Source organism: Geobacter sp. SVR, from assembly GCF_016865365.1.
Taxonomy (GTDB): Bacteria; Desulfobacterota; Desulfuromonadia; order Geobacterales; family Pseudopelobacteraceae; genus Pelotalea.
Map to the genome: position 1 here is coordinate 850,343 of NZ_AP024469.1, position 55,338 is coordinate 905,680.

Genomic DNA, 55,338 nt, shown 5'->3' on the forward strand with positions numbered 1-55,338 from the left:
GGGTCTGTTGCAGGGGGTGTCGGTGAAAGCGCTCAAGCGCGAAGCTATCAATGCGTGTCTCATCATCATGGGGATCTTTTCAGCCGGAATGGGCTTGAAAGGATTCCTCATGTCCAGCCACTTTATCGACGGTGGAGTAACCGGCGTTTCTATGCTTCTGGCAAATGTGCTCGGTATCCCGTTGCCCTTTCTGATCCTGTTGTTCAATCTCCCTTTCGTTGTTCTCGGATACCGCCAGTTTGGTGGAATATTTGCATTCAAGAGCACAGCAGCGATCGCCGGTCTGTCGATATGCCTCGCGTGTGTCAATTTTCCGGATGTGACCCCCGACAAGCTGTTGACGGCCGTTTTCGGGGGGTGTTTTCTGGGAGCGGGCATCGGGCTTGCGATACGCGGCGGGGGAGTCCTGGACGGGACTGAAATTGCGGCCGTATTGATCAGCAGGAGTTCGCACCTGCTGAAAGTCGGGGATGTGATTCTCATCATGAACATCGTGATCTTTGCGGCCGCCGCATTCGTGCTGGGGCTCGAATCCGCCCTCTATTCCATTCTGACCTACCTGGCGGCTTCAAAGACGGTTGATTTTCTGATTCACGGCATCGAGGAATACACGGCTGTCATCATAATCTCGAAACAGAGTGAGGAGATACGGCAGGCGATCGTCACTGAACTCAATCATGGCGTGACGATCTACAAGGGGCGCCGCGGGTTTTCAGGGGAGGCGCAGGATATTCTGCACTGCGTCGTCACCCGGCTGAAAATCGGAACCGTCAAGGATGCCGCCCTGGAGATCGATGAGGCGGCATTCATCCTGACCCATCCTCTGGGCGATGTCGCCGGCGGTATCGTAAAACGGTCCATCCTGAAGTGACGTGCCCCAGTAACCGCACGTCCGAATATGGCATATGACGGCCCGGCTGGCCGGGGGAAGGGGAGTCGCACAATGATTCACATCATTCAGAACGATGCCGAAGTGCCGCCGGGATTGGTAACGGTTGAATTGGACAGGCTCGGACTGGCCTGGAGGGTTACCCACCCCTACCGGGGCGAGGCCTTGCCCAGCCCGGCCGCCGCTGAGGCGCTGATCGTGATGGGGGGCGCCATGGGAGCCAATGACGACCTGCGGCATCCGTTTCTGTCTGACCTCAAGCAGCTTGTCCGGGCGGTGGTCGGGCAGGGGCGGCCCTATCTGGGGATCTGCCTGGGAGGGCAGCTCCTGGCGGCCGCCCTGGGGGCGCGGGTGGTGTCCAACCGGTGGGAGGAACTGGGGACCCTGGACGTACATCTGACGCCGGAAGGGGGGGCGGATCCCCTCTTTAGCGGCATCGGCGGTACATTCGCCACCTTCCAGTGGCATCACGACAGTTTCGACCTGCCGGATGGGGCGCTGCTGCTGGCCACGAGCCCGGCCTGCCCGCATCAGGCCTTCAGGGTCGGTCAGTGCGCCTGGGGTTTGCAGTTCCACCCGGAGGTGACCGAAGAGATCATCCGCGACTGGTGCGCCTGGGACCCTGAGACGCGCTCCCGGACCGACGAACTGCTGGCGGCCTGGCAGACGCAGGAAGACAGGTACCGGGCGGTAGTGCGGCAGATGATATTCAATTTCTCAGAGGTCGGCAGAATTTGGTCAGATCGGCAGTGACGTTTCGGATTCTGGCTGGGCGGGCACAGAGTCCCGCGGGGCGTAGCGCCAAGGGCATAAACAGCGCTATGTTGCACAAGAGGACTCTGCCGGCCAACGCCGCCATGTTCCGGAAATTCGCCGCCCGCTTAGATGCCAATAATTTCACATCCCGCCCATGGAGCAGCAGCGTAATGCAGCGGAATAAATGGCAGCGTGGCGTTTTCAACAGCACTTCTGCCACGTTTGCCTTACAAGTACCGCCCTAAATGCTATTCAGCAGACAACGCCTGCATGCGGATTATCCGTTCGTCGGCTGTTGTCAGTCCGCGGCGCATGCTTTCTCTGATGTAGTCCATGCCGTTGTAGAAACATTTCAGCATTACCGACAGCAAAAAACGCCCCTTTGGGGTAATCACGGCATTTCTTCCCTTGCCCTCCACTGCGCCCAGGAGACGCAAGGCGTTATACTCCATAAAAGGCTTATGTGAAGGGCACCCCCGAAGACCGAACATCTCGACCATCATCCGGTACTGATGTATGGCGTACTGACCGAAGGTAACGCTCTTTGTGGCGGAGGTCATACCCGCCGAAACCCTGTCGCCGTACTGTTTCAGCGAGAAAGAGTTGGCATAGAGCGTGCCGTTCAGAAAACTGAACGCCCCCGAACCAAGCCCCACATATTCCTCATGATCCACCACATATTCGTCGATGTTCGTACCCGTGCTGTGCGCGAAGGCCCATGACGTTCGCTGGACATAGGGCGAGCCCATCATCTGCGTGATAAGCCGGTAATGCGCCGCCTCGCTGTCGTATCCCGCCTTGCCGAACTTCCGCCCGAATGTATGCCCCGCAAAAGGTGCGTACATCAACGGATAGCAGGTCACCTGCCGGGGATTGAGCTTCCGCACCGTGGCAATATCCTCCGCAAGCTCGTTCGGTGTCTGCCCGGGAAAATTGAACATCATATCCACATTCACCACGGGGAAGAGCTTCAAGATCTCCTCGACCTTGGCATACTGCTCATCGCCGCTGCCGAATTTCAGTCTGCGGCCGATACGCTCCAGATATGTGTCGTTAAAGGTTTGTATTCCCACGGAAAGCCTGTTCACGCGTCCCACGGTATGCTCGAGGTTTTCAGGGTCGATGTGGTTGGGGTCCGTCTCAACGGACACCTCGTCGGCGCCGAAAAGCTCCTTTGCGAGATCGATGGTCTTTGCAAGCTCTTTGGGAATGATGGTTGTGGTGCCGCCACCGAAACATACCGAGGTGAACCTGTAGCCCAGGTCCGCCGCCATGCGCATTTCACGTCGCAGAAGCTTGAAGTAGTTTACCGCGGTTTCCTCGTGGAATCTGAACCGGTGGAACGAACAGTAGGGACAAAGGGTTATGCAGAAGGGAATGTGCAGGTACAGCATGTACTGCCTGCCAACCAGAGGCTTCGGCAGCGACGTGATCGTGTAGTCATCGGAAAAGCGCAGGTAATGCTTCACCGCCCGTTTCATAACCTGCCGGACGAGCTTTGCCGAATAGTCCCACTCGATGGAACCTGTATCTGCCGAAAGGTCAACATTCGGGGTACTGGGAGGATGCAGCAGAATCAGATCGTCCATGGTGAGGGCCGTTCTTGCCGTATCAGAGACAGGAAGGTTTTTATGCCGGATCACTATAGCACCGGATTATCCAAACACAACTAAAAAGCTTTCACGTTGTTTGCGGATATGATTGTGATGCTCTGTTGCTTCCATTCAGGCGGCGGGAGCCTGACCCACGCCGCGTTGGAAGATGGCGTCAGAGGCTTCAGGGGTGACGTGATGGTGCCGGGACCCGGCCGCAGAAAAAGGGAGTGCCGCCGGCCTGGTGACCGAGGAACCGGGCCGGCTCGGACGGGTCTGAACACTGGTCCAACCCTGTCGCGGCGATTCCTTACTGGAGCTTACGGAGATGAAGGCTCTGATCGTGGTGTGGGGCACCATGGGTGCCAACGACAATCTGCGGCCTCGGTTTCTGATGCTTCTCAAGGATATCGCATCCACGAGGCGACCGGGGCGAGGCGTGCCCTGCGGGGAATCTGCCTTTGGGGCAGCTCTGACGGCCGCCCTGGGGGGATGATATTCAATTTCTCAGAGCCGGTAGAATGCGGTGAAGTTTCGGGTTCTGCAAGGTGGCAAAGAGTCCCGCGGAGGCGTAGCGCCCGAGGGGCAGCAGCGCTACGTCTCACAAGAAGACTCAGCAGGCCAACGCCGCCAGGTTCCGGAAAATCGCCGCCCTCTACGGCCGCCACAGATACATGAAGCGGCTGTTCGAGAGCAGGTCCACGCCGCCGCCGAAGACCTCGGCCAACCCTTCCTTCGCCTCGGAGCCGGCATAAATGCTCCCCTTGTAGTTGCCGGGACGGTAGTAGCTGACCACCCGAGCGTCCTGGTCGCCAATCGTTGTCTTCAGGTCGGCGATCACGTCGTCCAGGTAGCCGGTCCGGTCGATCAGCCGCGCCTCCAGCGCCTGCCGGGCAGTGTAGATGCGGCCATCCGCCAGCTTGACCAGTTCATCCCGCGACAGTTTGTTGCCGGGGCGCGCCATGATCACCTCCAGGAAGCGCCCGTAAAGCTGATCGATGATCTCCTGCCCCAGTCTGACCTCTTCGGGGGTGGCCCGGCGGAAAGGGGACATGATATCCTTCTTGTCGCCCGATTTGACCGTTTGCTCCTCGATCCCGATCTTGCCCATCAGTCCCTCGACGTTGAACTTCATCATGATCACGCCGATGCTGCCGACTATGGCAGTGGGGTGGGCAACAATTTCGTCGGCCGCGGCAGCGATGTAGTATCCCCCGGAAGCACCGGTGCTCATGATGCAGGCCTTGACCGGCAGATGGGTCCGTTGCCTGAAGACGCCGATATCGTGATGGATGATGTCGCTGGCAGTCACCGTGCCGCCGGGAGAGTTGATCCGCAGGATCACTCCCGCCAGATCCTTATCCTGTTCCGCCTTCTGGAGCGATTCCCGGATCATCGACACCATCGAAGGGGTCGCCCGCCCCAGCAGTCCGCCCGATTTTTCCAGTTCCGAGATCGTGCCGCTGATATCCAGCATCAGGATCTTTTTGCGCCCTTTTCCTTCCAGGACCTGTTCTTCCAACGGCTGGGGGGGCGGGACCAGCGGCACGTTCACGAAGGCGCAACCTGCCAGCGACGTTGCCAGCACCATCCAGACGATTGCGGATACGGCCTTTCTCATAGCGACTCCTTTTTACAGTGTAATCATGGAAAATCGGCGTGGTGGCAGGGCATACTCCCCGCGCATGACGGGGACAGGGAGCGCAGATACTCGGCAATGATGGGCCCATCCGCTTCGGCCCAGTCCACGCTGTGCAGCGCTTGCGGGAGCAACCAGGCAATGGCGGCATGTTCGTGCAGGATCATTTCTCCGGCCGAGATGGCGCAGATGAAGGGGTAGAGTGTGACGGTGAAATCGGGATAGCTGTGTGTCGTCGCTGTCAGCGGGGCCACGATTGCGACTTCGAGGCCCAGTTCCTCCCGTACTTCCCGCTCCAGGCATTCCTGTGGATTTTCGCCCGGATCGAGCTTGCCGCCGGGAAACTCCCACTTGAGCGGCATGCTCATCGTGGCGCTACGCTGGGCTGCCAGCACCAGTCCGTCGCGCTCGATGATGGCGCAGGCAACGTGGATATGCTTGTGGTGCGATTCGCTGGAAACGGTCTGCATGAGCCGGTTACTGTCCCACTTCGGCTATGGCCGCCTTGACGGACGAAAAGTTTATGTCGCGGTCTCCGACCAGCAGCTTGGTCTTCTTGGTGCGGGCATTGGTCACCACGGCCGTAGGGGTGGAGGTGACATTGTAGCCCCGGTACACCATCAGGTTGAACTGCATGCCATAGAGGGTGTCGGCGTTATTGAGCGGCTGCAGTTTTACGCCAAGCGGCGCAACTGCGGCCTGTACCTCTGCCTCGGAGGGGGCCTTTGTCCTCAGCGCCAAGTTGGCCAGGACTGCGCGCAGGCTGAGGTATTTGTCCTTTTCGTGGGCCAGGAACTGAACGTTATACGGTGTGAAATTGAGCGACTCCTTGTGGATCGGGAAATCAACAAAGCCTACCCTGACCGTTTTCGCCAGCTCCGGCACCATCTTTTCCATGGCCGGTTCGAGATTCCTGCAGGCCGGGCAGAACCAGTCGCTGACGAAATAGACCGTGGTCTGACTGGAGTTCTTGCCGAGGAACAGGTTCAGCTCGGCGGCATCGGCCTGTTTTCCGACTCCCAGCATGGCTCCCCCCAGGCCCAGGGTGAAGCAGACAACGGCAATGAGACAGTAGACGACTTTCGATTTCATAGGCGCTCCTTGTTCGGTGTAGCTGCGGAACCGCTCCCAGGTAATGGCGCCGCAGTTCAGAAAGACAGCCGCGGCGATCCCCAGGCAGATCGGACACCACTGCCCGATTTCATATTTCTGGATCCAGATGAAGTGCGTCTCCGCACCGGCAGAAGCAAACAGCAGCATGGCCGCCGACCAGGCACACCACCGCCAGCGGCGCCGCAGGGCGATCGCTTCGGCCAGCACCGCGAAATAAGCGATGCCGAACCAGCCGAAATTCAGCCCGAAAATGCGATACTGGCCGGTAAGGCTGCACGCGTCGCAGATCTTGAGCAACGATACGACCGACAGCGCCAGTCCGGTCAGTGTGGCGAGCCAGATCAGCACAGTCGGCGCTTGGGGGGCATGAAGACGGTTCTGTTGTAGAGTCATCCGATTCTCACGGTGGGGCGGTTCCCGGGCTGCCTGTCGATGTGCAGCCTGTCAGACAGTATACCAGAAGTTGCCCCCGAAAATTCTAATAATAGCGTGTCTTCCTGTGCGAAAAAAGCAGAAATCCGTTGTGCCGTTTCCGCTCGCGGGAGTGTCCGAGAACATCGGGAGCAGTTGACCTGCCTGGCCCGCCGAAAGGAGTGGGCCGGGCTCCATGATGTAACGTAACGGGGGCAACTCCCGGCTCTATTTTTCCGGTGTGGAAATTCCGTATTTCTCCATCCGGTAGAGTAGCGTGTGCCGGGGGATACGCAGAAACCGCGCGGCTGCGGCCTGGTTCCAGTGATTGCGCTCCAGGGCCTGTACCACGGCCTCGCGCTCCAGTTGCTCAAGCGGATATCCGTCCTCCGGCAGATTGAGCACGCCGCCTGCGTCACCAGCCGGTGGCGCGGCCTGCGCGCCCTTGATCTTTTCCGGCAGGTCGTCCGTCATGATGGTGTCGTTGTTGCGCATGATCAGCAGGCGTTCCACCGTGTTTTCCAACTCGCGGACATTGCCGGGCCAGCCGTAGGTTGTCAAGAGCGCCAGGGCGGACTTGTCGAAGGCTACCTGTCCGGCGCCATGTTTCCCGCAGAAATACCTGAGCAGCAGCGGGATGTCGTCCCGACGATCCCTGAGCGGCGGCAGATGGATCGGGATCACGGCCAGGCGGTAGTAGAGGTCTTCGCGGAAGGCCCCGGAGGCCAGGGCCGTCTCCATGTCCAGGTTGGTGGCAGCCACCAGCCGTACATCGATCTTGTGCGCCTCCGCTCCTCCCACCGGTTCCACCACCCGTTCCTGCAAGGCACGCAGCAGCTTGGGCTGCAGTTCCACCGGCAAGTCCCCCACCTCGTCCAGAAAGAGCGTGCCGCCGTCGGCCATCTGGAATTTGCCGGTCTTGTCCCTGACCGCGCCGGTGAAGGCACCTTTGACATGGCCGAACAGCTCGCTCTCCAGCAGGTCCCGCGGTATGGCCGCGCAGTTGATGGCAACGAACGGTCCGGCGCTGCGGCTGCTGTGGGCGTGGAGCGAGCGGGCCACCAGTTCCTTGCCGGTGCCCGATTCACCGGTGATCAGCACCGAGGCGTCGCTGTCGGCCACTTTGCGCACCACCCGAAAGACCTTCTCCATGGCAGGGGAGGAGCCGACAATGGTGCGGAAGTCGCTTCTCTCCGTCAATTCACTTTTAAGCCGCTTGTTCTCTTCGGTCAGGCCGGTGAACTGCAGCGCCTTGGCCACGGTCAGGCGCAACTCGTCACGGTTGAACGGTTTGGTGATGTAGTCGTAGGCCCCCAGTTTCATCGCCTCCACCGCCACGTCCACGGTGCCGAAGGCGGTGATGATGATCACCAGCGTTTCAGCAAAGCGCTCCTTGACGGCGGATAACACCTGCAGTCCACTCATGCCGGGCATCTTCATGTCGGTGATCACCAGCGCCGGCCGGAATTCTCCGCACAGGTACAGCCCCTCCTCACCGGAGGCGGCCGCCCGGACCTCGTAGCCCTCGGCCTGGAGGTTGTACTCCAGCACCCGCCTGAGCGAGGTGTCGTCGTCGATGATGAGGATCCTGGATTTCATGGCGTTTCCTCCCACACCGGCAGGCTGACCACCACCGTGGTGCCTCGCCCTGCCTCGCTTGCCACCTCCAGCGTGCCGCCGTGCCCCTCCACGATCTTTTTCGTGATCGCCAGCCCCAGACCGGTGCCGTCCGGTTTGGTGGTGAAGAAGGGCTCGAAGATCCGTTCCCGTGCCTCGGGTGTTATGCCGGCGCCGCTGTCCCTGAAGCCGATCTCCCAGGCCGGTCCCGCCGGTTGGGCGCTGATCTCCACGCTGCCGCCGGGTGGGGTGGCCTGCAGGGCGTTGATGACGATGTTCAGGAAGGCCTGGCGCAGCTTTTCTCCGTCGCCCCTGACAGCCGCATCGGCGGGAACGGGCTGCAGATCGAGCCGGATGCCCCGCTCGCGGGCATCGGTGGCCACCAGGGCCGCAATGGTTTCCAGCTCCTCGCGCAGGGCGCAGCGCCGGATTTCTCCCGGCTGGGGCCGGGCCATGCGCAGAAAGTCCTCCACCACCCGGTTGAGCCGTTCGGTTTCCTTGATCTGGATCTCGATGAATTCGAACTTGGGGTTGCCCGGCTTGTAGTCGTCCCTGAGGATCTCGGCTGTGCCGCGGATCGAGCCGAGCGGGTTCCTGATCTCGTGGGCCAGCACCGCGGCCATTTCTCCCAGGGTAGAGAGCTTCTCAGCACGGCGCAGATGCTCTTCCACGGCAATGATCCGCTCCGATTGCCGCTGCAGGGTGCGATAGGACTCCTCCAGCCCCGCGGCGGTCCGCTCCAGTTCCCGGCTGCGCTCGCGCTCCCGCTGGGCCAGCCAGCCGGTCACGCCACCCACTATGTTGTACAGTACGATTTCGAGGTACTTCTCCATATCCACCGTCAGGAGTCCTCCCCACTGGAAGAGCACATGCGGTACATAGACCACGCTGACGAAGATCGAACAGGCCAGGCCGCCGCGAAACCCGAACCAGAAGGCGGCCAGTATGATCGGCAGGTAATAGAGCCGTTGAAAGATGTCGTGCAGGTAGTGCAGGTGCAGCGGGGTCAGGTAGTGCAGCAGGCTGATGGCGAGGATCGAGAGACCCAGAAGGGCGATGCGGATGATGGACGATTTCATGGGCCATTTATAACGCAATGGGATAAAGATTCAAACAGAAACTGAGAGGGACGGGGCTGCGGACGTGAAAAATCCTTTAGGGCCAGAGAGGAGGTAGTGGTGGGATGGGGAAGGACAGGTGTCACACCCGGCACTATCTGACGGCGGAAGGCATGCCGGCTGTCGGCAGGGGGCTGCCGACGGTCGGCAGCCCCGATGGAATCGATAGACGGGATTGAAACCGCTCAGGCAGTTGATGTCACCCCCGCATGAGCCGGGATTCCACCACCTGCCAGTCCACGTTCCGGAAGAAGGCCTCGATGTAATCGGCCCGTTTCAGCTGATAGTCGAGCATGAAGGCGTGTTCGAAGACGTCCATCACCAGGAGGGGAATACAGCCGGCCGGGTGTCCCTTGTCATGTTCGTCTATCCAACAGTTGCCGAGCTTCCCGGTAACGTTGTCCTGGTACAGCACGGCCCAGCCGATGCCCCGCATGGCCCCCACACCTTTGAAGTCCTTCAGCCAGGCGTCGATGCTGCCGAACTCCGCGATCTTTTTCTGCGCAAGCTTGCCGCCGGTATCGACCGAACCGTTGCCCCCCAGGTTTTCGAAATAGAGTTCATGCAGACGCATGCCGTTGAACTCCCAGCCCAGGCGTCTCTTCAGCTCTGCAAACTCCGGGGTGGCGGCCTTGTCTTCCTTCAGTAGGGCGGTAAGGGCATCGCACAGCTTGTTCGTGTTGGTCACATAGCCCTGGTACAGGGTGAAGTGATTGTTCAGCAGCGCCTCGCTGAAGCCGGCCATGCCCTTCAACCGGCTGTAGTCCTTGGCCGAATAGCTCATGAAAATGCCTCCTTCGCGTCGAGTGAACTGATGATTAAAAGGCTATCACAGAGTATGCCGGTTGCAACCGGCGTCGGGCCCGCTTACCGCCCCTTACCCTGTCTGCGCACGCGGCGTCCGGCGCGTTTCCGCCTCAGCCATTTTTCCGCTTCGACCGCAAGAAAGACCGTTGAGGAGAGCGCCAGGGCCAGCAGCAGGTCCGGCAGCGGCAGGGGCTGGGTTCTGAAGATCCGGTTCAGAAAGGGGGTGTAGATCAGTGCCAGTTGCAGGACCACGGTCAGCAGCACGGCACCCGCAAGCGGCCTGTTCGTCAGAAGCCCCTGCCTGAAGAGGGAATCGCGTTCTGAGCGGATGGCCAGGGAGTGGGCCATCTGGCTCAGGCACAGGACGGTAAATACCATGGTCTGCCAGTGGGGCTTGCCCTGCCTGATGGCCCAGCCCTGGGTAAGGAGCGAAAGAGAGCCCATCAGCAGTCCGGCCCAGATGATATGTGCGCCCAGCCCGTGTGCGAAAAAGCTCTCCCGGGGCGGCCTGGGGGGGCGTTCCATGATATTCCGCTCAGCCGGTTCCGTTGCGAGGGCAATGCCCGGCAAACCATCGGTCACCAGGTTTATCCACAGCAGGTGGATCGGCAGAAGCGGCAGAGGGAGTCCCAGAAACGGGGCGCACACGATGGTCCAGATCTCTCCCGAGTTGCCGCTCATTACGTATTTCACGAATTTGCGGATATTGTCGAAGATCCGGCGCCCTTCCCGCACTGCGGTGACAATGGTCGCAAAGTTGTCGTCGAGCAGAATCATGTCGGACGCCTCCCTGGCCACGTCGGTGCCGGTCATTCCCATGGCAACCCCGATATCGGCCCGCTTCAGGGCCGGCGCGTCGTTGACGCCGTCGCCGGTCATGGCCACGAAACATCCTCTATCCTGCAGTGCCTTGACGATCTTCAGCTTCTGGGCCGGTTCGACCCGCGCATACACCCGGATTGCCTCCACCTGCCGCTCGAAGTCCTCCAGAGAAAGAGCCACCAGTCCGTTGCCGGTCATGACGGTCCCGTCATCGGCGATCCCGAGCTGGCCGGCTATGTTCCGGGCGGTCAGGGGATGATCGCCGGTGATCATGACGGGAATGATGCCGGCCCGGATGCAGGTTGCCACCGCACCGGCCGCCTCGTCGCGCGGCGGATCGAGCATTCCCGCCAGACCGAGAAAGGTCAGATGCTGCTCGGTCGCGGCCGGATCGATCCGGGCCGGGGGCTCTTGCCACCGGCGCATGGCAATGGCCAGGACGCGGTGTCCCGAGGCGGTCATCCTCTCTGCCGCCTGATCCGCTTCGCGCCTGTCCAGGGGCACTCTGCCGGAGGATGTCAGCATATCCTCGCACCTGGCCAGGACCACTTCCGGAGCCCCTTTTGTGAACGATACCACCTCCCTTCCGCTGCGGTGAAAGGTGGTCATGCACTTGCGTCCGGCATCGAAGGGGAGTTCGGCCACTCGCGGGTAATCCTGCCTGAGAGCGGCCGGTTCGTAACCGAACGAGCGCGCCGCGACATAGAGTGCCACCTCGGTCGGGTCCCCGGCTGGCGCTCCGTCATCCCCCTCCCGGACGTCGTTGCAGAGCGCCATGGCCAGGCACATGTGCTGCAGCGGGGCGGCCGCCCCGTCCGCACCGGGCGCTGTGCCGGTCTTCAGCAGACGATGGCCGGTAAATACCTCGCTGACCGTCATCCGGTTGAAGGTCAGCGTGCCGGTTTTGTCAGTGCAGATATGGGTGACCGATCCGAGCGTCTCAACTGCCGGAAGATTTCTGACCAGGGTGTTCTGCCGTGCCATCTTCCCCGCTCCCAGCGCCAGCGAGATGGTGACCACTGCCGGAAGGGCCTCGGGGATCGCCGCCACTGCCAGGGAAATGGCGGTGAGCAGCATCGTGAAGGGCTGTTCGCCGCGCAGCAGCCCTGCCGTCAGAATGACGAGGCAGGCAAACAGGACAGCCAGGGAGAGCTTTCGCCCAAAGCGGGCGAGGCGTTGCTGCAGTGGTGTTTGGGAGGTCCGCTCCTGCAAGAGCATGCCGGCGATTTTCCCCAGCTCGGTCGCCATGCCGGTGGCGATGGCGATGCCGCTTCCCCTGCCGCTGGCAACGGCAGTGCCCCGGTAGGCCAGGTTGTGCCGGTCACCGAGCGGCAGGACATCGCTGCTGCATATCTCCGCAGATTTTTCCGCGGGTGTGGACTCTCCGGTCAGGGCCGCTTCCTCGATCCTGAGGAGTGTGGCATCGATCAGGCGCAGATCCGCAGGAACCACATTGCCGGCCTGGAGTACAACCACGTCACCCGGAACAATATGGTCGGCGGGGATTGTCACCTGCCTGCCGTCCCTGATCACCTCGGCCGTGGCAGAGCCCATCTTTCTGAGCGCCTCCATGGTCCGTTCGGCCCGGTATTCCTGTACAAAACCGACGATGCCGTTCAGGAGCACGATCGCCATGATGACCAGCGTGTCGGTGACCTCTCCCATTGCGCCGGCAACCAGTGCCGCAGCGATCAGCACCAGGATCATGAAGTCTGTGAATTGGCTGAGAAACAGCAACGGGAGCGACTTTTGCCGCTCCCGCTCGATTACGTTCGGCCCGATGGCCTCCAGGCGTTTCTCCGCCTCCGACGATGCAAGACCGTCCGGCGACGAGTCCAGTGTGGCGCAGACCGTCTCTATGTCCAGCCGGTACCAGTCCATGTCATGCCCCGGAGCAGCGCGTTTCCGGTTTCAGTCAGAAGATCAGGCCCAGTTGACCACCGAGAGCACCAGTCCGAAGAGCAGGGCCCACCAGAAGCCTGCCACCGTGAAGCCGGAAACCACGGCGCCGGTCAGCATGACCAGCAGGGCGTTGATGACCAGGGTGAAGAGGCCGAGGGTCAGGATGTTGATGGGCAGGGTGAGGAGCAGCAGCACCGGTTTTATGAAGGTATTGGCCAGCCCCAGAACCAGTGCGGCAATAAGCGCGGCCATGAAGCCCGACAGTCTGACGCCCGGGAGCAGGTAGGCGGTGATGATGATGGCAATGGCCGAAACCAGCCAACTGACCAGAAATCGCATCTTGTATTCTCCTTCACGGGTGATTGCTTCTATAAGAGTTTACCAAGCATGCCTCAGGAAATACAATACCCGCGCAGCTCCCTCCGCAAGATTACGTGGGGAGCAGGCGTTTGAAGAGCACCAGGTAATCGCTTTCCGCGCTGGTGGTCTCCTGGTCGCTCATGTCCGGCAGGATGACGGTGTAGTTATAGCCCGTGCCCTTGAAGACCTCGTCCGGAATCGCCGGTTTCATGGCATGGCCGATGCCGGCCAGAACCACGACGGTTCGATGGGGGTTGCTACCGAGATACCGCTTGAGGTGAAATCCCATGCTCTTGTTCCACAGCATCTGCGCCTCGCAGAAGTAGGTGAAAGACCTGTCGCTGCCGGGGTGCATCTGATAGGCCTTCCTGATGAAGTCCATATAGGGGGGATCCACCATGCAGACCACCTCCGGGAGCTGACCTCGCTCTCCGGGGCTCAGGGCGGCAAAACCGCGTCGCGCAACCTTGCGGGTTATCTCCGGCGGGACATTGAGGCCGATCAGGGGAATCCGGTTGTCCCTGGCATACAGGAGGATGTCTCTGTACAGGTGCCATGGCAGATGCCACTGGCTAGAATAGAATTTGATGAAGTCGTCCAGCCGGGAATTACCGGCCACCCACCGGTCGAGTTCGGCCTGGCTCGTTGCCGTGAACATTTCCATGCCGATCTCCAGAGGCACTCCGGAGTTGTGGAGTTTTTTGATCACCGCCAGCTGGGCCTGGTGGGAATCTTTCCGGTCGTGATTCTCGCCCACGAAGACCAGCCGGGAGTTCCTGATTTCCGCTACCATGCGGTCCAGGTCAATCACCTGACGGTCGCTGAGCCGCAGCGCTTCCATCGTCCCTGTGAAGCGGAAATACCCGACCAGGGCCAGGAGGATGAGGATGATCAGGATCGGCAGGCGCAATCGCTTTTTCATGGCACCGGCTCCTGGGGGAATTCCGCCGAACTGGCACCGGCCGGAGCCGGAAGCGTGCCCTTGAGGCGGTTTTCCGCGCCCGTGAAGGCTACATAGCTGTACCGGCCATAGTGGCCGATTTTCAGGAGATATCGTGCGGCAGCCTCCTCCGATAGAGGCAGGAAAAGGGCCGCAACCTTACCGTTGCCGGTGCGGGAGGGGGTGACCAGGAACAGCAGACTGCTCGGGTCGCGGCTTGCCGATCCGTCCACGGCAAATCCCTGTGGCGAGTAGGATATGTTCTCGGGCGGCTTCGGGGCGTTTCCCCGCTGCGGTACCCCGCAAAACAGGAGATCCCGGTGGTCGCTGGCACTACTCAGCTCCCGCTCGTCGATCAGCGGTGCCTCGCCTTGTCCGAGGGATTTCAGCAGCAGCCTGACGGTTTCCCTGCTGGCACGGCAGTTTTCGGTGATGACGGCCGTCAGGGTGCGGGAGCCCTTGATGCTGTTGACGGTGGGGGGCAGCTCCCCGGGGGAGAGCAGGCGAAACAGGTTCAGGTCCGGATCAAGGGCCAGCCGAGCCGGTTGGGTGGGGCTGGAAAAGCTGAAGGGGGTCCGGACACCGGTCAGGGGTATGGTGTATTCCATCGTTCCCCCGGCAGTTTCCAGGCGCACCGGCAGGGACAGCTCATACGGCGGCGCCTCCTGGACGATCGTGCCGGAAACCCGCCATGTACCGTTTTCCCGCTGCCGCTTCACATCGGCCAGGGTTAGACGCGGACCTTCGGGACGCACGAGCCATTGCCGCATGAACGGGAGCAGGTCCTTGTCGGCGCGCCGTGAAAAGGCGCGTCCGAAGTCCTCCCAGGTGGCGGTGCGGTAGAGCCTGTCCCGGCAGAGATCGGCCAGGGCTCCGAAAAATGCCTGATCTCCCACTGCACGCCTCAGCATGTGGAAAACCATGGCCCCCTTCTGGTAGCCGATGGCGCGGGAGGTCGGATCGACGCGTCCGGAGAATTCCCGCAGCGGGAAATCCCTGTCAGGAGGGACCAGGCTGGCATAGTCGGCCAGGTCTTGAAACCGGGCTTCCCGCCCTTCACTGGGCGATGCCCGTTCCTTGAGCAGGTAGTCGGCTAGGTAGGTTGTCAGCGCTTCGGACCAGTTACCGTCGTGAGAATCGGGAAGCACGCCGTTGCCCCACCAGTTGTGGACGATCTCGTGGGGCAGGCTGGTGTCGATGATGAACGGCAGGCGGATCACGGCGCTCCCCAGCAGGGTGTAGGAGGCGAAGCCGTAGCCGGTGGGAAAGAAATTCTCCACCACCGCGAACTTCTCGAAGGGGTAGGGGCCGATCAGCTCGCTGTAGAAACGGATATGGCGGGCGGCGGCATCCAGGTAGCGGGGCGCCAGCGAGGCGTTGCCGGGATAGAGATAAGTATAGATGGGAATGTCGCCGAGCATGCGTTCCGCGACCTGATACGGGCCGGCGGAAAGGGAGAGGCTGGCCGTGGGATGCTCTTCCGTCCAGGTGGAGCGGGTGACTCCCGACGACGTTATGCGGCTGTCCCGTCTTCCGGCCGTAACCGCCTCGATCCCGGCCGGGGCCTCGATGCTGGTTGTCCTGTGCCCGGGAGGGGTGGGGAGCAGTGGGTACCAGCCCGCATCGCTCCCCAGATACACCCCCCGTCCGGTGATCGTTGCGCTGACTCCGAAGGTGGGGTCTTCGTCGTTGAGGGGGCGGTCGGGCACCGGGTCGTCGAAGATTGCCCGGTAGTTCACCGCCACGGTAAGCGTACCGCCACTCCTGTCAGTGGGAAGCGGGATGGCAAGTACCCCTCCGGTAAAGGTGAAAGGCACTGTTTGACCTGCAATCGCGACCCGTTCCACGGTGGCGCCGGGAGAGAGTCTCAAGGTCAGGCGCTTGGCACCGGCTGCCAGTGTGAGTCTGCTTTCCCCCTTGAGCAGGTGCAGCCCTGGTTCGAGCCTCACGGCGGTTTCCTGTCGTTCCACCGTGGTCTCGTGCGCGACGGCGCAGGAGGAGAGGGTGATCGACTGGATCACAAGCCAGAGCAGTATCTGTAGCGCGCGTATCAGCATCCGTATCGGTTTCCGTAGCATCCGCCGGAGAGCGAGTTCCTGCGGAGGTCATGTTCGGGCCATCGGGCGACAGTGGACAGGATACTCCGTTACTGCCAAGTGTATTTCATTCCATTTACAAATCAATCGCTTTCTCTGTTGCCGGTCGTATGGAGCTTACGGCCGGCTCCGCTTGGCGGGCCGCGAGATGCTGCCGGACGGGAAGAGAGGGGCCGGCATCACGATCTCCCCTTTTTGTGGTAAATTTGTATTGACAGTAAAACAAAAGCCGTGTTAAACAATAGGTCTTGCAAGACGGGGAGGGGTGAATCCCCGAAAACCGCGGCTTCGCAAGAAACATATTCCCCAATAGCTCAGTCGGTAGAGCAGGTGACTGTTAATCACCTTGTCCCTGGTTCGAGTCCGGGTTGGGGAGCCAGAAATGACAATGGCCGTTTCTCACACGAGAAACGGCCATTTTTATTTTTACCTTTCTGAATATCCGGCAGCGTATCAGCCGGCTGGTGTCTTCTTCGCTTCATCCGCATACCCGGTACATCCATCTTTCTTCATACGGCCTCAGTATCCTCCGAATATCGGCCCTGCATCAAACCTGCGTTTCCAGTCGTCGTATCCAATGACGTAATTATAGCCGCAAACGGTGGACAACTGCCGTCCCGCGAGGTAGTCGCGTATGCGTCCGCCTCCCGCGACGGTTTGGTCGGCCGGTCCGAAGGGGTTGTACTTCATACCGTCGCCATCCAGGAAAACATAGTCACAGATGAACAGCACATCCTCAAAGATATAGAAGGTGAAACCGGGGGTGTGACCGCCGACGTGGAAGGCTTGCAAACCGTTATGGAGGAAGTTTTCTTCAAAGGTGACATCAAAGGGAAAGGGACGGCAGATTTCATGGACTGAGTCGTTATGGTGGATGCCCACTGTGGCGGCAAAATGTTCCCGATAGAGATTGGAGGCGCCCAGGAAATGATGGTGGGTGAAGAAGATCGCATCCGCACGCTTTACGGAGCTGTCAAAGGATGAAGGACAGTCCACCCAGCAGGGGCCGCGATCGGTCTCGATATGGTAGGCGGCGTGCTCAAGGCCCAGCGCCGGGTGGGAGTTCAGCCTGGTCACTTTTTCGTTCACCGGTGTCCCTGCCACCCGGTAGCGGGCAGAGCATTCCTCACTGGTGATGAAATGGCTGCTTGCGGCACCGCAGAAGGGGCAGTGGTCAGGATGAAAGCCGATCAGGTTGAACCCGCAGACCAGGCAGACATGCTGCTCGACGTTCATATGAGCTCCGCACCAGAAAGGTTGTTGAAAAACGGGCATCTCGCCGCCGTCCTCGTCAGCCCACTTGTGACTTCGGCCTGCGGCCTCACCCTTCGGGCGCCTTCGCGGTCCAATTTCACAAAGTTAAATTGTGCGGCGGATATTCTCTTGCCTCCGCGGGGCTTCCTGCGGGTGCGACGATCTACCCATTTTTGAACAACCTGAGAATTTCAATAGGTTGTTAGTGATTTTAAGTATAGCGGAAAAAGGCCTTGATGGCAGCCGCCTGCCTTAGTCAAACACCAAATAGCCATTAATTTCCCCTCCCCACTTGTTCCCGGACTCGGGGCCGTTGCGGCGATGGGGCCTGCTGGTACACTCGTGAGAGATCAGACATCCGGTTGAGATGTCGACAGGAGTACCATGGAAACCAGGGAACATTCCGCAACCGCTGGACCGGACGTCGCTCCTCCTGTCCTGACCAGGATCCCGGCACGCATGGACCGCCTCCCCTGGAGCAGGTTCCATTGGCTGGTGGTCGTGGCGCTCGGCATCACCTGGATCTTCGACGGTCTGGAGGTGACCCTCAAGGGTGCCATCAGCGGTGTACTCCAGGAACCGGGCACCCTTCATTTTACCAGTGCCGAGATCGGCTCGATCACCTCCTTCTATCTTGCCGGGGCGGTTTCGGGGTCGCTCATCTTTGGCTACCTCACCGACCGCCTGGGGCGGAGCCTGTTTTTCTTCGTCACCCTGGCCGTGTATCTCTGCGGGGCGTTTCTGACCGCATTCTCCTGGAATCTGTGGAGCTTCATCCTCTTCAGGTTCATCACCGGCATGGGAATCGGCGGGGAGTATGCCGCCATCAATTCGGCCATTGACGAGCTGGTCCCGGCCCGCTTGCGGGGCAGGATCGATCTGATCGTCAATGGCAGCTACTGGATCGGAGCCGCGATCGGAGCCGCATCCACCGTGATCCTGCTCGACCCCGCCATATTCCCGGTGGACGTGGGCTGGCGGGTGGGATTCGGCGTCGGCGCGGTGCTGAGCCTTTTCATCCTGTTTTTGCGCCGCCATGTGCCGGAGAGCCCCCGTTGGCTCGTGATCCACGGGCGCAGCGACGAGGCGGAGCGGATCGTCTCCGGGATCGAGGGCCAGATCGAGAAGGAAACGGGAGCAACGCTTGAGGAACCGGAGGAAACCCTCGCCATTCACCCGCGCAAAAGCTTCGGCTTCGGCGTCATCATCCGAGGCATGTTTACTCTCTATCCGAAACGGTCGCTCCTGGGATTGTCCCTGATGGTGTCCCAGGCCTTTCTCTACAATGCCATCTTCTTTACCTACGCCCTCATCCTGACCCGTTTCTACCATGTGCCAGCAGGGAAGACCGGCCTCTACCTCCTGCCGTTCGCCCTGGGCAACTTCTGCGGTCCGCTGGTCCTCGGGAGGTTTTTCGACACCATCGGCCGGCGGCAGATGATTGCCGGGACCTATACGGTTTCAGCGCTCCTGCTGGCGCTCACCGGCTATCTTTTCACCGTGGACCTGCTGACTCCCTTTTCCCAGACCGCCTTGTGGACGGTGATCTTCTTCTTCGCCTCGGCAGCGGCCAGTTCGGCCTATCTGACCGTGAGCGAGATTTTTCCCATGGAGACGCGGGCCCTGGCGATTGCCTTCTTCTATTCTCTCGGCACGGGAGCGGGCGGGGTTGTCGCTCCTTGGCTCTTCGGCACCCTGATCGGCACCGGGTCGCGTATGGCGGTGTTCTATGGATATCTGGCGGCGGTGGTTCTGATGCTGGCGGCAGCGGTGATTGAGATCCGGATCGGGGTCAAGGCCGAGCGGATCTCACTGGAGAAGGTTGCGGAACCGTTGTCGGCGAAGAAATGACGGATTCAGTAAGAAGGGGAGAGCTACCGCAAAAAAGAAGATAGCAAAGAGGACCACCATTGATAGGCTGAGGCTAACATCCCTGGCAGAGCGCCATTACCTCGACGCTCTGAACATGACCAGCATTAGGCTTCACTTCAGTTGACTATCTTTGCTCCCCCTTCGATTATAGAGCGCTGCTGCCTTCTGATTTTTTTCGACTTCCGATTGACAGGCAACACAATAGCGCACTCCGGGCATTGCCTTGCGGCGTGCTTCTGGTATAGCGACATCGCATTCCTCGCAGTGGGTCAGGCTATCGCCAGCTGGCAGCCGTTTCCTTGCCAACTCGATTTCCGCCTCCACCGTAGCGTCTATTTGTTCCTGCACAGCACCATCGCGCGACCACCCAACAGCCATAACTATCTCCGATATACGATGAAATCCCGAACTCTCCTTATGATATAGATCGCCCTTGAAAAAGTCCAATCGATCAGCGAGTTTGAAGTTCTGGTTCCAGAGTAAGGTCAACTATGGTTTGCCTGCTCGGAGAAGCACCCTGATGTTGAACCGGCACCCGGCCAGGGTAGCGTAATGTCGGCCTTTTTGGTTCTTTGGCGTCGTTGCGACTCAGGCCGCCTCATCTCTCCCCACGGCTCTCCTTCGAACCGCTTTCGATGAGCTTTTTGGTGAGCAGCACCAGGCCTATTTGTTGCGACCATTCCGACACGAGGTTGCTGACCACCGTTCCCCACTTACTTTCCGGGTCGACCCTCAGGTACAGGACGATCCAGCCTACCCCGGTCACTACTAGAAAGATGGTGAGCGAGTGCTCGTGCAGGATCTCCATGAATTTGTTGCGGTATTCCCGGCGGGGCTGGCGGCTCTCCTGCGATCCTTTCTCGAAAAACCATTTCGTGGCCAGGATGGTGATGACCACGCCGGTCCAGTCCGCGATGGCATTGCCGTAGAACGAGCCAATGTGAGAATGGGGATCGGAGCAGATGTACAGCACGATCCACAGGCAGAGAATTGCGGCGGCGGCAAGGCTCAGGGAATGCCGCTTCCAGAACGGCGCGTCGTGGCCGTGTGTCATGACTCTGCGTCCCATGCCCCTGCTCCCCCCATATCCAGCGACTATAAGGACTGCTTCTGTCTCCCTATGCGGTTCAGCGGCGAGGAGAAGACTGAGTATTTCGTAGTGATTCCAGGCGAGGCACTACGAACCAAAGAAAGTAGTACACGCATAACAGTATGACCGAGAGCAGCAGGCCGGTTACTGCATCATGCACAATGATTTTCGAAACCAGGTAGAAATCGAAGCAGATCCCGAGCATGAGCGGAAACATCGACCATAACAGCAACCGGGACGCGATTCCGATGAAATCCTGCGAGACCTTCTGCGGCCCGACCTGGCGGTGGTAGGCAGCCGGTGCCATTACCAGTGCGACAGCAACTCCCACCAATCCGATGGCACTCAGATGCAGGAGTTGCTCGCCCCTCTGCAGTTTTTGTTCGAACCCCGGATTGAAGACGACAATGAGCTGAAAACCGAACAGCGCCTGGATACCCGGCAGTACCATGCGGCATTCTTTCAGCAGGTGCGTAACGGCTTCTGGCATCGGCAATTGTTCTTTCTGCTGCTCTCCCATATGCACGCCTTCCGGTTCAAGCGTCAGTATTGTATCAACTGCTTCCCCGGTGGGACGTGCCGCCTTGATGAGGCTCGGGAACTTTTGCCCCCTTTTTCCGCGCCTTGGAAAGGCCGATGGCAACGGCCTGCTTTCTGTCAGTCACCTTTTTCCCGGATGTGCCGCTCTTGAGCTCTCCCTTTTTATATTCCTCCATTGTCTGTTCAACCGTTTCCTGCGCTTTCTTTCCGTATTTCGCCATGGCGAGCCTCCTCCGAATATGTCTTCTCTCCGCGTACATGCCTCACCTGTCTAAAGCGTATAACGGCAGGGAGGCATGTCAACGTACGTCAGCAGGCTGTTCGGGGGCAGAAAATAACGATGGCTGTTTCCCGTTCGAGAAACAGCCATGTCATTGTACCGCGTATGCCCTGTCTTTACGTTTGAAACCGTCTTGGGAAATACCGGCGGAGGTTTCCAGTGGAGTGGTTTTCCGATTCAGCCTCCGTCAGAAAACTGTCTATCCGTAGATCTCCCGCTTGGCAATGGCATACATTTTCTTGAAGCTCTCCAGGCCGAACCGGCAGGCGGCAAAGGCATCGTCGCTGCTGGGGGAGGCGACTCCCACCAGGGATATGATCTCGCCCACCTTCACTGTGCCGCTCCGGCGCAGCAGAAGCACTTCGTGAAGCCGCCAGCCCTCTTTCATGGAGAACTCTATTGCCTTCAGGTTTTCCTCCACATCACCGACGGCCTGGTACTCGATGCCGGTGGTGATTCCGTTTTCGGATGCCTGCTGCTTGACGACGGCGTAATGGAGCAGCACGGAACCGTTGCGGCCATCCTCAGAAATCCGGAGCAATTCGTGGGCAGCGGCGGGGTCGATGGGATCGGGAGTGAATGAAACCATGGCGTATCCTTATTGTTAATTTCGGCGACTATCACATTCCTGCGCCAGCTCTGGCAAGAAAAAATATGGAGGCAGTCGCATCCATACCGGGAGGTCCGGCAGGCATCCGTAATGCGTGGGGACACGACGGCAAACACTTGACCGACAGGGGCGTCGCTCTGCCGATCAGGTGAGAACGGGCATGCCGATCAGGTCGAGCAGGCCGATAAAGTTGCCGAGCGCAGTGGGCCGGTCCCCGTGGTTTCCGGTGACGGAGTCAGTCCCGTCCGCACCGAAATCCGGAAGCATCGCCTTGCGCATCCAGGGGGGAGGAGCGCTCCGCAGCACTTCCTGCAGTCTGTGAATGACCTCTTCCACACTGACCCAGCCATTGGTTTTCTGGGGATGGACATTGTGGGCAATCAGTTTGGCTGCCGCAGGGCCGCTGATCTGCGTGGCAAAGACCATGGTGCATTCCTTGAGCGCCTCGGCCCTCGCCGCGATGCGATCATCTTCGCTGCCTGCCTCTGTTCCGACATGAACACTTGTGACGTAATAGGACTCGTGGGTGCCGATATCCCAGACCGAGAAGCTGCCGGAGGTACGAAAATTTCCGTCTATGGTTGCGCCTGTCGAGGTCGTGAATGCTACTTTCATGGAAATCCTTACTGCGCATGCTGCGAAGCTTCATGTTGTGGTCGCACCGGTCTCATTCAATTACCGGCTGCCATCAGCTCGTTGTATAGTCCGCTACACGATGCATGCCAAACAAGGGCTGCGGGGGACGGCGCACGCCGACTGCATATGTTGCATTTCTGACTGCCGGCCTGATGCCTCGTGCTGATTTTGGAGGCATCACCCGAAGACTCCTGCACCTTTTCGCAGCAGCCCCGCTGCTCTCCTTTGCCACGCCGTTCATCAGGCTCCGCACCCCTTCAGTCGGTTATGTCGCCGCTCATCTCGCCGATGTAACCTTTTTTCTGAAAATTCGTCATACTATAAGGAGAGCCCGGATGAAAGGAGGCTCGTCATGAAAAAACTCATTCGAATTTCGCTACTCTTCGTTGCACTGCTTATGGCGTTCGCCATGCCCGGCCACGCCAGTGGAAACTGGCACGGCGGAGGCGGGCACGGTCACGCAGCCTGGCACGGCGGCGGCCATGGTGGCCACGGCGGTGTCCACTTCCACGGGGGTGTGGGTGTGGGATTCTATTATCCCTTTTACTCGTACTATCCTTACAATTACTACCCCTATCCCTACTCTGTGGTGGTGATCCCGGAGACCCAGACCTATGCTCCGCAGTCGGCAACCCCCGGCTACCTGTACTACTGCCGGGAATCGGGAGCATACTATCCCACTGTGACGCAATGTCCGGGCGAGTGGATGAGGGTCGTTCCTTCGCCTCCGCAGTAGCCGTGGGATATCATCCGGAACGTGACCGGACTTTATCGAAGGGAGGCCCGCCATGAAAAGGGTTTTTCGTATTATGGTACTTGCCGGGGCATTGCTCATGGCGCTCAGTGCGCCGAGCCACGCCCATGGTGGTTGGGGGTGGGGCTTGTGGCCCCTGGGCATAGGGTTGGGGATTGGTCTGGGGGTGGCGTCGCAACCGCACTATTACTACCCGTACTATTCCTATCCGGCACCCGTGGGGCCGATGCCGGGACAGCAGGTATACGTTCCGCAGCAACCGGCATCAGCGTACTGGTATTACTGCAGGGAAGCGGGGGGGTATTACCCCTATGTCAGACAATGTCCCACCGGATGGATGAAGGTGGTTCCTTCTCCTCCCCCTCCGCCACAATAGCTGGCCTGCACAGGTTTCAGGAAAAGGGGTAGGGGAGACCTGAGGACCTGTCAAAGGCTGGGCGTCACAGAAGAAGGGAGTTGCGACAATGCTCGCAGCTCCCTTCTTCTATGGATCGGCCGAATCCGTCCAGAGCCGGTTCTGCCGGTTTTCCGCCAACAAAAAAGGGGAGGCCGAAGCCTCCCCCATTACATACCAGTGCATCAAACTCAGTGATCGATGGCCTTGGCCATGCCGAGGCCGGTGTTCTGGCGGACATAGACCTCGTCGAACATCTCTTCGGAACGACGGTTCGGGAAGGCCAGGCAGCCGAGAATGGCGGCCAGGAAGCCCAGCGGGATCGAGATGATGCCCGGGTTCTTCAGCTTCAGCAGCGGAGCGTCAAGACCCATGATGGACTTGCCGTCCTTGTTCTTCTCGTAATCGGCCTTGGCCTTTTCAAGGGCCTTGGCATCCTTCTCGTCAAGCTGGGCGCCCGGAGGCAGGGCAGCCTGCTTCTTCTCCATGGCGGTAATCACCTTCTGGGCGCCGGCAGCGACCACCTTGGGATAGGTCATGTTGGGGGAAACCATGACCAGGCCGATGGAGGCGACAGTGCCGACCACCAGGCCGGAGATGACGCCGGCAGTGTTGAACTTGCGCCAGAAGAGCGACAGCACTACCACCGGCAGGTTGCCGGAGGAGGCCACGGCAAAGGCCAGGGCCACCAAGTGGGCGACGTTCTGCTTTTCGGCGGCGATGCCGATGACGATGCCGACGGCGCCGACCACGAAGGAGGTGATGCGGGCAGCCGTGACCTGCTCGTGCTGGTCGGCATGGCCGTTTTTGATCACGTTGACGTAGATGTCGTGGGCAATGGCGGCCGAAGCAGCCAGCACCAGGCCGGAGACGACCGCCAGGATGGTGGCGAAGGCGACCGAGCAGAGGAAGGCTAGGAAGATATCGCCGAGAATCGGAGAAATATCGGCACCCAGCTGCTGGGCCAGCATCAGGGTGGCCATGTTGCCGCCCGGATCGACGGCGATGATGCCCTGCGGGGTCAGGTTGATGGCAGCGCCGAAGCCGAGCAGGGTAGTCAGGACGTAGAAGGCGCCGATGATGAACATGGCGATGATAACGGACTTACGTGCGGCCTGAGCGGTCGGCACGGTGAAGAAGCGCATCAGGATGTGCGGCATGCCGGCGGTACCGAGTACCAGGGCCATACCGAGCGAGATCTGGTCGAGCGGCGACTTCATGAACAGGGCCGGCTCAAGGAAGCGCTGTCCTGCTTCGGCGCCCGCCAGGGTGATGCCGTCCTTCAGCACCATTTTGGAAACGTGATCCTGGATGTCCGGGTTGTTGACGATCATGTCGAAGAAGCCGAGCGGGTTGAAGCCGGCTTTCATCATGACCAGGAACGAGAGCAGGAAGGCGCCGCTCATGAGCAGGCCGGCCTTGATGATCTGAACCCAGGTGGTGGCGGTCATGCCGCCGAAAACGACGTAGCCGACCATCAGGACGCCCACGCCGATAACGGACTGCTTGTAGGTCACACCGACCAGCAGGGCCATCAGCTTGCCTGCGCCGACCATCTGTGCGGTCAGGTAGAAGGTGGAGACCGCCACGGTGGAGAGGGCAGCCACGGCGCGGACCGGCTTGGGATCGGTGCGGAAGGAGAGGATATCCCCCAGGGTGTACTTGCCGGCGTTGCGGCAGGGCTCGGCCACGATCAGGAGCACGGTGATGTAGGCCACCAGCCAGCCGACGGAGTACATGAACCCGTCATAGCCGTACAGGGAGATCATGCCGGAAATCCCGAGGAAAGAGGCAGCTGACATGTAGTCGCCGGCAATGGCCCAGCCGTTCTGGGTGCCGGTGATGCCGCCGCCGGCGGCGTAGAAGTCGGCGGCCGACTTGGTCTGCCGGGCGGCCCAGACAACGACCCCCATGGTAATGCCGATGATCACGGCAAAGAGGGACAGGGTGATGGCCTTGTTGGCCTTGAGCTCTTTTTTCTTAACGGGAGCGGCCGGTGCCGGTGCGGCAGCAGGGGCTGCCGTCTGGGGAGCGGCTGCTGTTACAGCCGGTGCGGCGGCAACAGGTGCTGCGCCGGGAGCGGCGGAATCTTTTTTCGGCTCTTCAGCAAAGGCGGCTGTGGCGACTGAGAGAGTCATGGTTGCAGCGATGATGAATTTCTTGAACGTCAAGGTCGTATCCTCCTTTGCTAGGCGTGAAGTTCGTCGACCAGTTCCCTGGTAAGGCGGTCGAAATCCTTGTTGGCAACGTGGGCGTAGTACAGCGCCAGTCCCCAGGAAACGAAGAACTGGGACAGGGCGAAAACGTAGCCGAAGTTGATGACGCCGATGACCTTGATCTTGAACAGACCCGGGGCAAAGGCGGCTCCGATGGGGAGCAGGAAATAGTAGACGCTGGAGAAGATCCACCAGCCGAAGAGGAAGGCGGATTTCTTGTGGTGAAGCTCGATGAACTTCGGATTTTTTGCGATTGCGGACCAATCATACTGCTTTTCTGCCATGGTGTTCTCCCTTCATTGATGTGTGAAACAGATGCTAAAGGCCGGACCTCCTTTCATGATATGTGTTCTTATCCCGTAGCACAGGGTGTGTATCCGAATTTTTGGGAAATAAGTGCCGCCGCTTCGGTCAGGGAGGGGACAATCTCGTTCTCCATGCGCTCCTGGACCATTCGAAACGACGGTGCCAGCAGGGTGATGGCGCCGATTACCTTGCCGGCATAATCCTTGATGGCCACCGCCACACTGTTGATCCCGTCGCCCAGTCCGTTGCAGTCCGTTGCCACTCCGCCATTGGCGCGGATCACCAGCAGTTCGGAAGCCAGCTTTTCCGGATCGGGCACTTTCTTCGCTTTGCCCTGCTTTTTGCTGGACAGCCACTCGATCAGCTCCCTCGATTCCAGCGCCTTGATCACCTTGCCGGATGCATTGGTGAAAAAGGGGAACTTCCTGCCCACCAGCGGCACCGCCTTGATTTGCTGCTCGCAATCGACCATGTCGAGGAACAGCACGTCGTCCCCCTTGATGACCGTCATGTAGACCGCTTCGTCGTGCCGCCGGGCAAGATTTTCCATGACGGGATGCGCAAGATTGATGACGCTGGAATGCTTCAGCATCTTCTGCGCGAGGGAGACGGAGCTGTAGCCGAGTTCATAACAGCCGGTAACCTCATCGCGTTCGATCAGCCCCTTTTCGCAGAGAGTCATCAGGATCCGGAAGGCCTTGTTCCTGGTCATGCCCGCCTTGGCAGCCAGATGCGGCAGGTCGGCAGGCCCTTGGTGAGCCGATAGGAGCTCCAGTAATTCGAATGCTTTGGTGACGATTTGAACCGTATATATGGAATTTCCCACCTTCATGACAACACTCCGAGCAACCCTTTGTGGCACATATGTTTTGATAACATAACTTTTTTATAAAAATATTTTGTATTCAAATTGAAATAGACATAACAGTTTTATATTTTTGATGCAAGATGAATTTTGTTGGGAAATGGAATGAAATTTAAAATATGGAAAAGTCAATCATAATCATGATATATAGGTGGCAACATACTCATATGAACTGAAAGGTAATTTGAAATTTCTTTTTATTATGCTCGCAAGGGGGATGCATGGAATCTACACCAGCGTTGGTGTCCGACATCGTAGACAGTCTGCGGCGCATGTTTCAGGTCATCAATGAACAGTCGAAAAAAGCCGAGCATGAAACAGGGTTAACCGGTCCGCAGCTCTGGGCGATCAAGGTGATTGCGGAATCCGCCCCCATCAAAGTTTCGGACCTGGCCCGCAAGATGTATCTGCATCCCGCCACAGTGGTTGGCATCATCGACAGGCTCGAAACACGGGAACTTGTTGAGAGAAGGCGATCGAAAGAAGACCGGCGGGTGGTTGAGATTGCGCTTACGGACAACGGCAGGGAAAAGGTGAGCAAATCCCCCGAAGTGGCTCAGGGACTGCTGGTGAAAGGGTTGGAGGCGCTGAGTGAACAGAAACTGAAAAATATCTCCGATGGGCTGGAACAGTTGGTAGAAATACTGGGAGCCCAGGAAATCCCTCCGCAACTGATGTTGTCATGCGAAGTGAATCTTCCCCAGAAAAACATCAAGACAGAGTAGGCTCGCAGTTCTTGTCCTGCCCGGCATGCGCCGGGCGGTCGGAAGTGCGCGCAACAGCGGGTACGGCACCAGCCGTGTAGTGGCCGGCAGATGCCGTACCCGCCGCGTAACGCTCAGGTCATTTCTTCCTGGCCGGTTTTGCCTTGCTGGCTGGGGCCTTTTTCCCTTTGCCAGGGGACTTGTGCGCCTTCTTTTTCAGGGGCTGGGAATCGCTCTGAAGGCTGCTAAGCAGCAGTTGCGGTTCCGGGAGGGTAGGGTCCGCCTTTTTGGATGCTTCGAGCATGGCTTTCGCATCGGATAATCTGCCGGTTTTCATAAGAACCCGCCCAAGGGCCAGAAGCATCCTGGCATGGTCGGGCTGCAGCGCGAGCGCCGCCTTGTATTCGGATATGGCCGGATCGTACTCTCTTTTGAATTCGTAGACCAGTCCCAGGCGGTAATGGCGCTGAGGATCGCCCGGAGCCTGGTCCAGCCAGTCTTTTACGAACCCGGTGAGGTCATCGTAGCGTTTCTGCTTGACGTACAGCGTGATCAGGCCGTTGCGGGCCACTTCGTCCTCGCTCTGCAGCCGGAGGACTTCTTTGTAATGATGTTCTGCTTTGGCGGTCTGGCGGTCGCGCGAGAATATCCGGGCCAGTTCCCGATGCCCTTCCAACATGTCCGGATCGAGTCGTACCGCCGTTTCATATTCGCTGACGGCCTGTTTCGGCTCCTTCAGGCGATCATACACCTTCCCCAGGTTCAGGTGATACAGGGGGGTGTCGCCTCTGAGGCGGATCAGTTCCCGGTACTGCTCGGCCGCTTCTGCAAAACTGCCCCGCCAGGTGTATATCTCCGCCAGCTTGCGATGGGCGTTCACCTGGTCGGGGTCATGGGTGATGCATGAACGGTAGGCGGCGATGGCCTCATCGAGCCGTCCGCTCCGCTCGTGGAGCATGCCCAGATCGTTGAATACGGCGCCATCGGCCGAACCTGCCTTGATCAGGGGGGTAAGTGTGACAAGTGCTTCGTCGTCACGGCCAGCCGACATCTGGGCCCTGCCCAGTTTGTGCTGGATCGCGGGCCAGGCCGGGCGCCCCTTGAGGGCCGTCTGGTAGGCAGCTATGGCCTGTCCGTACTCCCGGGCCTTCAGGTATTCATCGCCTTTGCGGACAAAGTCATCGGGGTTGATGGTGACATCCACCCCTGCTGCAAGATATTCCTCGCGCGCCGCGTCACGCTCCCCCTTTTCCATCAGCACCTCTGCCAGCAGCAGGTGCCCTTCCTTGTCCGATGTTTTGCTTAGGTGTGACCGCAACTCATCGATGGCCCGGTCGAGGCGGCCGGTTTTCCGGTAGACATCCGCCAGCCCCAGCCGGAACTTCGCTTCCTCGGGTTTCAGTGCCTTCAGGCGGATGAACTCTTCCTCGGCCTTGTCGAACTGCTTCAGCTCAAGGCAGGCCTCCGCCCGGCCGGTATGCAGATCGACATCGTCGGGAAAGGCCTTCAAAGCCTGGTCGTAATGGAAAAGAGCAAGGGCGGGAAGATCGCCGTCGTTGGTGATGTCGGCGAGGGCGCGGTGGTAGCGCGGATCGGGGGGCCCCATGATGCCTCTGGTCAATTCCGCTGCGGCCTCCTGATCGAGCCCCTTTTCGTGCAGCAGCAGGCCGAGATTGCCGTGGGCCTCGGCTATGGTGTCGTCCTTTGCCAGAACCTCGCGGTATCGGGCAATGGCGGCATCCGGTTTTTCCGTCAGGGCGCGGATGAACAGCCCGGCAGCACCGTCGGGGCACGCCTTGAGAATGGACGCTGCCATTTTCTCGCGCTTGAGAGGATCAGCGACTTTCGCAAGCATATCGAGACTCGTACGGGCCTCCTTGCAGGGATCGGTTTTTCCCCAGCCAAAGCCGCAGCAGAGCGGGATCAGGGCCAGCAGCATGCCGTTTCTGAGCGATATTGAGGAGCGGTTGTTCATAGCTCTCTCTCCAGGAAAAGGAAGAACCTGTTGAGCACTTCCCTGGCTTTGCCGGCCACGGCCTTGCCGTCACGCCAGTTGAAACCCTCGGACGGAGGGGACCAGACCTGGGTGACGCTACTGAGGGGAACGTTCCTGCGAAAGCCCAACTGGAAGTATTTGTCCGTTACGCCGCAACAGACGGCGCGCCTCCATTCGCTCTCGCTTTTGGGGTTCCACCTGTTTTTATACTCTTCGAACGACATCTCCCCGCCGAAATTCATCTCGCTGACGTCGATGCCGGTGGCATTGCCGTGCCGGTCCCGGAGCACCTTTTCCACGTATGCCACATGCCAGTAATTGCCGAGATCGAACAGGGCCACATCTCCCTCCGATACCCCTGAAACCGCCTCGTTTTTGAGCTCCGTTATTTCTGCATGATCCTTTGGGATTGGAAACAGCGGTACTCTGGATTTGACGTAATCAACGCAGTATCCCCCCTTTTTTACCCAGTCGTCACAGGTGCAGCCGGCATGGCAATAGGTGCCTGCCAATAAGAGGGTTGCTGCAATTATTGAAATTCTTTTCATATCAGCCTCTGAATGTCTCGATTCGCTCGTGCCCTGTCCGGGACGTCGACTCTGCGGGAACGGTTCTTCGCCTGCAGAGCCACGGCCGACGACAGGCGCACGTCATTGCCACTGTCGCGTAAAACAGAGCACTTCGGATTGAAGCAATTCCGGAAAAAGCGGATCCCGGACACGCGGATACAGGTCCGGTGCAGGATCCGACGGATTCTGGGGTTGCCGCTTTAGGCGGGAGAGACTGGGGCCGGTGGGGCTCGGGGAGCGGTTTGGTTCAGGGATGGCAGCGGCAGGGATACCGAGCGGATCGGCAGTGCTTCGGAGAGGTATACTTCCGCGGGATGGAAATCGAGAGCGGATCGATGCGGTACAACGGGATCGCTGTCGAATTTGACGACGGTCTTCAGGACCGAGCGGGTGGGGTTCTTGTCCAGAACGGCGCGTCGCAGCGGTTTGGGCTTGTGAGGGCGGGAAATGTCAGGTACCCGCGTGCCACCCAATACCAGGAACAGCGGGATCAGGAAGGTTATGAGCCGCATATGTCCGCTATGTTTTGCAAACATGCCTGTTTTTGTACCAGAATTCTCGAACCAATACAAGTCCGGCTCCCTGAAATGGTCAACAGGGGCGGCTCCGCGCAGGAGCGCGTAATAGACGAAGAACGCCGCGTTTTGCCGGTGCCGGGTCGCTTGGGAGGCCGGGCATATCCTCTCCATGGCTGCTGCCGTGCGCATGGTCACAACCTCCCGGCGCAGCAGGCATAGCGCTGTCGGGCATTCTCGGCCTGCCCGATCACGTCCCCTGCGCTCATGGTGAAGAGGGTGTCCATCGGGACGCCGGCATCGCTCAGCAGGGTTGCGGTCCAGCGGTTACAGGTATTGCCGAGGGAATAGCGCCCTTCGGCTCCGAAAAAGCGGCTGTCGCCATAGAGCCCCCTGCCGAGCGGATAGGGGCGACCGCGTTCGTCGAACCTGAAACTCGCATGCAGCGCCTCTCTCAGGTGTTCGAGCCCTGTTTCCGATACGCGCAGTTCCACGACCGGTTCCCGGGAGAAGTACGACACCGGCCCGATCGGGAGGGCGACGACATGTATCACCGCCTCGTTGCTCCGGAACAGCGCCCTGAGTGCCGCAATCACGGTGTTCCTTTCAGCCTGATAGAATTCAGCCTCACCCCAGCCGAACTCGTAATAGGGAGTTTGGCCGAGATAGGTATCGAGAAAGCCGAACCGGCCGGCCAGATCCCGCCGCGACAGGATGATGCCGGTGTGCCAGCCGTGGTTGACGATGTGAAGTGACCGTTCCTCGGCCTTGTCGGCCGGCAGGTATCGCCACTCCTGTAGGCGTCCGCAGCGCGGAACAATCAGCACCACAACGGCCAGCAGCAGGAGCAGGGACAGGAGCGTCCATACGATGCGGCTGCGAATGTCGTGCTGGAGAAGGTTCATGGTGTTTCCCGCGTGGGGCTGGCGTTCCTCTCTCCTTACTCTTCAAGCATGCCAGGAGCAGCGGTTTATGCAACGGTTCACGCTTCCGCGGGAGGCCCCGGTGCACTCCGGCCGGCATGCCGCGCCTGATTGACAATGCCTGTCGATCCCGGTACATTTTAGCACCCGTCCGGCGCCGCTCCCGCCGCGAGCTGCCGGGATCCCGGAACCACAAGGAGATGATATGAAAAAGTCGCTCGGCGCAAAGACTCTGCTCTTTCCCACCCCGGTCCTGATGGTCGGGACTTACGATCAGGACGGCAAACCCAACCTGATGAACGCCGCCTGGGGGGGCATTTGCTGCTCCCAGCCCCCCTGCGTGGCCGTATCGTTGCGCAAGGCGACCTACTCCTATGCGGCCATCGTGGAGCGCAAAGCCTTCACTGTCGGCATAGCCTGCGAAAACAGGATGGTGGAAGCGGATTACCTGGGGATCGCCTCAGGCCGCGATGCCAACAAGTTTTCCGTAGCCCGGCTGACCCCCGTGAGAAGCGACCTGGTGGATGCGCCCTACGCGGCGGAATTCCCGGTGGTGCTGGAGTGCCGCCTGCTGCATACCATCGAGATCGGTCTGCATACCCAGTTCATCGGCGAGATCCTCGACGTGAAGGGGGACGACGATGTCTGCGGCGACGACGGCCTGCTGGACATCATGAAGATCAAGCCGCTCATTTTCGATACCTCCCACAGGGGATACCACGGCGTCGGGCCGATGCTGGGCCGGGCCTTTTCCGTCGGAAAACAACTGAGTTGAATCCGCGGCGCTTCCCAGCCAGCACCCATTCAGATTGCAGCACTGAACACAATAAAAGCGGAGGTGAACCAATGTCGAAAGTAACGGTAGTTGCCAAGATCGTGGCGAAGCAGGAGGCCGTCGAGGCCGTCAAGGCCGAGCTGTTCACGCTGATTGCGCCCACCCGGAAGGAAGAGGGCTGCATCGAATACAACCTGCACCAGGACAACCAGGACCCGGCCGTGTTCATCTTCTGCGAAATCTGGGAGAGCGCCGCGCACCTGGAAAAGCATGCCGCCAGCGCGCATTACGGCGCCTATGTCAAGGCGGTCGAAGGGCTGATCGAAAAGAAGATCGTCCACAAGCTGACCCGCATCGAGCCGGACCGGTGAACTGGCAGGTCTATATCATCCTCGGTTCCGACGACTCCTTCTACACGGGTATCACCACCGATATCGAGCGCAGGTTCCGCCAGCACGCCGCAGGCCGTGGCGCCCGCTATTTCCGCGGGCGCCGGCCGGTGCGGGTGGTGTATCTGGAACAGGGGCACAGCCGCATTTCCGCTGCACGGCGCGAGTGCGAGATCAAGGCTATGAACCGGAAGGACAAGGCGTTGCTGGCGGCGCGGCAGGCCTCACCCGCAGTATTGCCGGAGATTTCTTGCGGAGGCGTTGCATGAACGATCACACCTCAGAACAATCCGGACCTGCCGGTCACGCACCGCAGCATTACCTGATCGAACGGCTGGGGCTGACGCGGCACCCGGAGGGGGGCTGGTACCGGGAAACCTACCGCTCCGCCGAAGAGGTCCCGACCGATGCGCTGCCGGAGCGCTTCGGCGGGCAGCGCTCCCTGTGCACGGCCATTTATTTCCTGCTGGAGAGGGGTGAATTCTCCGTACTGCATCGGATTAAATCGGACGAGATGTGGCATTTCTATGCCGGAGCCGCGCTCACGGTCCACCTGATCACCCCGGGTGGTGAGCGTCGGTCGCTGAGGGTCGGCTCCGATCTGGCGGCCGGTGAAACGCCCCAGGCGGTTGTGCCTGCCGGTTCCTGGTTCGGGGCCGAGGTGTCGGGCGAGGGTGAATTTGCACTGGTCGGCTGCACGGTGGCGCCCGGTTTCGATTTCGCCGATTTCGAGATGGGGAGCAGAGAGGAACTGCTGAGGCAATTTCCCGGCCACAGCGACATTATTCTGCGGCTGACAAAGGTTGACGGTAGGTAGAAGCCGGAGCATGAGTCCGGATTTTTCTCAGGTCCGTCACAACTGGATTCGAGGCCGGTTCAGCAGATTATCCTTTGAAGGGGAAATCCTGTTCGAACCGGCCTTTGTTTTATTCAGCCGCGCAAAGCGGCATGCGGAAACTCAACCTCAAAAGTTTCAAATTCCCCTAAATAGCTTGCACAAATAGCGGCGCTGGAACTATAAGAGATGGCAAATTAGTGTGATCACACTGCACGATGTTTCGAGGGTACGCAATGCAACGCTGTATTTATGGAGGGGCAATGTTCAAGAGAATGGCAATCGCCATGATTCTCACCATTTTTCTCTTGTCGATGTCCGGTTGTCTGTACCGGGGGGATGGCATTTTCAAGCAAATCGGGGACTCGGATTATAAAGCCCAACTCAATTTCATGAACCTTTTTGTCGCCGCAAACAGCAATCCGACCTACGTATATGGCGCTGTAATTTCGGAAGACCGTATTACGCCCGTCAAATTCGCCACTGTCGTGCTCAGAAAGAAGGAACAACAGGAAATCGTCACGAGAACAAACTCGGATAACGCCGGGCGCTTCCTGATGTCGGGGATATTATCGGATGACGATTACAACATAGAAATTGATTCACCGGAGTACGTGGCATGCAAAACAGTCCGTATTGAACCGAACAGAAGAAATTATCACGAGATATTTGTACGCAAGAAGTGAAGGTCAGATAAGAGAGTAGGGGCAGCATGCTACAAGTAGAACGCAAAAAGGCGGCCAATCGGCCGCCTTTCGCGTTTCCATCATTCATGTAGCTTACTGTTGGGCAATCGCCTCCTTCGGCTGATTGCCGCCCCCGCCCAGCACCTTGTAGAGTGTCACCAGGTTGGACAGCCGCAGCAGCCGGGTCCCGATCAGGCTCTGCTGGGATGAGTAGAGCGAACGCTGCGAATCCAGCACGTTCAGATAGCTGTCGATGCCCCGATCGAAACGGGCCTGGGAGAGACGGTAGCTTGCGCCGGTTGCCTCGGTCAGCGCCTGTTGCGCAGTGAGCTGATCGTCAATGGTTCCGCGCTGGGCCAGGGCATCGGCCACCTCCCGGAAGGCGGTCTGGATGGTCTTTTCATACTGGGCCACGGCAATGTCGCGGTCCACTTCCGACACCTTCAGGTTGGCGCGGTTGGCCCCTCCGTCGAAGATCGGCAGGGTAATGCGCGGCGCAAAGCTCCAGGCGAATGAGCCGGGCAGGAACAGCCTGGACAGGTCGTCGCTGCCGAAGCCGACCGAGGATACCAGGGTGATGCGCGGGAAAAAGGCGGCCCTGGCGGCGCCGATGTTGGCATTGGCCCCCATGAGCAGGTTTTCGGCCTGCAGGATGTCAGGGCGGCGCAGCAGCACATCGGACGGCAGGCCCGGGGAGATGTCCTTCAGCGCGGTCAGTGTTTCGGACAGGGCCGCGGGGAGCAGCTCCGGCGGGGCCGGGGTGCCGAGCACCAGCGTCAGGGCGTTTTCGTCCTGGGCCACCAGGGTGGTATAGCGGGCAATGTCCACCCGGGCCGATTCCACGCTGGTGCGGGCCTGCTGCAGGCTCAGAGCCGAGGCGACGCCGGCGTCGAAGCGGCTCTGGACCAACTGGAGGGATGACTGCTGGCTGGCCAGGGTGTCCTTGGCCAGGTTGAGCAGTTCGCGGTCGGCAGCCAGATTCAGGTAGCTGAAGGCCACCTGCGCCACCAGGCTGATCTGCACGCTGGTACGGGCCTGTCCCGTTGCCAGGTACTGCTGCAGGGCCTGGTCCTTCAGGCTCCGCACCCGGCCGAACAGGTCCAGCTCATAGGAACTGACCCCCAGGCCGACGTTGTACTGGTTGAAGTTCTCCGCCTTGCCGGTACCGGAAAGATCAGCCGCCAGCCGCTGCAGGTTGGCGGTGGCACCGGCATCCACCTTGGGAAACAGGTCGGAACGCTGGATCTGGTACTGGGCCCGGGAGCGCTCGATGTTGAGGACCGCCATGCGCAGGTCGCGGTTGTTGTCCAGCGCCAGGGTAATCAGTTTGCGCAGCTGCGGATCAACGAAGAATTCCTGCCAGGGGATGCCGGCTACAGGCCGGTCGGACGTGGCCGTCTGCTTGTAGGCAGGGCCTTCCGGCCAGGAGCCCGCCACAGGGGCGGCGGGCCGGGAGTATGTGGGTGCCATGGTCGAGCAGCCAGCCAGGCTGAGTAAAGCCCCGCAGGCGAGGCCGAGATAGGTCGTGATACGTCTCATTCATGAACCTCCGGTGAAGTGGCGGCAATCTGATGTACGACAGGCTGCCGCTTCCGGGCAAACATTCTGGAAACCAGAACGAAGAAGAACGGAATGAAGAGCAGGTCGATGAAGGTGGCCGAGAGTAGGCCGCCCGTAACGGCCGTACCGATGGCATTCTGGGCCGCGGCCCCGGCTCCCTTGGTAAGCGCCAGCGGCAGTGTGCCGAAGAAGAAGGCCAGCGAGGTCATGATGACCGGACGCAGCCTGATCTTCACCGCCGACAGGGTCGCCTCGACCAACTCATGACCCTGGTGCATCTGCTCCTTGATGAACTGGATGATCAGGATCGCGTTCTTGGTGGAAAGACCGATCGTGGTCAGCAGACCGATCTGGAGATAGACGTCGTTGGGGAACATGCGCAGCTTGACCGCCGTCACGGCCCCCACCAGCCCCAGCGGCAGCATCAGCAGGTTGACGAAGGGGATCGTCCAGCTCTCGTACAGGGCCGCCACGGAAAGGAACACTACCAGGAGCGAGATGGCGTAGAGCGCAGGCGCCTGGGCCCCGGCATTCTTTTCCTCGTAGGAGAGGCCGGTCCACTCGTACCCGATGCCCGGCGGTAACTGGGCCGCCATCTTCTCCATCTCGGCCATGGCCTCGCCGGTACTGATCCCCGGTGCTGCCTGCCCCAGAATCTCCACGGCAGGCAGGCCATTGTAACGCTCCAGACGGGGAGAACCATACTGCCAGCGGGCGGTGGCAAAGGCCGAGAACGGTACCATCTGGCCGTCCTTGTTGCTGACATACCAGGTGTTGATGTCTTCCGGCAGCATCCGGTAGCGGGCATCGGACTGGAGGTAGACCTTCTTGACGCGGCCATTCTGGATGAAGTCGTTGACGTAGGTACTGCCCCAGGCGGTGGACAGCACGTTGTTGATATCAGCCAGCGAAACACCAAGGGCGCCGGCCCGCACATCGTCGATGTTCAGCTTGAACTGGGGTGTGTCGTCCTGGCCGTTGGGGCGTACCGCCACCAGCTTGGAATTCTTCATGGCCATGCCCAGGAGCTGGTTGCGGGCCTCCATCAGTTTTTCATGCCCCAGCCCGCCACGGTCCTGCAGCTGGAAATCGAAGCCGTTGGCGACCCCCAGCTCCAGTACTGCCGGTGGCGAGAAGGCGAAGGCCAGACCGTCCCGGAATTGGGAGAAGGCCTTCATGGCCCTCCCGGCAACGGCCGAGGCCCTCAGTTCCGGGGATTGGCGCAGCTTCCAGTCCTTGAGCTTCACCCAGGCCAGTCCCATGTTCTGGCCGCGGCCGGCAAAGCTGAATCCGGCAACGGTGATGACTCCTTCCACGGATTTGTCTTCCTTCTCCATGAAGTGGCGCTCCAACTGCCGTATAGTCTGGAGGGTCCGCTCCTGCGTGGCGCCGGCCGGCAACTGTACCTGGCAGATGAGGAATCCCTGGTCCTCGTCCGGCAGGAACGAGGTGGGGAGATGCATGAAGAACCAGGCCATGGCCCCCACGATGGCGCCGTACACTACCAGGTAGCGCACCGGCTTGCTGAAGGAGCGGCCGACGATCCCTTCGTATTTGTCGCGACAGAAGTCGAAGGCCTTGTTGAAGCGGCGGAAGAACCAGCTGAACCAGCCGGACTCGCCGGCGTGGTGGCCTTTTTCGACCGGTTTCAGGATGGTTGCGCACAGTGCCGGGGTCAGAATCTGGGCCACCAGCACCGACAGGATCATGGCCGAGATGATGGTGATCGAGAACTGGCGGTAGATGACCCCGGTGGAGCCGCCGAAAAAGGCCATGGGCAGGAAGACCGCCGTAAGAACCGTGGCGATGCCCCACAGGGCGCTGGTGATCTGCCCCATGGACTTGATGGTGGCTTCACGGGGCGACAGCCCCTCCTCGGTCATGATGCGTTCCACGTTCTCCACGACGACGATGGCGTCGTCCACCAGCAGGCCGATGACAATGACCAGGGCGAACATGGTCAGGGTGTTGATGGAGAACCCGCTGGCCGCCAGCACCCCCATGGTGCCCAGGAGCACCACCGGCACGGCGATGGTCGGGATCAGGGTGGCCCGGATGTTCTGCAGGAACAGGAACATGATGATGAAGACCAGGAAAACCGCCTCGACCAGGGTATGGACCACCTCTTCGATGGATATCTTGACGAAGGGGGTCGAGTCATAGGGATAAACCACCTTCATGCCGGGGGGGAAATACTTGGACAGTTCGGCCATCTTGGTCTTGATGCGGTCGCCGGTTTCCAGGGCGTTGGCGCCGGAGGCCAGGCGGATGGCCATACCCCCCAGCGGTTTACCGTTGTAAAACGACTGGATGTCGTAGTTCTCGGTGCCGATCCTGCTTTCGGCCACATCCTTCAGCTTCACCGTGGAGCCGTCGCTGTTGGTGCGCAGAATGATGGCATCGAACTGATCCGAGCTCTGGAGCAGGGAGCGGGCGTTGATGGTGGCGTTCAACTGCTGGCCCTGATTGGCGGGGGTGCCGCCGAACTGGCCGGCAGATACCTGGACGTTCTGGGCCTGCAGTGCCGTGATCACGTCATTGGTGGTCAGGTGGAAGTTGTTCAGTTTGGCGGGGTTCAGCCAGATCCTCATGGCGTTCTGGGTGCCGAACACCATCAACTCGCCGACCCCGTCCAACCGGCTGACGATGTCCTGGAGGTTGGAGACCGCGTAGTCGGTCAGGGAGTTGCGGTCCATGGAGCCGTCTTCGGATACGAGGCCGACGATCAGCAGGAAGTTACGGGTGGACTTGACCACCGAAATGCCCTGGCGCTGCACGATCTGGGGCAGGAGCGGCGTGGCCAGCTGCAGCTTGTTCTGCACCTGCACCTGGGCGATGTTGGGATCGGTGCCGGCCTTGAACGTCAGGGTGATGGTCACAACGCCGGCCGAATCGCTGGTGGAGGACATATAGATCAGGTTGTCGATGCCGTTCAGCTTCTGCTCGATCACCTGGGTGACCGTGTCCTGCACGGTCTGGGCCGAGGCACCAGGATAGGTGGCGTTGATGGCGATCTGCGGCGGTGCGATGGCCGGATACTGGGATACCGGCAGCATCTTGATCGACAGCAAACCTGCCAGCATGACCAAGATGGCGATTACCCAGGCAAAGATGGGTCTGTTTATGAAAAACCGGGACATGGAGAAGCTCCTTGAAAACATGTGAAGTCCCCCTTTGAAAGGGGGATTTAGGGGGATGTGTCGTTGTGGAAATCCCCTGGCCCCCCTTGCCAAAGGGGATATTTACCGTGCTATTTCTTTTCCGGAGTCGTCGGTGCGGCCTGCGCAGCGCCGGCTTTTGCGGGCTGTGCAGCGGCACCCTGCTGGGCAGCCGGCTGCGCGCCTGGCTGTGCTGCTGCTACTGCTGCCGGTTTGGCCCCGAAGGGCACTGCCTTGACCATGGTGCCGGGACGAGCCTTCTGCAGCCCTTCCAGGATCACGCGATCCCCGGCTTTCAGGCCTTCGCTTACCAGCCAGTTTTCGCCGACGGTGCGAACGACCTTGATCGAGCGCTGTTCAGCCTTTTCCTCGGCTCCGACCGCCAGGACTATCGCTTCCCCGTTGGGGTTACGGGTCACGCCGCGCTGAGGGATGAGGATGGCGTTTTCGTTGATACCCTCCTCCAGTACGGCGCGTACGAACATGCCGGGCAGGAGCGTTTTCTGGGGATTGGGGAATATGGCCCGCAAGGTAACGGAACCGGTGCTCTGCTCGACCGTAACCTCGGAGAATTTGAGCGTCCCGGGCAACGGGTAGGCGGAGCCGTCTTCCAGCAGGAGTTTGGCCTGAGCGGACGCGCTCTTTTTCAGCACCCCTTGGGCAAGATTCTGCTTCAGCCTGAGCAACTCGGCGGCGGATTGGGTTACATCCACGTACATGGAGTCGAGCTGCTGGATGGTCGCCAGCGCTGTCGGCTGATTGGCGGTCACCAGCGCTCCGTCGGTCACGGAGGAGCGTCCGATGCGCCCGGAAATCGGGGCAGTGACCTTGGTGTAGGCCAGGTTGATCCGGGCGGTCTCCACTGCAGCTTTGGTGGATGCCAGCTCGGCTTCGGCCTGTTTGAAACTGGCGTGGGCGTCATCGTAATCCTGCTGGCTGACCGCCTTGATCTTCACCAGGTCCCGGTAGCGCTCCTCTTTCAGCCGTACTGCCCCCAGATTGGCCACTGCCCTGGCCTCGGCGGCCTTGGCACTGTCAAAAGCCGCCTGATACGGGGCGGGATCGATCTGGTACAGCACCTGTCCGGCCTTCACGTCGGAACCCTCGGCAAACAGCCGCTTCTGGATGATGCCCCCCACCTGCGGCCGTACCTCTGCCACCAGATGCGGCGACGTGCGACCCGACAGTTCCGTTGTTAGCGCCACGCGCTGGGGCTGTACCACCACGATTCCCACCTCGGGGGGGGCGGACGGGGGCGGAGGAGTGGCCTTTTTGCCGCAGCCGGACATCATTGCCGCTCCTGCCAGAACCCCTGCGGCAGCTATCAGTCTGGTTTTTTTCGTGATTTCCATAAACACCTCGGTGATGTAATTGGAATGAATGTTCATTCCATAGTTTTTTCCAAAAAACGGTCTGCTCTTGGGCTAGCGCTTGACAGCGTCCCAGCAGGCCTCCACGGTCCGGTTGACAAGGATGTCGTCCAGCGTGATGAAACCCAGGATGTGGTCCCGGGCCACGGCCAGCAAGGGGCCGAAGGCCAGGTCGAACAGGATCACCAGTGGCAGGTCCTTGAGCACTTGCTGGGCAGCACCCTGCTCGAACAGCTCCTTAAAGGCGTTGCAGCCCCCCTCCCGGTTGCCCATGATCTTGTCCCGCCTCACTGCCACGCCGTAGGGGGAGTTGTGGAACTGCTCCAGGTAACGGAAATCCATGGGCTGCTCGATGAAATAGCGCAGCAGTGCGGTGCTGAGATGGAGAAAACGGGCCCTGAAGGGGGCGTCGGCCGAATAGCCGGCCAGGAGAACCCCCTGCATCTTCTCCTCGATCCCGCCGTACAGTTCGCTGATCAGAACATCCTTGTTTTCGAAATAACGATAGATGGTACCTGCCCCCACATCGGCGCGCTCGGCGATCATTGCCATGGGAGCGCCGTGGAAGCCCTGTTCAGCGATCAGTTCCAGTGCCGCCCGAATGATTTCGTCACGCTTGTCGGGCTTGCTCATATGATGTATCCCCCTTCGTTGCGGAATGAACGTTCATTCCAAATTACGTCCCTTTTGTACCTGCTGTCAATCTTTTTTTAATGTTGGCGCTGCTCCCTTTTTCAGCAGGCCTGGAGTGGTGACGTGCCATCGACCGGGCCGGCCCGGTGCGGTGAAGAGCGGCGGAATGGTGTACCCGGGCTTGTGGCAATCTCCGCTTTCCGCACTACACTGTGAGAAAGAACCAGCCAGGAGGAAACCGACATGAAAATAGTCATGGTGGCCTTCATATGTCTGCTCTTCAGTGGTTGCGCCAGCACGGAGGTGACAAACCGGTGGAGGGATCCGCAGTACAACGGGCGGTTCATCTCGGCCGTGGTGGTGTGTCTGACGGCCGACTCGGCAGTCGCACGGGAATGCAGGGACATATTCGTCAGGCAGCTCAGCCGCCGTGGCGTCCGGGCCGTGCCCGGTACCGGGACGATGTCCACGTCCAGTCAGGATGCACGTGCCGGGGCGCGTGAGCGCGGTCTGGAGATGGTGCTGGTCAGCAGGTTCATGGATAAACGCTCGGAGCTGGAGTTCTACTACCGGGAAGGCAGCATGCTGTTCATGCCGCACAGTGATATCTGGTCGGAAGGGGTCAACACGAGGGAGAACGAGTTCGAGCTGTTCACAACCGTTCTGTATGATGTGGCCAGCGGCAAAGCGGTCTGGTCCGCCTCGTCCAGCACCTATGTGGCCGGGTCACAGGAGAAAGTCCTGACCTCGTTTGTCGAGGCGATGCTGGATGAAATGGAGCGCCAGGGGCTGATCGATGGCGGTCACGGCAGGTAGCGGACCGCCTTCTGGGGGAAGAAGTCATGGAGTTCCGGAACTGCCCGCGGGCAGGTTTTCACGTGTAAGCTCCTATCCCGTGCAATCTCTGTTGAGCGTACGGAACTCATGGTTCTGCAGCCGCTCCCTGCCGCCGGGACCGGTTGCCCCGGCGGCAGTAAGGTGCCACGGATGCGGGCTTCGCCGGCGAGGGGGCCTACCGCCGCTCCAGCGCAGAACGGTCCCATCCGGCCAGATTTGCCGCCGCCTCATAGGTGCTCTGCATGAAGTCGAGCAGCATCTGTTCCGGTGAGGCTGAAGTGCGCACCTCGTCGTAGGGCAGGATCCACTCCTTCAGTTCGGCGCTGTAGAAGGCTTGTTGGGGAAACACGCGCGCCTTGTCCATCCCCGGCGGTTCGGGAATCGCATAGGCGTAGAAGGCCGGGCCGCCGATGCCGCTTGATGCCTTCTCCTCTTCGACCGCTCCAGAAGCGCGTTTGCCGGGCCAGAAGCCGTGGCTTACGACTTCGTGGGAATAGGCCTCGCGGGTGACGGGATCGGCCCCCTCCCGCTCCGGTGCCCGACGCCCCGAAAATCTCGTTACAGCCAGATCAAAGCTGCCCCAGAAGAAATGCACCGGACTGCACTTGCCGATAAAGTCGGAGCGGAATCTGGTGAAAACCTTCTCGGTCTGCAGCAGGATCTGCAGCAGCCTGTTGCTGAACTCCCCGTCATAGGAGCTGTTCTGGAAATCCCGGTCAAACGGGACCGGGTTTTCCACTTCGGATGGAATCGTCCTGATTTTCACCTCGATGCCCAGCTCCTGCAGGGTGGTCATGAATTTCCGGTAAAATTCCGCGACCGGGCACGGCACCAGTGCCATGGATGCCGTCACGCCATCATCGCAGTCGATCATCAGCTGGTGCGTGATGAAATCGAATTCAATGGCGAAACTCCTGTCCCCATAATGGATCGTCGAGGTGGTAAGTCCCCGTGGTGTCACGTAGAACGGGACGTTCCACCAGTGATTGATCCGCGGCGTCAAGGCCAGCCTGACCTTGCCGACGATCTGGCTCCACATGTGCAACGTCGCGTAGGTCTTGTCCCATTCGGCCAGCGGCAGTGCCGGCCATGCCTGGTTTGCCATGATTATACCTCCCGTGTCCGACCTGATTTTTTTCAGACCTTCTTTTTCCCAGCCACCACCTGGGCATGATTGAGCGCAGCCACCAACGACACACCGCCGATGATGTTGCCGCACAAGGTCGGCAGCATGTAGCGGGTCACGCATGCTCCGTAGCCGATCACGCCGGTCGCCGCCAGGTACAGGATCTCCACCGAGCCCGCAATGATGTGGCAGAAGCCCCCCAGAGCCACCACATAGGTGATGATCACGATGATCGCCACCTTGGAACCCTCGACCGCCGGCAGCAGCCAGACCATCAGCGCGATCAGCCAACCGGAGAAGACAGCCTTCAGCAGGATCGCAAAGGCGGTGGCCTGCATCGTCTGCCGGCCGATCTCGCCGAACGCCTGCAGCACTGCGGCCGGGAAGATAGGTTCGCGCAGGGCGAAGCTGAAGAGAAAGGCGCCGGCGAGATTTGCCGTCAGCACCACCCCCCACAGGCGCAGCACGTTCAGGAGGGTGTCCCGGTCTCGGCGGTGCAGGAGCGGCAGTATCACGGTCAGGGTGTTCTCCGTAAAAAGCTGCTGGCGGCCGAGGATCACTATCAGAAATCCCAGCGCGTAGCCGAATTTTGCCACCAGCGGCCGCCAGGGGGCCTCGGGAAGATGTGACCGCAGTAACCCCTCGGCCACCAGGGAAAACCCCATCGAAAGCCCCGAGGCCAGGGCGGACCAAGCCAGGGCGGAATTGGGGCGCCGCAGTTCCGCTTCCCCTTCGGCACGGATTGCCTCGTGCACCACCACCGCACCGATGGAGGTCTTCTCCTCGACCCGCTTTTCTTCCTCCGGCGAAAGTTCCAGATCGACCTTTTCCTGCTCCACGGGTTGCTCCGGATGGCCTGTTTTCTGAAAATCTCTCCTTGTACAGTAAGTGTACTGTCATTGCCGGGCAGTTCAAATTTCGAGCCGATTCTGGCGGTGCGATGGCTGTGCCTTCCTTGCATTTTTATCGGCCTAAAATATATTTAATATGAACCCTGCGCACAGCGAGCGGAGATCCGCTGCTTCGTGTGAGGGCAACCCTGGCGGCAGAAGGGGGAGATCATGGAGCACAAGACGAAGAGTGGCATCGACGAACTCCACATCCTGTGGATCTCGGAGGGCATGAGCTGCGACGGGGATTCCGTTTCCCTGACCGCAGCCACGCTCCCCACCATCGAGCAGATCCTGCTCGGACTGATACCGGGACTTCCCACGGTGCACCTGCACAACAAGGTGCTGTCCAAGGCTACCGGCGACGATCTGGTCGCCCCATTTCATGCCGCCGCCAAAGGCGAACTGGGACCGTTCGTTTTCGTGGTGGAGGGCTCGATTCCCAACGAGGAGATCAATGGCGAAGGCTATTTCAGCTCCTTCGGCTACGATCACGAAACCGGCCAGCCGATCACGCTCAACGACTGGATCGACCGGTTGGCGCCCCGGGCACTGGCGGTGGTGGCGGCCGGTACCTGCGCTGCCTATGGCGGTGTCCATGCCATGGCCGGCAATCCGACCGGCTGCATGGGGCTGGCCGATTACCTGGGCTGGGGCTTCCGTTCCGTGGCCGGCATCCCGATTGTCAACGTGCCGGGCTGCCCGATCCAGCCGGACAACTTCGCCGAGACGCTGCTGTGGCTGTTGAACCAGGTGGCGGGCGTCAACCCGATGATTCCGCTGGACGACAAGCTGCGGCCGACCTGGCTGTTCGGCAAGACCGTGCACGAGGGGTGCGACCGCGGCGGTTACTACGAGCAGGGGGATTTCGCCCTGGACTACAACTCCCCCAAGTGCCAGGTCAAGGTCGGCTGCTGGGGACCGGTGGTCAACTGCAACGTGCCCAAGCGGGGCTGGATGGACGGCGTAGGCGGCTGCCCCAATGTGGGGGGTATCTGCATCGGCTGCACCATGCCCGGTTTCCCGGACAAGTTCATGCCGTTCATGGATGCTCCGCCGGGAGGCACCCTGTCGTCCGACTTCACCCACAACCTTTACGGGCCGACCATTCGGCAGCTGCGGTCCATCACCAACCGCACGGTCAACAAGGAGCCCCGCTGGCGCCATCGCGGGACAGAACTCAATACCGGCTGCGACCCGCGGCTCGGCACCGGCAACGGCAAAGGAGGCCCACGTGGAACGGATTAAAGTCGGGCAGGGCGATTTGACGCAGATGAACTGGGACCCGATCTCCCGGATCATCGGCAACCTGGGGGTCTACACCAAGATCGATTTCAAGAACCGGCAGATCGCCGAATGCAAGGTCACCTCCTCCCTGTTCCGGGGCTACAGCGTTTTTCTCAGGGGCAAGGACCCGCGCGACGCACACTTCATCACCAGCCGCATCTGCGGCATCTGCGGGGACAACCACGCCACCTGCTCGGTCTATGCCCAGAACATGGCCTACGGCATCAAGCCTCCGCCTCTGGCGGAGTGGATGGTGAACCTGGGGGAGGCGGCAGAATTCATGTTCGACCACACCCTGTTCCAGGACAATCTGGTGTTCGTGGATTTCTGCGAGCAGATGGTGAAGGAGACCAACCCCGCCCTGCTGGCGAAAGCCGAACAGACCGCCGCTCCCAACGCGCAGCTGCACGGTCTGCGCACCATCGCCGACATCATGCGCGCCTTCAATCCCTTCGAGGGCAGCCTCTACAAGGAGGCCCTGCAGATGGGGCGCCTGACCCGGGAGATGTGCTGCCTGATGGAAGGGCGCCACGTGCATCCCTCCACGCTCTATCCCGGCGGGGTCGGCACGGTTGCCACGCCTCAGGTCTTCACCGACTATCAGGTCCGGCTGCTCGGCCTGCTGGACTTTGTCAAGAAGGCGGTGCCGCTCAACGACGACCTGTTCAACTTCTTCTACGAGGCCCTGCCCGGCTACGAGGAGGTGGGACGGCGCCGGGTGCAGCTGGCCTGCTGGGGGGCTTTCCAGGACCCGGCGGTCTGCGACTACCGCTACGCCACCATGAAGGACTGGGGCCGCGCCATGTTCGTCACCCCCGGCGTGGTTTTAGACGGCAAACTCCTGACCAACGATCTGGTGGATATCAATCTCGGCATGCGCATTCTGCTGGGCAGCTCGTTCTACGACGACTGGGCCGAGGAAGCGACCCTGGTCTCCCACGATCCGCTCGGCAACCCGGTCGATCAGCGCCACCCCTGGAACCAGACCACCCTGCCGCATCCCCAGAAGCGGAACTTCGACGACGGAAACTACAGCTGGGTCATGAGCCCGCGCTGGCAGGACCCGCAGTCGGGGCAACTGCTGCCGCTGGAAACCGGCGGCGGTCCGCTGGCGCGGCTGTGGGCCACGGCCCTGGCCGGTCTGGTGGATACCCCCTATGTCAAGGCCACCGGCGGCAGCATACGCATCCAACTGCCCAGGAGCGCCAACCTGCCGGAGACCGAGTTCGAGTGGAAGGTGCCGCAGTGGTGCAACACCATCGAGCGCGACCGTGCCCGCATCTACTTCGTGGCCTATGCGGCGGGCATGGCGCTGTTCTTCCTGGAACAGGCCATGCAGGAGATCCGGGCCGGCAATACCCGGACCTTCACCGACTTCGCCGTGCCGGACGAAGGGCTGGGGGTCGGATTCCACGAGGCGGTGCGCGGGGTTCTGTCGCACCACCTGGTGATCCGCAACGGCACGATCGCCAACTATCATCCCTATCCCCCCACCTGCTGGAACGCCAGCCCGACCGACAGCGCCGGCACGCCCGGCCCGATGGAAGAGGCGGTGATGAATACGCCGATCTTCGAGGAGAACGGCCGGGATGGCTTCAAGGGAATCGACATCATGCGCACGGTGCGCAGCTTCGACCCTTGCCTGCCCTGCGGCGTGCATATGTACCTGGGGGATGGGCGCGTGTTGAAGGAGTCGCATGTACCGGCCATGGGGATGGTGGGGCGGGCGAAGAAAAAGGGTTAAGGTTGTTGAAAAACGGGCATCTCGCCGCCGTCCTCGTCAGCCCTCTTGTGACTTCGGCCTGCGGCCTCACCCTTCGGGCGCCTCCGCGGTCCAATTTCACACGTGAAATTGTGCGGCGGATAATCTCACGCCTCCGCGGGGCTTCCTGCGGGTGCGACGATCTCCCCATTTTTGAACAACCTGAGAATTTTGACAGCCTGTTAAAGGAGAAAACCATGAGCCAGGAAGGCATCAGGATAGGAAAACCGAAGGTCAAACCGACCGCCCTGACGCATGTCTGCGGGGTGCGTGCCGGCAACAAGCCGGGCAGCTACGAGAAAGAGCCGGGGCATCTGCCGGATGGCCGGTCAACCGCCCGTCGTTCCACCGGCATCAACGCCAGGGCGCGCAACGCCATTCTGCCGGAAATGCCCAACCTGTCGCCGGCATGAGAGAAACGGCGCTGCAGGCGGAACGGTACGGTACAGCCTCCGCATTCGAAGGGGAGCGCTTTCTGGAGGAGATGGCCCGGCCGGGTCGTCAGGAGATCGAAATTTCCGGTCACCTCCTGCGGGTCGGCAGCCGGGTGCGCCTGCGGCCACGACCCGGCGGCGACCTGCTGGATGCGGCTCTGTGCGGACGGAGAGCGGTGATCGAGGGGATCGACGAGGATGAGGACGGCACCCCCCATGTGGCGGTGATCGTAGAGGATGATCCCGGCCATGACCTGGGTGGAGCGCGTCATCCCGCCCATCGCTTCTTCTTTGCTCCCTCCGAACTGGAGCCGCTGGCGGCAGGGGAGGAATCCGTGCCGCAGCGGCGGGTGCTGGTGGCCGGGATCGGCAATATCTTCCTGGGGGATGACGGCTTCGGCGTGGCAGTGGCGCAGCATCTGCTGGGACGGCCGCTGCCGGCCGGGATCGAGGTGGGGGATTTCGGCATCCGCGGCATGGACCTGGCCTATGCGCTGGGGCGGGGATACCAGGCCGCCATCCTGGTGGATGCGGTGCCCCGGGGGCTGCTCCCCGGCACGCTGCAGGTCATCGAGCCGGGGGAAAACCAAGGCGATGCCGCGATTCCGGACGGACACCGCATGGACCCGCTGGCGGTCCTGAACCTGGCCCGCAGGCTGGGGCAGGTGCCGGAGCATGTCCTGATCGTCGGCTGCGAGCCCGAATCGATCAGCGAGGACTGGAGCCCAGCTTCGGTAATGAGCCTCAGCGCGCCGGCTGCCGCCGCTGTGGAACGGGCCGCGGACATGGCACTGGAACTGGCCGCCGGGCTGGCTGCGGGGAAGGGGCCCGAGGCGGCATGCGAGTAAAAGATCGGAAAGGGGGTCCCATGAAAAAAAAGACCAAAAAGAGGCTGATGTGTCTGTGCAAGGATAAGAAAATCCTGCTGGGGCTGGCCGCCGGGCTGGCGATGGCGGTGTTTGTGGCCGAGCTGCCGGAGATGGTCCGCTATTGCAGGATGGCGCGGCTGTAAAATCTTCCCGCCCGGAGCCGCAGGGACCGGTTGTTTGCCGGTTTTGCTGCGCGGCTCCGCGGCACAGACCCTGAGTCCACACGATGGTGCCATGACAAACGGTCCGAAGCGCAGCCCTTCGGCTTTCCCCGACACGTATGACCCGGCCACGGGCGATCTGAATGTCGTGGTCGAAACGCCGCAAGGGAGCCGGAACAAGTATACCTATGACGGGGAGCTGGGCATGTTTCGCCTGGGCTCCCTGTTGCCGCTCGGGACGGTTTTTCCGTTCGACTTCGGCTTTCTGCCCGGCACTCTCGGAGGGGATGGCGATCCGGTCGATGTGCTGCTGCTGATGGATGAGGCGGCATTTCCGGGATGCCTGGTGCCGGCGCGCCTGGTGGGGGTGATCGAAGCGGAGCAGGTCGAGCAGGGCCGGACGGAGCGCAATGACCGGCTGATTGCGGTGGCATCGGCCTCCCGGACGCACGGCAGCGTCCGCTCCCTGGATGACCTGAACGCCAGCCTGCTGAAGGAGATCGAGTCCTTTTTCATGTACTACAACGGTCTCAAGGGCAAGGAGTTCCGCATCCTGGGAATGTACGGGCCGGAAAGGGCGCAACTGACTGTGGAGGAGGCTATCGAGCAATACAGTACGGTCTGACGACTTCATCTGCGCACACAGGGAGGGGTTGTCCATGCTTCGATTCGCCACCATGCCCGCCGCGCTTCGCACGGCTGTCGTCGCCGTTGCCCTGCTCGTGGCGGGATGCAATTCCGATTCATCGACACAACCGTCCGGCTCTTCCGGCGTCAAAATCGAGCCTGCCGCCCTTGCCGCCAGCATAACGGCCGGTCTGCAGCAGTCCCTTGCCCGGGAATTGGCCGGCTGGGATTGGAGCAGCTTTGTCGGCAGTTTCGGTTCGCTGCTGACCGGGGCCAGGTTCTCGCTGCAGATGCAGAAGGTGACCTATCAATCCACCGGAGCCAATGGAGTTGCCCGGACGCTGACTGGGCTTCTGATCCTGCCGGTGGCGGCCGATGGGAGCAAGCCGGCTGTTCCGTTGCTGATGTTTCAGCATGGCAGTGAAACCTTTCGGCAGTTCTCCCCATCGCAGTTCCTGGCTCATCTCGACCGGCCGACCGATTACCCGGAAGTGATGGTGGCGGCAGCCATCGCCACTAACGGATATGCCGTTGCCATGGCAGACTACGAGGGCATGGGAGACAATACCGACCCACAGCCATACGTAGTGGGGACTGCGCTGGCCGTGCAGGTGATCGACATGCTCAAGGCCAGCCGCGACATCATGGCCGGCAGCGATTCCAGCAGTACCTGGAACAGCCAGCTCTTTCTGCTGGGCTACTCCGAAGGGGGCTACGTCACCATGACGACGACCCGGGAGTTGCAGCAGAACCATGCCGGTGAGTTCACCGTCACCGCCTCGGCCCCTCTGGCTGGGCCCTACGATTTGTCCGGTGTTATGCGCGGGGTGATACTGGCCGACACACCCTATAAGAACCCCTTCTTCCTCCCCTTCGTGCTCACCGGCTATACCTATGCCTATGCAGGCAGGACCGCGCTCTTCAGTCCGCCCCAGTCCATGAAACCCCCATTCGATACGACCCTGCCGCCGCTGTTTACCGGCACGACAACCTCGGACGTGATCAACGAGGCGATGGGCATGAGTTACAACCCGGTGCACCTGATCGTGCCGAAAAGTATCCTGACGCAGCAGTTCATCGATCAGCTCTCCAATACCGCCTCCACGGTGGTCGGCATTCTGGCGGAAAACGACGCCTACCGCGGCTGGGCACCCAATACGCCGATGCGCCTGATTCATCATCCCGATGATGAACTGGTGCCCTTTGCCAATTCCCAGGTGGCATTCAATGCATTCAGCACTGCCGGGGCCAAGAAATTCGTCTCCCTGGTGCCGGAGACCGTCGCCATCGGCGTTTCCGACGATCCGGTGCACACCGTGCATTTTGGCGCCGCTTTTCCCGCCCTGAGCGATGGCTGGAAGTTTCTCGACGGGTTCAAGAAATGATTTCTCGTAGTCGGACTGGCGTCCGATCCGTGAAAGGAGAGACAACCATGGCACATGAAATGTACATGTCCCGGCGCGAGCTGCTGGCTGCCGGGGCTGCGCTCACGGTCATGTCCTGCCTGCCGCAGGGCTTGCTGGCTGCCGTACCGCGGGGAGAGATGCCCTATCGCAAACTGGGCCGTACCGGGGAGAATGTATCGCTGGTCGGTCTCGGCGGGTCGCATATCGGCAAGCAGTCCGACGAGAAGGAGAGCATCGCCATCATCCGCACTGCCATCGACAACGGCGTCAACTTCATGGACAACTGCTGGGATTACAACGACGGCCAGAGTGAAATCCGCATGGGCAAGGCTCTGCGGGACGGCTACCGCAACAGGGCCTTTCTGATGACCAAGATCGACGGGCGCGACAGCAAGACCGCTGCCCGGCAGATCGACGAATCCCTGCGGCGGCTGCAGACCGACCGGATCGACCTGATGCAGGTTCATGAAGTGATCCGCATGTCGGATGTGGACCGGAGTTTTGCCCCCGGCGGATGCATCGAAGCGCTGACGGCAGCCCGGCAGGCGGGCAAGATCCGCTATATCGGCTTTACCGGCCACAAAAGCCCGGCCATTCATCTCAAGATGCTTAAGACTGCGGCAGACCGGGGATTTGCTTTCGATACAGTTCAGATGCCGCTCAACGTCATGGATGCCCATTACGACAGTTTCGAGAAGCAGGTCCTGCCGGTGGCTCTGAAGCAGAACATCGGCATTCTCGGCATGAAGCCGATGGGATCGCCCTATATCCTGGAAAGCAAGACCGTGACGCCGGTGGAATGTCTGCACTACGCCATGAGCCTGCCGACCAGTGTGGTCATCACCGGCTGCGATTCGCTGCCGATCCTAGAGCAGGCGCTGAAGGCCGCGCGTCAGTTCCGTCCTCTGGGGGAAGAACAGGTGGCCGCTCTCCTGGCCCGTACCGCTAAGGCGGCAAGCAAGGGGCAGTTCGAGCGCTACAAGACCAGCCAGTATTTCGACGGCACTCATCATCACCCCGAATGGCTGGGACCGGTCGGTGGGCAGGCGTAATAACCGTGGAGGTGTCGCGCTGAAAACTGTGTGTAGTAAATAGCATAACTAGGTGGCAGGCGGTCTCCGCTTCACTCCGCCGCTGCGCCCTAACACCGCTGGATCGGTGCCTCCATGGCGTAAATGGCATCTGATTTTCAGAATAGAAAGGGGAAGTACGTGAGCTATTTGAATAAACTGCATATTGGAACAATGACAATAATGGTTTTGGCTGCAGGAGCGACCCTCAGCGGTTGCGCTGGTGTCACCTTTTACTCCGAGTCAACATTGGAGAAGGAGACTGGTATCCCAATCTATGCGTCCAAGCCTTACCTTCTTGTCTCCCGCACAGGTGCAAAGGACAAGCCGGTAGAAGTCTCCATAGTCTACCTAAACGATCCGAGTAAGGTCATCTACGCTAAGCCCCATTCTGGTTTCGGTTCTAACAATCTGACTCTCGCGCTCGCAAATGGGCAAATGACATCGTTTGGGCAACAGACAGACACAAAAGTTCCTGAATTGATTGCTGCTTTAGGAGGACTTGCTACATCAAGTTCAACAGCTACCAAGACTTTGGCCGAAGCTGCTCAGATTCGTTCCAGTATTGGGACCAAACAATCGACAGTTTCACTAGTAGAAGCAGGTAATAAAATAGGAGTAATATCTGATGACATGCTAGCTAAGATTTCTGCTCATGCTTTGCCAGGCTTAACTGACTCGGAACTTCAAACAGTCAAATCAGCAGCGCAAGCTCTAAAGTCGGCAGCTACGGCTCTCTCAAACCCAGCAGATGCTTCCGCAGCCCACTATTTAGATCAAGTCAAAGCGCATACCGACTCCCTTAGTACGCTACCCGTTCCGACGGCGAGCACGTCGCGCGACTCCTCGCTACAGATAGTGCAAGCTTGGGCTGTCGAATTAAGTAAAATTTTAAATTCTGCACAGCCGGAGAAGGAGGCACCTCCAGCCTTCGAACTCTACGAAATCATTCAAAACAATGGCACCACAACGTTGCGCCGAGTAAACCCGTGAAAACCTCGAAACTAACGATCACTGAACGAGTTAAAGCCCTTCTAGCATTACGTGGTGAACTTGACGAACGCGTTGGCAGCAAAGCAGACGTACTCGGATCTATGGTCGCGCTCAAACTTACGGCTGGCAAGATAACCGGACGCTTGGGTGTTACATATTTCGTACGCGAAAAAATACCTAAGGCCAAACTGATACCGCGCCAACGTGTGCCAACAAAGGTACAGGTCGGCGATGTCGTCGTATCAACCGACGTAATGACATGGCCTCGCATGGAAGAACAGTCCTTACAGGTAGGTACTATCCTATTTGATGGACGACTTCAGGGTACACTAACATGCTTTGGAGTTTCCCAAGCTGGATCATTCGGCGTTTCATGTGCCCATTGTCTGACTGGAGTTGATGGTAACCCTGCAACGTCAACCACAGTGGCAGCATATGCCAGTCCACCAGGCCAGTTCCTACCGATTGGACAAAGTGTGTACTTGGCATATTCACCAGGGATAGGTGTTCTCGATAATTTCGGATACCTTGACTGTGGTTTGTTCGACTTGCGGGACCAAGTATTGTCCGGGAGAGCGGCAACGAGTCAGTTGATCGATCTGGTTGAGGACATACATGTTCTGGTTGGCCATCGTCTAAAGGGTATTAGCGCCCTAAATGCACCAAATGCAAATTGGCAGGTGCGTGAGGCCCAAGTCCTTGGAGTGGAAGCAGAAGCTCTGGGCGAACGGTGTGATGTTGTATTAAGCGTCCTGCCTCCTGGTACATTTAGAGGCGATAGCGGCATGCTCTGGCTAACACAAGAAGGGCAAGCAGCGGCAATACATGCAAGAGGTGAAGTTATGCCAGGGATTCAAGGTAGTAGCTTGACTACAGCTATGTCAGCCAAACGTGCCGCAATGGCACTTGGTGTGCAACTCTCTATTGGTTGACTCGTTTGGAAGATATGAGGAATTATTTGAGTGAAATCTCAACCAGACAGTTAGACTCCTGCCCGGAAAAGACTGGGCTGGCGGGTCAGCTGTCGAATCGTTGGGGAAAATTCCGGGGACATAATACAGACTTTGATGTGGGCTATTAAACCTGTATTTTGTCCCCAGAATTACTTACTGGTCAAATCAGATTGCCGGGGTAAAGGCGGTCATAATGACGCACAAACGGTAATAGAGTTTAACTAGAGGCAAGACCGGCCCGAGGGCCGGTCAGCCTTGTGACATTGTGAGCAGAAGCGGAAACAAGACGGTCGGGCGGGGTCATGGCTTGACATGCGACAAAGATGCTTCAAGATCTTCTCAGATCAGTCGTTGGAGAGGATCACAATGAAGAAATTAAAAAAGAGACTCGTTCTGGCGGTTTATGTTGTTCTGCTCTCTACAGGATGGGCATGCGCAAACTCGGTTTATTTGCCCTCAGTTTTGGCCAGTGATGGTAACGGAAGCCATGATAAAGGTGCGCCGGTTGCGGACACCCGCGTTGTACAGGACGGGGATAGAGGCGTTGTGCACGAGGAGCAAAACCCGCATGTTGACTCGACGGCTCCGGTGGAGGCCTGCTTGAAGGAGGGGGAGGCCTGTAACCCGCTCAACGATCGTTGCTGCGAGGGCTACTATTGTTTCGGTGGGCTTGTGCCGACATGTGTTCGTAAGCCTTAGCTGAGGGACGCTATTTGCACAGGAGATCAACGCCTTATGAAAACCGAAAAGGAGAAGATGCTTGCCGGCGAGCTTTACGATCCGCTGGAGCCACAACTTTGCAGAGAGCGTGACCGTTGTCGCGACTTATGCCTGCTGCTCAATGCCACTCGTGAGAGCCAAAAGGAGGAACGGAAGCGCCTGCTTGCCGAGCTTTTCGGAAAAGAGACGGACGTCTGGATTCAGCCGCCTTTTTTCTGCGACTACGGCACGAACATCACGCTTGGGACAAAGGTGCTCTTCAACTTCAACTGTGTGGTGCTCGACTGCACGAGCGTGACCATTGGCAACAACGTCCTCTTTGCTCCCTCGGTGCAAATCTACACGGCAATCCACCCAATAGCTGCCGCAGAGCGACGAATGTGGCTGGAATCTGCACAACCGATCACTATTGGCTCTGATGTATGGGTGGGTGGCGGTGCAATCATCTGCCCCGGAGTCACCATTGGAGATCGAACTGTGATCGGCGCGGGCAGTGTCGTCACTCGCGATGTGCCTTCCGATGTGATGGTTGCAGGGAATCCCGCCCGCGTGGTTCGAGAGCTGTTGCCGGAACCCGCAGAAAGAGCCTGATCTTCCTCACACTCTGGGCATGGTAAAAAAGAGACAAGCTACTTTATGAGGCCAGCCTGCAAAACTAAAGCATATCAACACTGATTATCCCTGTCCGCCTCTTCCCTGCGCCAGCAGATCGGCCAACTTGTCGAACGACTCGTTCCAACCCGCCTCGCACTGCTCCTTCATCTCCCCGGCCGGATGGCCGAAATGCCGCAGGGTCATCAAGGTCCCGCCATCCCGTTCTTCCAGCGTCACCTCCACCAGCAGCTCATCCGGCCATTCTCCGGTCAGACCGTACTGCGCGGCCGGTACGATAGTGCCCTGCTCGTCCGCAAAGCTGTCGGTGCAGACCAGCAGTGACGGTTCCACGATTTCCCGGTAGGTGCCGGTGCTCCAGTAGTCCTGCCCCTCCGGTGAACGCATGCAGCTGAGGAATGTACCTCCCACCCGCAGATCGATCGTACAGAAGGGGGTGGCGAAATTCTTCGGTCCCCACCAGCGCATCACGCGCTCCGGCTCGGTCCACGCCTTCCAGACTGCTTCCCGCGGTGCATCCAGCTGACGAACGATCACGAGTTCCGTTGCGGCTGCCGTTCCGATTGTATCCGTTGCATGTGCGACCATGGTTCTTCTCC

The 55,338-nt window shown here is 59.9% G+C and carries 56 protein-coding genes and 1 tRNA gene; 25 read left to right on the plus strand and 32 right to left on the minus strand.

The features are described 5' to 3' along the window. Positions 1-67: 67 nt before the first annotated feature. Both GSVR_RS04005 and GSVR_RS04010 read left to right on the plus strand, forming a co-directional pair. Positions 68-871, plus strand: coding sequence for a YitT family protein (locus tag GSVR_RS04005; RefSeq protein ID WP_370552072.1), 804 nt, complete (start codon positions 68-70; stop codon positions 869-871). 72 nt (positions 872-943) lie between these two features. Then, entirely contained in the window at positions 944-1,642 is a 699-nt protein-coding gene (locus GSVR_RS04010) for a type 1 glutamine amidotransferase (RefSeq protein WP_173196280.1), read from the plus strand. 251 nt (positions 1,643-1,893) lie between these two features. Here GSVR_RS04010 and GSVR_RS04015 read toward each other — a convergent pair whose 3' ends face one another. Beyond that, complete coding sequence (locus tag GSVR_RS04015) at positions 1,894-3,234, minus strand: coproporphyrinogen III oxidase family protein (RefSeq protein WP_173196278.1); 1,341 nt, start codon at positions 3,232-3,234, stop codon at positions 1,894-1,896. Positions 3,235-3,565: 331 nt separating this feature from the next. On the opposite strand from GSVR_RS04015, the gene GSVR_RS04020 reads away from it, so the two are divergent. Further along, entirely contained in the window at positions 3,566-3,733 is a 168-nt protein-coding gene (locus tag GSVR_RS04020; protein ID WP_173196276.1) for a hypothetical protein, read from the plus strand. Positions 3,734-3,892: 159 nt separating this feature from the next. On the opposite strand, the gene sppA is transcribed toward GSVR_RS04020, so the two are convergent. The 10 genes from sppA to GSVR_RS04070 all read right to left on the minus strand — a co-directional run bounded on the left by sppA (position 3,893) and on the right by GSVR_RS04070 (position 16,023). Beyond that, entirely contained in the window at positions 3,893-4,858 is a 966-nt protein-coding gene (gene sppA, locus GSVR_RS04025) for a signal peptide peptidase SppA (RefSeq protein ID WP_173196274.1), read from the minus strand. A 23-nt stretch (positions 4,859-4,881) separates the two neighbouring features. After that, positions 4,882-5,346: a (deoxy)nucleoside triphosphate pyrophosphohydrolase gene (locus tag GSVR_RS04030; protein ID WP_173196272.1), complete on the minus strand. Its 465-nt coding sequence runs from the start codon at positions 5,344-5,346 to the stop codon at positions 4,882-4,884. Positions 5,347-5,353: 7 nt separating this feature from the next. Beyond that, the gene (locus GSVR_RS04035; RefSeq protein WP_173196270.1) at positions 5,354-6,382 is read right to left on the minus strand and encodes a vitamin K epoxide reductase family protein; all 1,029 of its coding nucleotides are present in this window, start codon (positions 6,380-6,382) and stop codon (positions 5,354-5,356) included. Between the two features lie 246 nt (positions 6,383-6,628). Then, positions 6,629-7,999, minus strand: coding sequence for a sigma-54 dependent transcriptional regulator (locus GSVR_RS04040; protein ID WP_173196269.1), 1,371 nt, complete (start codon positions 7,997-7,999; stop codon positions 6,629-6,631). Next, positions 7,996-9,096 (minus strand): nitrogen regulation protein NR(II), encoded by a 1,101-nt coding sequence (locus GSVR_RS04045; RefSeq protein ID WP_173196267.1) that lies wholly within the window; start codon positions 9,094-9,096, stop codon positions 7,996-7,998. The genes GSVR_RS04040 and GSVR_RS04045 overlap by 4 nt, the downstream gene beginning before the upstream one ends. 238 nt (positions 9,097-9,334) lie before the next feature. Then, positions 9,335-9,919, minus strand: coding sequence for a superoxide dismutase (locus GSVR_RS04050; protein ID WP_173196265.1), 585 nt, complete (start codon positions 9,917-9,919; stop codon positions 9,335-9,337). An 83-nt stretch (positions 9,920-10,002) separates the two neighbouring features. Next, the gene (locus GSVR_RS04055; RefSeq protein ID WP_173196263.1) at positions 10,003-12,645 is read right to left on the minus strand and encodes a cation-translocating P-type ATPase; all 2,643 of its coding nucleotides are present in this window, start codon (positions 12,643-12,645) and stop codon (positions 10,003-10,005) included. A 42-nt stretch (positions 12,646-12,687) separates the two neighbouring features. Continuing rightward, positions 12,688-13,005, minus strand: coding sequence for a phage holin family protein (locus tag GSVR_RS04060; RefSeq protein ID WP_173196261.1), 318 nt, complete (start codon positions 13,003-13,005; stop codon positions 12,688-12,690). A gap of 91 nt (positions 13,006-13,096) precedes the next feature. Then, positions 13,097-13,948 carry a ChaN family lipoprotein gene (locus GSVR_RS04065; RefSeq protein ID WP_173196259.1) on the minus strand — a complete coding sequence of 284 codons (852 nt, stop codon included), beginning with the start codon at positions 13,946-13,948 and terminating at the stop codon, positions 13,097-13,099. Then, the gene (locus GSVR_RS04070; protein ID WP_173196257.1) at positions 13,945-16,023 is read right to left on the minus strand and encodes a M1 family metallopeptidase; all 2,079 of its coding nucleotides are present in this window, start codon (positions 16,021-16,023) and stop codon (positions 13,945-13,947) included. Before GSVR_RS04070 ends, GSVR_RS04065 begins: the two co-directional genes overlap by 4 nt. Positions 16,024-16,365: 342 nt before the next feature. Here GSVR_RS04070 and GSVR_RS04075 point away from each other — a divergent pair. Beyond that, a tRNA-Asn gene (locus GSVR_RS04075) sits at positions 16,366-16,441 on the plus strand. 140 nt (positions 16,442-16,581) lie between these two features. On the opposite strand, the gene GSVR_RS04080 is transcribed toward GSVR_RS04075, so the two are convergent. Further along, a complete protein-coding gene (locus tag GSVR_RS04080; protein ID WP_173196256.1) occupies positions 16,582-17,298 on the minus strand; it encodes an MBL fold metallo-hydrolase in 717 nt (238 codons plus the stop codon). Positions 17,299-17,700: 402 nt separating this feature from the next. On the opposite strand from GSVR_RS04080, the gene GSVR_RS04085 reads away from it, so the two are divergent. Next, positions 17,701-19,167, plus strand: coding sequence for an MFS transporter (locus GSVR_RS04085; protein WP_203978785.1), 1,467 nt, complete (start codon positions 17,701-17,703; stop codon positions 19,165-19,167). A 132-nt stretch (positions 19,168-19,299) separates the two neighbouring features. Here the strand turns inward: GSVR_RS04085 and GSVR_RS04090 are convergent, their stop codons facing one another. The 6 genes from GSVR_RS04090 to GSVR_RS04115 form a co-directional block, all read right to left on the minus strand. Then, on the minus strand, positions 19,300-19,566 hold the full coding sequence (locus tag GSVR_RS04090) for a DksA/TraR family C4-type zinc finger protein (RefSeq protein WP_173196254.1): 267 nt from the start codon (positions 19,564-19,566) through the stop codon (positions 19,300-19,302). Between the two features lie 220 nt (positions 19,567-19,786). Continuing rightward, complete coding sequence (locus tag GSVR_RS04095) at positions 19,787-20,257, minus strand: hypothetical protein (protein WP_173196252.1); 471 nt, start codon at positions 20,255-20,257, stop codon at positions 19,787-19,789. A 58-nt stretch (positions 20,258-20,315) separates the two neighbouring features. Continuing rightward, the gene (locus GSVR_RS04100; protein ID WP_173196250.1) at positions 20,316-20,798 is read right to left on the minus strand and encodes a DUF6328 family protein; all 483 of its coding nucleotides are present in this window, start codon (positions 20,796-20,798) and stop codon (positions 20,316-20,318) included. A 34-nt stretch (positions 20,799-20,832) separates the two neighbouring features. Further along, complete coding sequence (locus GSVR_RS04105; protein ID WP_173196248.1) at positions 20,833-21,039, minus strand: DUF6496 domain-containing protein; 207 nt, start codon at positions 21,037-21,039, stop codon at positions 20,833-20,835. A gap of 258 nt (positions 21,040-21,297) precedes the next feature. Further along, positions 21,298-21,687, minus strand: a complete 390-nt coding sequence (locus GSVR_RS04110) for a molybdenum cofactor biosynthesis protein MoaE (RefSeq protein WP_173196246.1) — start codon at positions 21,685-21,687, stop codon at positions 21,298-21,300. A gap of 165 nt (positions 21,688-21,852) precedes the next feature. Further along, positions 21,853-22,323, minus strand: coding sequence for a NifB/NifX family molybdenum-iron cluster-binding protein (locus tag GSVR_RS04115; RefSeq protein WP_173196244.1), 471 nt, complete (start codon positions 22,321-22,323; stop codon positions 21,853-21,855). 373 nt (positions 22,324-22,696) lie between these two features. Between GSVR_RS04115 and GSVR_RS04120 the strand changes: the two genes are divergently transcribed. Together GSVR_RS04120 and GSVR_RS04125 are read left to right on the plus strand one after the other, a co-directional pair. Then, on the plus strand, positions 22,697-23,080 hold the full coding sequence (locus GSVR_RS04120; RefSeq protein WP_173196242.1) for a hypothetical protein: 384 nt from the start codon (positions 22,697-22,699) through the stop codon (positions 23,078-23,080). Between the two features lie 52 nt (positions 23,081-23,132). Further along, a complete protein-coding gene (locus GSVR_RS04125) occupies positions 23,133-23,474 on the plus strand; it encodes a hypothetical protein (protein ID WP_203978893.1) in 342 nt (113 codons plus the stop codon). 209 nt (positions 23,475-23,683) lie between these two features. Here the strand turns inward: GSVR_RS04125 and GSVR_RS04130 are convergent, their stop codons facing one another. From GSVR_RS04130 to GSVR_RS04140, 3 genes are all read right to left on the minus strand, one after another. After that, positions 23,684-25,630 (minus strand): cation acetate symporter, encoded by a 1,947-nt coding sequence (locus GSVR_RS04130; protein WP_173196687.1) that lies wholly within the window; start codon positions 25,628-25,630, stop codon positions 23,684-23,686. Positions 25,631-25,680: 50 nt separating this feature from the next. After that, positions 25,681-25,992 (minus strand): DUF485 domain-containing protein, encoded by a 312-nt coding sequence (locus GSVR_RS04135; RefSeq protein ID WP_173196240.1) that lies wholly within the window; start codon positions 25,990-25,992, stop codon positions 25,681-25,683. A gap of 68 nt (positions 25,993-26,060) precedes the next feature. Then, a complete protein-coding gene (locus GSVR_RS04140; RefSeq protein WP_173196238.1) occupies positions 26,061-26,846 on the minus strand; it encodes an IclR family transcriptional regulator in 786 nt (261 codons plus the stop codon). Between the two features lie 254 nt (positions 26,847-27,100). On the opposite strand from GSVR_RS04140, the gene GSVR_RS04145 reads away from it, so the two are divergent. Beyond that, positions 27,101-27,604 (plus strand): MarR family winged helix-turn-helix transcriptional regulator, encoded by a 504-nt coding sequence (locus GSVR_RS04145; RefSeq protein WP_173196236.1) that lies wholly within the window; start codon positions 27,101-27,103, stop codon positions 27,602-27,604. A 118-nt stretch (positions 27,605-27,722) separates the two neighbouring features. On the opposite strand, the gene GSVR_RS04150 is transcribed toward GSVR_RS04145, so the two are convergent. The 4 genes from GSVR_RS04150 to GSVR_RS04165 all read right to left on the minus strand — a co-directional run bounded on the left by GSVR_RS04150 (position 27,723) and on the right by GSVR_RS04165 (position 31,568). Further along, the gene (locus GSVR_RS04150; protein ID WP_173196234.1) at positions 27,723-29,558 is read right to left on the minus strand and encodes a tetratricopeptide repeat protein; all 1,836 of its coding nucleotides are present in this window, start codon (positions 29,556-29,558) and stop codon (positions 27,723-27,725) included. Further along, entirely contained in the window at positions 29,555-30,127 is a 573-nt protein-coding gene (locus tag GSVR_RS04155; RefSeq protein WP_239077453.1) for a hypothetical protein, read from the minus strand. Before GSVR_RS04155 ends, GSVR_RS04150 begins: the two co-directional genes overlap by 4 nt. A gap of 221 nt (positions 30,128-30,348) precedes the next feature. Continuing rightward, positions 30,349-30,855, minus strand: a complete 507-nt coding sequence (locus GSVR_RS04160; protein WP_173196232.1) for a hypothetical protein — start codon at positions 30,853-30,855, stop codon at positions 30,349-30,351. A gap of 2 nt (positions 30,856-30,857) precedes the next feature. After that, positions 30,858-31,568 carry a DUF2459 domain-containing protein gene (locus GSVR_RS04165; RefSeq protein ID WP_173196230.1) on the minus strand — a complete coding sequence of 237 codons (711 nt, stop codon included), beginning with the start codon at positions 31,566-31,568 and terminating at the stop codon, positions 30,858-30,860. A gap of 223 nt (positions 31,569-31,791) precedes the next feature. Here GSVR_RS04165 and GSVR_RS04170 point away from each other — a divergent pair, with 223 nt between their 5' ends. From GSVR_RS04170 to GSVR_RS04190, 5 genes are all read left to right on the plus strand, one after another. Continuing rightward, a complete protein-coding gene (locus GSVR_RS04170; protein ID WP_173196228.1) occupies positions 31,792-32,361 on the plus strand; it encodes a flavin reductase family protein in 570 nt (189 codons plus the stop codon). Positions 32,362-32,432: 71 nt separating this feature from the next. After that, on the plus strand, positions 32,433-32,732 hold the full coding sequence (locus GSVR_RS04175) for a putative quinol monooxygenase (protein ID WP_173196226.1): 300 nt from the start codon (positions 32,433-32,435) through the stop codon (positions 32,730-32,732). Beyond that, positions 32,729-33,019 carry a GIY-YIG nuclease family protein gene (locus GSVR_RS04180; RefSeq protein ID WP_173196224.1) on the plus strand — a complete coding sequence of 97 codons (291 nt, stop codon included), beginning with the start codon at positions 32,729-32,731 and terminating at the stop codon, positions 33,017-33,019. Before GSVR_RS04175 ends, GSVR_RS04180 begins: the two co-directional genes overlap by 4 nt. After that, on the plus strand, positions 33,016-33,567 hold the full coding sequence (locus tag GSVR_RS04185; RefSeq protein WP_173196222.1) for a cupin domain-containing protein: 552 nt from the start codon (positions 33,016-33,018) through the stop codon (positions 33,565-33,567). The genes GSVR_RS04180 and GSVR_RS04185 overlap by 4 nt, the downstream gene beginning before the upstream one ends. Before the next feature lie 281 nt (positions 33,568-33,848). Further along, positions 33,849-34,271, plus strand: a complete 423-nt coding sequence (locus GSVR_RS04190) for a hypothetical protein (protein ID WP_173196220.1) — start codon at positions 33,849-33,851, stop codon at positions 34,269-34,271. A gap of 93 nt (positions 34,272-34,364) precedes the next feature. Here GSVR_RS04190 and adeC read toward each other — a convergent pair whose 3' ends face one another. The 4 genes from adeC to GSVR_RS04210 form a co-directional block, all read right to left on the minus strand. After that, on the minus strand, positions 34,365-35,810 hold the full coding sequence (gene adeC / locus GSVR_RS04195; protein WP_173196218.1) for an AdeC/AdeK/OprM family multidrug efflux complex outer membrane factor: 1,446 nt from the start codon (positions 35,808-35,810) through the stop codon (positions 34,365-34,367). Further along, positions 35,807-38,971: an efflux RND transporter permease subunit gene (locus tag GSVR_RS04200; protein ID WP_173196216.1), complete on the minus strand. Its 3,165-nt coding sequence runs from the start codon at positions 38,969-38,971 to the stop codon at positions 35,807-35,809. The genes adeC and GSVR_RS04200 overlap by 4 nt, the downstream gene beginning before the upstream one ends. Before the next feature lie 110 nt (positions 38,972-39,081). Next, positions 39,082-40,341: an efflux RND transporter periplasmic adaptor subunit gene (locus GSVR_RS04205; protein WP_173196214.1), complete on the minus strand. Its 1,260-nt coding sequence runs from the start codon at positions 40,339-40,341 to the stop codon at positions 39,082-39,084. Positions 40,342-40,413: 72 nt separating this feature from the next. Continuing rightward, positions 40,414-40,992 carry a TetR/AcrR family transcriptional regulator gene (locus tag GSVR_RS04210; protein ID WP_173196212.1) on the minus strand — a complete coding sequence of 193 codons (579 nt, stop codon included), beginning with the start codon at positions 40,990-40,992 and terminating at the stop codon, positions 40,414-40,416. A gap of 243 nt (positions 40,993-41,235) precedes the next feature. On the opposite strand from GSVR_RS04210, the gene GSVR_RS04215 reads away from it, so the two are divergent. After that, the gene (locus GSVR_RS04215; RefSeq protein WP_173196209.1) at positions 41,236-41,808 is read left to right on the plus strand and encodes a hypothetical protein; all 573 of its coding nucleotides are present in this window, start codon (positions 41,236-41,238) and stop codon (positions 41,806-41,808) included. A gap of 196 nt (positions 41,809-42,004) precedes the next feature. Here the strand turns inward: GSVR_RS04215 and GSVR_RS04220 are convergent, their stop codons facing one another. After that, positions 42,005-42,934, minus strand: coding sequence for a DUF5996 family protein (locus GSVR_RS04220; protein ID WP_173196208.1), 930 nt, complete (start codon positions 42,932-42,934; stop codon positions 42,005-42,007). A 32-nt stretch (positions 42,935-42,966) separates the two neighbouring features. Then, the gene (locus tag GSVR_RS04225) at positions 42,967-43,794 is read right to left on the minus strand and encodes a formate/nitrite transporter family protein (RefSeq protein WP_173196206.1); all 828 of its coding nucleotides are present in this window, start codon (positions 43,792-43,794) and stop codon (positions 42,967-42,969) included. Between the two features lie 222 nt (positions 43,795-44,016). On the opposite strand from GSVR_RS04225, the gene GSVR_RS04230 reads away from it, so the two are divergent. The 11 genes from GSVR_RS04230 to GSVR_RS04280 all read left to right on the plus strand — a co-directional run bounded on the left by GSVR_RS04230 (position 44,017) and on the right by GSVR_RS04280 (position 54,718). Then, the gene (locus GSVR_RS04230) at positions 44,017-45,093 is read left to right on the plus strand and encodes a hydrogenase expression protein HypE (RefSeq protein ID WP_173196204.1); all 1,077 of its coding nucleotides are present in this window, start codon (positions 44,017-44,019) and stop codon (positions 45,091-45,093) included. Between the two features lie 25 nt (positions 45,094-45,118). Then, positions 45,119-46,876, plus strand: coding sequence for a nickel-dependent hydrogenase large subunit (locus GSVR_RS04235; protein WP_173196683.1), 1,758 nt, complete (start codon positions 45,119-45,121; stop codon positions 46,874-46,876). Between the two features lie 215 nt (positions 46,877-47,091). After that, entirely contained in the window at positions 47,092-47,307 is a 216-nt protein-coding gene (locus tag GSVR_RS04240) for a hypothetical protein (RefSeq protein ID WP_173196202.1), read from the plus strand. After that, positions 47,304-48,176 carry a hydrogenase maturation protease gene (locus GSVR_RS04245; protein WP_203978788.1) on the plus strand — a complete coding sequence of 291 codons (873 nt, stop codon included), beginning with the start codon at positions 47,304-47,306 and terminating at the stop codon, positions 48,174-48,176. Before GSVR_RS04240 ends, GSVR_RS04245 begins: the two co-directional genes overlap by 4 nt. 20 nt (positions 48,177-48,196) lie before the next feature. Next, positions 48,197-48,340, plus strand: coding sequence for a hypothetical protein (locus GSVR_RS04250; RefSeq protein WP_173196200.1), 144 nt, complete (start codon positions 48,197-48,199; stop codon positions 48,338-48,340). A gap of 91 nt (positions 48,341-48,431) precedes the next feature. Further along, positions 48,432-48,983, plus strand: coding sequence for an inorganic diphosphatase (locus tag GSVR_RS04255; RefSeq protein ID WP_173196198.1), 552 nt, complete (start codon positions 48,432-48,434; stop codon positions 48,981-48,983). A gap of 34 nt (positions 48,984-49,017) precedes the next feature. Beyond that, a complete protein-coding gene (locus GSVR_RS04260; protein ID WP_173196196.1) occupies positions 49,018-50,370 on the plus strand; it encodes a lipase family protein in 1,353 nt (450 codons plus the stop codon). A gap of 47 nt (positions 50,371-50,417) precedes the next feature. Further along, positions 50,418-51,443: an aldo/keto reductase gene (locus GSVR_RS04265; RefSeq protein WP_239077454.1), complete on the plus strand. Its 1,026-nt coding sequence runs from the start codon at positions 50,418-50,420 to the stop codon at positions 51,441-51,443. A gap of 159 nt (positions 51,444-51,602) precedes the next feature. Continuing rightward, positions 51,603-52,454 (plus strand): hypothetical protein, encoded by an 852-nt coding sequence (locus tag GSVR_RS04270; protein WP_173196194.1) that lies wholly within the window; start codon positions 51,603-51,605, stop codon positions 52,452-52,454. Next, a complete protein-coding gene (locus GSVR_RS04275; protein ID WP_173196192.1) occupies positions 52,451-53,386 on the plus strand; it encodes a hypothetical protein in 936 nt (311 codons plus the stop codon). The genes GSVR_RS04270 and GSVR_RS04275 overlap by 4 nt, the downstream gene beginning before the upstream one ends. Before the next feature lie 756 nt (positions 53,387-54,142). Next, positions 54,143-54,718 (plus strand): sugar O-acetyltransferase, encoded by a 576-nt coding sequence (locus tag GSVR_RS04280; protein WP_173196190.1) that lies wholly within the window; start codon positions 54,143-54,145, stop codon positions 54,716-54,718. Between the two features lie 84 nt (positions 54,719-54,802). Here GSVR_RS04280 and GSVR_RS04285 read toward each other — a convergent pair whose 3' ends face one another. Further along, positions 54,803-55,327 (minus strand): SRPBCC domain-containing protein, encoded by a 525-nt coding sequence (locus GSVR_RS04285; protein ID WP_173196188.1) that lies wholly within the window; start codon positions 55,325-55,327, stop codon positions 54,803-54,805. Positions 55,328-55,338: the final 11 nt, after the last annotated feature.

What these genes read in the sequence shown, in the direction of transcription:
- GSVR_RS04265 (WP_239077454.1), top strand. Translation starts at nt 50,418, where the DNA reads ATGGCACATGAAATGTACATGTCCCGGCGCGAGCTGCTGGCTGCCGGG.
- GSVR_RS04045 (WP_173196267.1), bottom strand. Translation starts at nt 9,096, where the DNA reads ATGAAATCGTCCATCATCCGCATCGCCCTTCTGGGTCTCTCGATCCTC.
- GSVR_RS04015 (WP_173196278.1), bottom strand. Translation starts at nt 3,234, where the DNA reads ATGGACGATCTGATTCTGCTGCATCCTCCCAGTACCCCGAATGTTGAC.
- GSVR_RS04255 (WP_173196198.1), top strand. Translation starts at nt 48,432, where the DNA reads ATGACAAACGGTCCGAAGCGCAGCCCTTCGGCTTTCCCCGACACGTAT.
- GSVR_RS04175 (WP_173196226.1), top strand. Translation starts at nt 32,433, where the DNA reads ATGTCGAAAGTAACGGTAGTTGCCAAGATCGTGGCGAAGCAGGAGGCC.
- GSVR_RS04055 (WP_173196263.1), bottom strand. Translation starts at nt 12,645, where the DNA reads ATGGACTGGTACCGGCTGGACATAGAGACGGTCTGCGCCACACTGGAC.
- GSVR_RS04070 (WP_173196257.1), bottom strand. Translation starts at nt 16,023, where the DNA reads ATGCTGATACGCGCGCTACAGATACTGCTCTGGCTTGTGATCCAGTCG.
- GSVR_RS04245 (WP_203978788.1), top strand. Translation starts at nt 47,304, where the DNA reads ATGAGAGAAACGGCGCTGCAGGCGGAACGGTACGGTACAGCCTCCGCA.
- GSVR_RS04120 (WP_173196242.1), top strand. Translation starts at nt 22,697, where the DNA reads ATGAAAAAACTCATTCGAATTTCGCTACTCTTCGTTGCACTGCTTATG.
- GSVR_RS04135 (WP_173196240.1), bottom strand. Translation starts at nt 25,992, where the DNA reads ATGGCAGAAAAGCAGTATGATTGGTCCGCAATCGCAAAAAATCCGAAG.
- GSVR_RS04230 (WP_173196204.1), top strand. Translation starts at nt 44,017, where the DNA reads ATGGAGCACAAGACGAAGAGTGGCATCGACGAACTCCACATCCTGTGG.
- GSVR_RS04285 (WP_173196188.1), bottom strand. Translation starts at nt 55,327, where the DNA reads ATGGTCGCACATGCAACGGATACAATCGGAACGGCAGCCGCAACGGAA.
- GSVR_RS04145 (WP_173196236.1), top strand. Translation starts at nt 27,101, where the DNA reads ATGGAATCTACACCAGCGTTGGTGTCCGACATCGTAGACAGTCTGCGG.
- GSVR_RS04060 (WP_173196261.1), bottom strand. Translation starts at nt 13,005, where the DNA reads ATGCGATTTCTGGTCAGTTGGCTGGTTTCGGCCATTGCCATCATCATC.
- GSVR_RS04260 (WP_173196196.1), top strand. Translation starts at nt 49,018, where the DNA reads ATGCTTCGATTCGCCACCATGCCCGCCGCGCTTCGCACGGCTGTCGTC.
- GSVR_RS04085 (WP_203978785.1), top strand. Translation starts at nt 17,701, where the DNA reads ATGGAAACCAGGGAACATTCCGCAACCGCTGGACCGGACGTCGCTCCT.
- GSVR_RS04210 (WP_173196212.1), bottom strand. Translation starts at nt 40,992, where the DNA reads ATGAGCAAGCCCGACAAGCGTGACGAAATCATTCGGGCGGCACTGGAA.
- GSVR_RS04170 (WP_173196228.1), top strand. Translation starts at nt 31,792, where the DNA reads ATGAAAAAGTCGCTCGGCGCAAAGACTCTGCTCTTTCCCACCCCGGTC.
- GSVR_RS04080 (WP_173196256.1), bottom strand. Translation starts at nt 17,298, where the DNA reads ATGAACGTCGAGCAGCATGTCTGCCTGGTCTGCGGGTTCAACCTGATC.
- GSVR_RS04200 (WP_173196216.1), bottom strand. Translation starts at nt 38,971, where the DNA reads ATGTCCCGGTTTTTCATAAACAGACCCATCTTTGCCTGGGTAATCGCC.
- GSVR_RS04095 (WP_173196252.1), bottom strand. Translation starts at nt 20,257, where the DNA reads ATGGGACGCAGAGTCATGACACACGGCCACGACGCGCCGTTCTGGAAG.
- GSVR_RS04165 (WP_173196230.1), bottom strand. Translation starts at nt 31,568, where the DNA reads ATGAACCTTCTCCAGCACGACATTCGCAGCCGCATCGTATGGACGCTC.
- GSVR_RS04280 (WP_173196190.1), top strand. Translation starts at nt 54,143, where the DNA reads ATGAAAACCGAAAAGGAGAAGATGCTTGCCGGCGAGCTTTACGATCCG.
- GSVR_RS04035 (WP_173196270.1), bottom strand. Translation starts at nt 6,382, where the DNA reads ATGACTCTACAACAGAACCGTCTTCATGCCCCCCAAGCGCCGACTGTG.
- GSVR_RS04140 (WP_173196238.1), bottom strand. Translation starts at nt 26,846, where the DNA reads ATGAAGGTGGGAAATTCCATATATACGGTTCAAATCGTCACCAAAGCA.
- GSVR_RS04150 (WP_173196234.1), bottom strand. Translation starts at nt 29,558, where the DNA reads ATGAACAACCGCTCCTCAATATCGCTCAGAAACGGCATGCTGCTGGCC.
- GSVR_RS04090 (WP_173196254.1), bottom strand. Translation starts at nt 19,566, where the DNA reads ATGGCTGTTGGGTGGTCGCGCGATGGTGCTGTGCAGGAACAAATAGAC.
- GSVR_RS04100 (WP_173196250.1), bottom strand. Translation starts at nt 20,798, where the DNA reads ATGGGAGAGCAGCAGAAAGAACAATTGCCGATGCCAGAAGCCGTTACG.
- GSVR_RS04005 (WP_370552072.1), top strand. Translation starts at nt 68, where the DNA reads ATGGGGATCTTTTCAGCCGGAATGGGCTTGAAAGGATTCCTCATGTCC.
- GSVR_RS04205 (WP_173196214.1), bottom strand. Translation starts at nt 40,341, where the DNA reads ATGGAAATCACGAAAAAAACCAGACTGATAGCTGCCGCAGGGGTTCTG.
- GSVR_RS04010 (WP_173196280.1), top strand. Translation starts at nt 944, where the DNA reads ATGATTCACATCATTCAGAACGATGCCGAAGTGCCGCCGGGATTGGTA.
- GSVR_RS04185 (WP_173196222.1), top strand. Translation starts at nt 33,016, where the DNA reads ATGAACGATCACACCTCAGAACAATCCGGACCTGCCGGTCACGCACCG.
- GSVR_RS04240 (WP_173196202.1), top strand. Translation starts at nt 47,092, where the DNA reads ATGAGCCAGGAAGGCATCAGGATAGGAAAACCGAAGGTCAAACCGACC.
- GSVR_RS04125 (WP_203978893.1), top strand. Translation starts at nt 23,133, where the DNA reads ATGAAAAGGGTTTTTCGTATTATGGTACTTGCCGGGGCATTGCTCATG.
- GSVR_RS04160 (WP_173196232.1), bottom strand. Translation starts at nt 30,855, where the DNA reads ATGCGCACGGCAGCAGCCATGGAGAGGATATGCCCGGCCTCCCAAGCG.
- GSVR_RS04020 (WP_173196276.1), top strand. Translation starts at nt 3,566, where the DNA reads ATGAAGGCTCTGATCGTGGTGTGGGGCACCATGGGTGCCAACGACAAT.
- GSVR_RS04030 (WP_173196272.1), bottom strand. Translation starts at nt 5,346, where the DNA reads ATGCAGACCGTTTCCAGCGAATCGCACCACAAGCATATCCACGTTGCC.
- GSVR_RS04105 (WP_173196248.1), bottom strand. Translation starts at nt 21,039, where the DNA reads ATGGCGAAATACGGAAAGAAAGCGCAGGAAACGGTTGAACAGACAATG.
- sppA (WP_173196274.1), bottom strand. Translation starts at nt 4,858, where the DNA reads ATGAGAAAGGCCGTATCCGCAATCGTCTGGATGGTGCTGGCAACGTCG.
- GSVR_RS04110 (WP_173196246.1), bottom strand. Translation starts at nt 21,687, where the DNA reads ATGGTTTCATTCACTCCCGATCCCATCGACCCCGCCGCTGCCCACGAA.
- GSVR_RS04050 (WP_173196265.1), bottom strand. Translation starts at nt 9,919, where the DNA reads ATGAGCTATTCGGCCAAGGACTACAGCCGGTTGAAGGGCATGGCCGGC.
- GSVR_RS04130 (WP_173196687.1), bottom strand. Translation starts at nt 25,630, where the DNA reads ATGACTCTCTCAGTCGCCACAGCCGCCTTTGCTGAAGAGCCGAAAAAA.
- GSVR_RS04215 (WP_173196209.1), top strand. Translation starts at nt 41,236, where the DNA reads ATGAAAATAGTCATGGTGGCCTTCATATGTCTGCTCTTCAGTGGTTGC.
- GSVR_RS04250 (WP_173196200.1), top strand. Translation starts at nt 48,197, where the DNA reads ATGAAAAAAAAGACCAAAAAGAGGCTGATGTGTCTGTGCAAGGATAAG.
- adeC (WP_173196218.1), bottom strand. Translation starts at nt 35,810, where the DNA reads ATGAGACGTATCACGACCTATCTCGGCCTCGCCTGCGGGGCTTTACTC.
- GSVR_RS04065 (WP_173196259.1), bottom strand. Translation starts at nt 13,948, where the DNA reads ATGAAAAAGCGATTGCGCCTGCCGATCCTGATCATCCTCATCCTCCTG.
- GSVR_RS04155 (WP_239077453.1), bottom strand. Translation starts at nt 30,127, where the DNA reads ATGAAAAGAATTTCAATAATTGCAGCAACCCTCTTATTGGCAGGCACC.
- GSVR_RS04115 (WP_173196244.1), bottom strand. Translation starts at nt 22,323, where the DNA reads ATGAAAGTAGCATTCACGACCTCGACAGGCGCAACCATAGACGGAAAT.
- GSVR_RS04040 (WP_173196269.1), bottom strand. Translation starts at nt 7,999, where the DNA reads ATGAAATCCAGGATCCTCATCATCGACGACGACACCTCGCTCAGGCGG.
- GSVR_RS04190 (WP_173196220.1), top strand. Translation starts at nt 33,849, where the DNA reads ATGTTCAAGAGAATGGCAATCGCCATGATTCTCACCATTTTTCTCTTG.
- GSVR_RS04220 (WP_173196208.1), bottom strand. Translation starts at nt 42,934, where the DNA reads ATGGCAAACCAGGCATGGCCGGCACTGCCGCTGGCCGAATGGGACAAG.
- GSVR_RS04235 (WP_173196683.1), top strand. Translation starts at nt 45,119, where the DNA reads ATGAACTGGGACCCGATCTCCCGGATCATCGGCAACCTGGGGGTCTAC.